This is a genomic window from Streptomyces sp. NBC_00457, from assembly GCF_036014015.1.
Classification (GTDB): Bacteria; Actinomycetota; Actinomycetes; order Streptomycetales; family Streptomycetaceae; genus Streptomyces.
Genome location: NZ_CP107905.1, coordinates 8,237,834 through 8,293,463, shown reverse-complemented (window position 1 = coordinate 8,293,463; position 55,630 = coordinate 8,237,834). Strand labels below are relative to the sequence as shown.

General features: G+C 71.1%; 56 protein-coding genes, 2 pseudogenes and 1 riboswitch (2 of these 59 cut by a window edge). Of the genes and pseudogenes, 33 read left to right on the top strand and 25 right to left on the bottom strand.

All coding sequences use genetic code 11. The features are described 5' to 3' along the window. The 5 genes from OG828_RS37910 to OG828_RS37890 all read left to right on the top strand — a co-directional run. Positions 1–605 carry the 3' portion of a DEDDh family exonuclease gene (locus OG828_RS37910; RefSeq protein ID WP_328503736.1) on the top strand. Its footprint begins 394 nt before the window's first position, so the window shows 605 of its 999 coding nt (coding positions 395–999); the start codon falls outside the window, past its left edge; the stop codon is at positions 603–605. Positions 606–668: 63 nt separating this feature from the next. Further along, entirely contained in the window at positions 669–902 is a 234-nt protein-coding gene (locus OG828_RS37905) for a hypothetical protein (protein ID WP_301978814.1), read from the top strand. 81 nt (positions 903–983) lie between these two features. Continuing rightward, positions 984–1,781 carry an SURF1 family cytochrome oxidase biogenesis protein gene (locus OG828_RS37900; RefSeq protein ID WP_328503735.1) on the top strand — a complete coding sequence of 266 codons (798 nt, stop codon included), beginning with the start codon at positions 984–986 and terminating at the stop codon, positions 1,779–1,781. A gap of 144 nt (positions 1,782–1,925) precedes the next feature. Next, on the top strand, positions 1,926–3,713 hold the full coding sequence (locus tag OG828_RS37895) for a glycoside hydrolase family 15 protein (protein ID WP_328503734.1): 1,788 nt from the start codon (positions 1,926–1,928) through the stop codon (positions 3,711–3,713). Positions 3,714–3,718: 5 nt separating this feature from the next. After that, on the top strand, positions 3,719–4,474 hold the full coding sequence (locus OG828_RS37890; protein WP_328367113.1) for an SDR family oxidoreductase: 756 nt from the start codon (positions 3,719–3,721) through the stop codon (positions 4,472–4,474). A 67-nt stretch (positions 4,475–4,541) separates the two neighbouring features. On the opposite strand, the gene amaP is transcribed toward OG828_RS37890, so the two are convergent. Genes amaP through OG828_RS37865 form a run of 5 tightly spaced genes read right to left on the bottom strand, consistent with a single transcriptional unit; the run spans position 4,542 to position 6,866 of the window. Beyond that, positions 4,542–5,120 (bottom strand): alkaline shock response membrane anchor protein AmaP, encoded by a 579-nt coding sequence (gene amaP / locus OG828_RS37885; protein WP_328441324.1) that lies wholly within the window; start codon positions 5,118–5,120, stop codon positions 4,542–4,544. Between the two features lie 5 nt (positions 5,121–5,125). Further along, positions 5,126–5,785, bottom strand: a complete 660-nt coding sequence (locus tag OG828_RS37880; protein WP_328367107.1) for a DUF6286 domain-containing protein — start codon at positions 5,783–5,785, stop codon at positions 5,126–5,128. Next, the gene (locus tag OG828_RS37875) at positions 5,782–6,165 is read right to left on the bottom strand and encodes a hypothetical protein (RefSeq protein WP_328367106.1); all 384 of its coding nucleotides are present in this window, start codon (positions 6,163–6,165) and stop codon (positions 5,782–5,784) included. The genes OG828_RS37880 and OG828_RS37875 overlap by 4 nt, the downstream gene beginning before the upstream one ends. Beyond that, a complete protein-coding gene (locus OG828_RS37870) occupies positions 6,162–6,347 on the bottom strand; it encodes a hypothetical protein (RefSeq protein WP_328441322.1) in 186 nt (61 codons plus the stop codon). Before OG828_RS37870 ends, OG828_RS37875 begins: the two co-directional genes overlap by 4 nt. A gap of 33 nt (positions 6,348–6,380) precedes the next feature. Further along, positions 6,381–6,866 carry an Asp23/Gls24 family envelope stress response protein gene (locus tag OG828_RS37865; protein WP_328367100.1) on the bottom strand — a complete coding sequence of 162 codons (486 nt, stop codon included), beginning with the start codon at positions 6,864–6,866 and terminating at the stop codon, positions 6,381–6,383. A gap of 87 nt (positions 6,867–6,953) precedes the next feature. Between OG828_RS37865 and OG828_RS37860 the strand changes: the two genes are divergently transcribed. Then, on the top strand, positions 6,954–7,667 hold the full coding sequence (locus OG828_RS37860) for a nucleopolyhedrovirus P10 family protein (protein WP_328503733.1): 714 nt from the start codon (positions 6,954–6,956) through the stop codon (positions 7,665–7,667). 4 nt (positions 7,668–7,671) lie between these two features. Here OG828_RS37860 and OG828_RS37855 read toward each other — a convergent pair whose 3' ends face one another. The 3 genes from OG828_RS37855 to OG828_RS37845 form a co-directional block, all read right to left on the bottom strand. Then, a complete protein-coding gene (locus tag OG828_RS37855) occupies positions 7,672–8,493 on the bottom strand; it encodes an enoyl-CoA hydratase/isomerase family protein (RefSeq protein WP_328441320.1) in 822 nt (273 codons plus the stop codon). A 137-nt stretch (positions 8,494–8,630) separates the two neighbouring features. After that, on the bottom strand, positions 8,631–8,852 hold the full coding sequence (locus OG828_RS37850) for a helix-turn-helix domain-containing protein (protein WP_004002281.1): 222 nt from the start codon (positions 8,850–8,852) through the stop codon (positions 8,631–8,633). Positions 8,853–9,198: 346 nt separating this feature from the next. Then, positions 9,199–10,797 carry an ABC-F family ATP-binding cassette domain-containing protein gene (locus OG828_RS37845; protein WP_328367092.1) on the bottom strand — a complete coding sequence of 533 codons (1,599 nt, stop codon included), beginning with the start codon at positions 10,795–10,797 and terminating at the stop codon, positions 9,199–9,201. Positions 10,798–11,075: 278 nt separating this feature from the next. On the opposite strand from OG828_RS37845, the gene OG828_RS37840 reads away from it, so the two are divergent. Then, a complete protein-coding gene (locus tag OG828_RS37840) occupies positions 11,076–11,489 on the top strand; it encodes a VOC family protein (RefSeq protein ID WP_328367089.1) in 414 nt (137 codons plus the stop codon). A 93-nt stretch (positions 11,490–11,582) separates the two neighbouring features. Here OG828_RS37840 and OG828_RS37835 read toward each other — a convergent pair whose 3' ends face one another. The 3 genes from OG828_RS37835 to OG828_RS37825 all read right to left on the bottom strand — a co-directional run bounded on the left by OG828_RS37835 (position 11,583) and on the right by OG828_RS37825 (position 15,095). Then, positions 11,583–12,974, bottom strand: a complete 1,392-nt coding sequence (locus OG828_RS37835; RefSeq protein ID WP_328367087.1) for a hypothetical protein — start codon at positions 12,972–12,974, stop codon at positions 11,583–11,585. 179 nt (positions 12,975–13,153) lie between these two features. Then, on the bottom strand, positions 13,154–14,281 hold the full coding sequence (locus OG828_RS37830; RefSeq protein WP_328503732.1) for an alpha/beta hydrolase: 1,128 nt from the start codon (positions 14,279–14,281) through the stop codon (positions 13,154–13,156). An 82-nt stretch (positions 14,282–14,363) separates the two neighbouring features. After that, positions 14,364–15,095, bottom strand: coding sequence for a class II aldolase/adducin family protein (locus tag OG828_RS37825; RefSeq protein WP_328503731.1), 732 nt, complete (start codon positions 15,093–15,095; stop codon positions 14,364–14,366). A 262-nt stretch (positions 15,096–15,357) separates the two neighbouring features. Here OG828_RS37825 and OG828_RS37820 point away from each other — a divergent pair, with 262 nt between their 5' ends. After that, positions 15,358–16,596: an inorganic phosphate transporter gene (locus tag OG828_RS37820; RefSeq protein ID WP_328441316.1), complete on the top strand. Its 1,239-nt coding sequence runs from the start codon at positions 15,358–15,360 to the stop codon at positions 16,594–16,596. A 30-nt stretch (positions 16,597–16,626) separates the two neighbouring features. Beyond that, positions 16,627–16,848, top strand: coding sequence for a hypothetical protein (locus tag OG828_RS37815; protein WP_328367075.1), 222 nt, complete (start codon positions 16,627–16,629; stop codon positions 16,846–16,848). A gap of 20 nt (positions 16,849–16,868) precedes the next feature. On the opposite strand, the gene OG828_RS37810 is transcribed toward OG828_RS37815, so the two are convergent. Next, positions 16,869–17,081, bottom strand: a complete 213-nt coding sequence (locus OG828_RS37810) for a DUF397 domain-containing protein (RefSeq protein WP_328367073.1) — start codon at positions 17,079–17,081, stop codon at positions 16,869–16,871. Positions 17,082–17,319: 238 nt separating this feature from the next. Beyond that, positions 17,320–17,459: riboswitch (cobalamin riboswitch) on the top strand. A gap of 102 nt (positions 17,460–17,561) precedes the next feature. On the opposite strand from OG828_RS37810, the gene OG828_RS37805 reads away from it, so the two are divergent. The 7 genes and pseudogenes from OG828_RS37805 to cobI all read left to right on the top strand — a co-directional run bounded on the left by OG828_RS37805 (position 17,562) and on the right by cobI (position 28,724). After that, positions 17,562–18,503, top strand: a complete 942-nt coding sequence (locus tag OG828_RS37805) for a cobalamin biosynthesis protein (RefSeq protein ID WP_328503730.1) — start codon at positions 17,562–17,564, stop codon at positions 18,501–18,503. Further along, positions 18,500–20,047 carry a cobyric acid synthase gene (locus OG828_RS37800; protein WP_328503729.1) on the top strand — a complete coding sequence of 516 codons (1,548 nt, stop codon included), beginning with the start codon at positions 18,500–18,502 and terminating at the stop codon, positions 20,045–20,047. The genes OG828_RS37805 and OG828_RS37800 overlap by 4 nt, the downstream gene beginning before the upstream one ends. After that, positions 20,044–23,700 (top strand): cobaltochelatase subunit CobN, encoded by a 3,657-nt coding sequence (gene cobN / locus OG828_RS37795; RefSeq protein WP_328503728.1) that lies wholly within the window; start codon positions 20,044–20,046, stop codon positions 23,698–23,700. Before OG828_RS37800 ends, cobN begins: the two co-directional genes overlap by 4 nt. Next, the gene (locus OG828_RS37790; protein WP_328503727.1) at positions 23,697–25,703 is read left to right on the top strand and encodes a putative cobaltochelatase; all 2,007 of its coding nucleotides are present in this window, start codon (positions 23,697–23,699) and stop codon (positions 25,701–25,703) included. The genes cobN and OG828_RS37790 overlap by 4 nt, the downstream gene beginning before the upstream one ends. Further along, complete coding sequence (cobO, locus tag OG828_RS37785) at positions 25,703–26,302, top strand: cob(I)yrinic acid a,c-diamide adenosyltransferase (protein ID WP_328503726.1); 600 nt, start codon at positions 25,703–25,705, stop codon at positions 26,300–26,302. The genes OG828_RS37790 and cobO overlap by 1 nt, the downstream gene beginning before the upstream one ends. Before the next feature lie 2 nt (positions 26,303–26,304). After that, positions 26,305–27,993: pseudogene (locus OG828_RS37780) on the top strand (cobyrinate a,c-diamide synthase); the annotation flags it as partial. Then, a complete protein-coding gene (gene cobI / locus OG828_RS37775) occupies positions 27,978–28,724 on the top strand; it encodes a precorrin-2 C(20)-methyltransferase (protein ID WP_328367056.1) in 747 nt (248 codons plus the stop codon). The pseudogene OG828_RS37780 and the gene cobI, both read left to right, overlap by 16 nt. 20 nt (positions 28,725–28,744) lie before the next feature. Here cobI and OG828_RS37770 read toward each other — a convergent pair whose 3' ends face one another. Next, complete coding sequence (locus OG828_RS37770) at positions 28,745–29,461, bottom strand: ZIP family metal transporter (protein ID WP_328503725.1); 717 nt, start codon at positions 29,459–29,461, stop codon at positions 28,745–28,747. 134 nt (positions 29,462–29,595) lie between these two features. On the opposite strand from OG828_RS37770, the gene cobM reads away from it, so the two are divergent. Genes cobM through cobC form a run of 6 tightly spaced genes read left to right on the top strand, consistent with a single transcriptional unit; the run spans position 29,596 to position 36,006 of the window. Then, complete coding sequence (cobM, locus tag OG828_RS37765; protein WP_328503724.1) at positions 29,596–30,414, top strand: precorrin-4 C(11)-methyltransferase; 819 nt, start codon at positions 29,596–29,598, stop codon at positions 30,412–30,414. Next, complete coding sequence (gene cbiE, locus OG828_RS37760; protein ID WP_328503723.1) at positions 30,411–31,772, top strand: precorrin-6y C5,15-methyltransferase (decarboxylating) subunit CbiE; 1,362 nt, start codon at positions 30,411–30,413, stop codon at positions 31,770–31,772. Before cobM ends, cbiE begins: the two co-directional genes overlap by 4 nt. Then, positions 31,769–33,448 carry a precorrin-3B C(17)-methyltransferase gene (cobJ, locus tag OG828_RS37755; protein ID WP_328503722.1) on the top strand — a complete coding sequence of 560 codons (1,680 nt, stop codon included), beginning with the start codon at positions 31,769–31,771 and terminating at the stop codon, positions 33,446–33,448. Before cbiE ends, cobJ begins: the two co-directional genes overlap by 4 nt. Beyond that, positions 33,445–34,047, top strand: coding sequence for a precorrin-8X methylmutase (locus tag OG828_RS37750; protein ID WP_328367043.1), 603 nt, complete (start codon positions 33,445–33,447; stop codon positions 34,045–34,047). The genes cobJ and OG828_RS37750 overlap by 4 nt, the downstream gene beginning before the upstream one ends. After that, positions 34,044–34,964, top strand: a complete 921-nt coding sequence (locus OG828_RS37745) for a sirohydrochlorin chelatase (protein ID WP_328503721.1) — start codon at positions 34,044–34,046, stop codon at positions 34,962–34,964. The genes OG828_RS37750 and OG828_RS37745 overlap by 4 nt, the downstream gene beginning before the upstream one ends. Next, entirely contained in the window at positions 34,954–36,006 is a 1,053-nt protein-coding gene (gene cobC, locus OG828_RS37740; RefSeq protein WP_328503720.1) for an Rv2231c family pyridoxal phosphate-dependent protein CobC, read from the top strand. Before OG828_RS37745 ends, cobC begins: the two co-directional genes overlap by 11 nt. 29 nt (positions 36,007–36,035) lie before the next feature. Here cobC and OG828_RS37735 read toward each other — a convergent pair whose 3' ends face one another. After that, the gene (locus OG828_RS37735) at positions 36,036–36,941 is read right to left on the bottom strand and encodes an SCO1860 family LAETG-anchored protein (protein WP_328503719.1); all 906 of its coding nucleotides are present in this window, start codon (positions 36,939–36,941) and stop codon (positions 36,036–36,038) included. A gap of 524 nt (positions 36,942–37,465) precedes the next feature. On the opposite strand from OG828_RS37735, the pseudogene OG828_RS37730 reads away from it, so the two are divergent. After that, a pseudogene (locus OG828_RS37730) lies at positions 37,466–37,693 on the top strand (zinc ribbon domain-containing protein); the annotation flags it as partial. 136 nt (positions 37,694–37,829) lie between these two features. Here OG828_RS37730 and OG828_RS37725 read toward each other — a convergent pair. The 4 genes from OG828_RS37725 to OG828_RS37710 are packed head-to-tail and all read right to left on the bottom strand — an operon-like array spanning position 37,830 to position 41,404. Further along, positions 37,830–38,924: an amidohydrolase family protein gene (locus OG828_RS37725; RefSeq protein ID WP_328503718.1), complete on the bottom strand. Its 1,095-nt coding sequence runs from the start codon at positions 38,922–38,924 to the stop codon at positions 37,830–37,832. Between the two features lie 22 nt (positions 38,925–38,946). After that, complete coding sequence (locus OG828_RS37720; RefSeq protein ID WP_328503717.1) at positions 38,947–39,738, bottom strand: amino acid ABC transporter ATP-binding protein; 792 nt, start codon at positions 39,736–39,738, stop codon at positions 38,947–38,949. After that, complete coding sequence (locus OG828_RS37715) at positions 39,735–40,562, bottom strand: amino acid ABC transporter permease (RefSeq protein ID WP_328367026.1); 828 nt, start codon at positions 40,560–40,562, stop codon at positions 39,735–39,737. Before OG828_RS37715 ends, OG828_RS37720 begins: the two co-directional genes overlap by 4 nt. Then, a complete protein-coding gene (locus tag OG828_RS37710; RefSeq protein ID WP_328503716.1) occupies positions 40,559–41,404 on the bottom strand; it encodes a transporter substrate-binding domain-containing protein in 846 nt (281 codons plus the stop codon). Before OG828_RS37710 ends, OG828_RS37715 begins: the two co-directional genes overlap by 4 nt. A gap of 138 nt (positions 41,405–41,542) precedes the next feature. Between OG828_RS37710 and OG828_RS37705 the strand changes: the two genes are divergently transcribed. From OG828_RS37705 to thpD, 6 genes are all read left to right on the top strand, one after another. Next, positions 41,543–42,643: a pyridoxal-phosphate-dependent aminotransferase family protein gene (locus tag OG828_RS37705; RefSeq protein ID WP_328503715.1), complete on the top strand. Its 1,101-nt coding sequence runs from the start codon at positions 41,543–41,545 to the stop codon at positions 42,641–42,643. Between the two features lie 29 nt (positions 42,644–42,672). Then, on the top strand, positions 42,673–43,200 hold the full coding sequence (locus OG828_RS37700) for a DinB family protein (RefSeq protein WP_328441298.1): 528 nt from the start codon (positions 42,673–42,675) through the stop codon (positions 43,198–43,200). A 328-nt stretch (positions 43,201–43,528) separates the two neighbouring features. Continuing rightward, the gene (ectA, locus tag OG828_RS37695) at positions 43,529–44,047 is read left to right on the top strand and encodes a diaminobutyrate acetyltransferase (RefSeq protein WP_210575645.1); all 519 of its coding nucleotides are present in this window, start codon (positions 43,529–43,531) and stop codon (positions 44,045–44,047) included. A 46-nt stretch (positions 44,048–44,093) separates the two neighbouring features. Then, positions 44,094–45,365 carry a diaminobutyrate--2-oxoglutarate transaminase gene (ectB, locus tag OG828_RS37690; protein WP_328367014.1) on the top strand — a complete coding sequence of 424 codons (1,272 nt, stop codon included), beginning with the start codon at positions 44,094–44,096 and terminating at the stop codon, positions 45,363–45,365. 41 nt (positions 45,366–45,406) lie between these two features. Then, the gene (locus OG828_RS37685) at positions 45,407–45,805 is read left to right on the top strand and encodes an ectoine synthase (protein ID WP_328367011.1); all 399 of its coding nucleotides are present in this window, start codon (positions 45,407–45,409) and stop codon (positions 45,803–45,805) included. 6 nt (positions 45,806–45,811) lie between these two features. Continuing rightward, positions 45,812–46,705, top strand: coding sequence for an ectoine hydroxylase (gene thpD / locus OG828_RS37680; protein WP_328441297.1), 894 nt, complete (start codon positions 45,812–45,814; stop codon positions 46,703–46,705). Positions 46,706–46,721: 16 nt separating this feature from the next. On the opposite strand, the gene OG828_RS37675 is transcribed toward thpD, so the two are convergent. From OG828_RS37675 to OG828_RS37645, 7 genes are all read right to left on the bottom strand, one after another. Next, positions 46,722–47,723, bottom strand: a complete 1,002-nt coding sequence (locus OG828_RS37675; protein WP_328503714.1) for a maleylpyruvate isomerase family mycothiol-dependent enzyme — start codon at positions 47,721–47,723, stop codon at positions 46,722–46,724. Between the two features lie 61 nt (positions 47,724–47,784). Further along, the gene (locus OG828_RS37670) at positions 47,785–48,390 is read right to left on the bottom strand and encodes an RNA polymerase sigma factor (RefSeq protein WP_328367002.1); all 606 of its coding nucleotides are present in this window, start codon (positions 48,388–48,390) and stop codon (positions 47,785–47,787) included. Positions 48,391–48,447: 57 nt separating this feature from the next. Next, on the bottom strand, positions 48,448–49,533 hold the full coding sequence (locus tag OG828_RS37665; protein ID WP_328503713.1) for an aminotransferase class V-fold PLP-dependent enzyme: 1,086 nt from the start codon (positions 49,531–49,533) through the stop codon (positions 48,448–48,450). Positions 49,534–49,604: 71 nt separating this feature from the next. Next, positions 49,605–50,324 (bottom strand): DsbA family oxidoreductase, encoded by a 720-nt coding sequence (locus OG828_RS37660; RefSeq protein ID WP_328441294.1) that lies wholly within the window; start codon positions 50,322–50,324, stop codon positions 49,605–49,607. Between the two features lie 75 nt (positions 50,325–50,399). Continuing rightward, positions 50,400–50,891 (bottom strand): GNAT family N-acetyltransferase, encoded by a 492-nt coding sequence (locus tag OG828_RS37655; protein WP_328503712.1) that lies wholly within the window; start codon positions 50,889–50,891, stop codon positions 50,400–50,402. 51 nt (positions 50,892–50,942) lie between these two features. Beyond that, on the bottom strand, positions 50,943–51,551 hold the full coding sequence (locus OG828_RS37650) for a DUF1349 domain-containing protein (RefSeq protein WP_328503711.1): 609 nt from the start codon (positions 51,549–51,551) through the stop codon (positions 50,943–50,945). A 104-nt stretch (positions 51,552–51,655) separates the two neighbouring features. Next, positions 51,656–53,185 (bottom strand): aldehyde dehydrogenase (NADP(+)), encoded by a 1,530-nt coding sequence (locus tag OG828_RS37645; protein ID WP_328441293.1) that lies wholly within the window; start codon positions 53,183–53,185, stop codon positions 51,656–51,658. A gap of 133 nt (positions 53,186–53,318) precedes the next feature. Between OG828_RS37645 and OG828_RS37640 the strand changes: the two genes are divergently transcribed. The 4 genes from OG828_RS37640 to OG828_RS37625 all read left to right on the top strand — a co-directional run. Next, positions 53,319–54,092 carry an IclR family transcriptional regulator gene (locus tag OG828_RS37640; RefSeq protein WP_030956770.1) on the top strand — a complete coding sequence of 258 codons (774 nt, stop codon included), beginning with the start codon at positions 53,319–53,321 and terminating at the stop codon, positions 54,090–54,092. A gap of 4 nt (positions 54,093–54,096) precedes the next feature. Beyond that, positions 54,097–54,570 carry a GNAT family N-acetyltransferase gene (locus OG828_RS37635; RefSeq protein WP_328503710.1) on the top strand — a complete coding sequence of 158 codons (474 nt, stop codon included), beginning with the start codon at positions 54,097–54,099 and terminating at the stop codon, positions 54,568–54,570. A gap of 103 nt (positions 54,571–54,673) precedes the next feature. Then, positions 54,674–55,564, top strand: a complete 891-nt coding sequence (locus tag OG828_RS37630) for a sensor histidine kinase (RefSeq protein ID WP_328503709.1) — start codon at positions 54,674–54,676, stop codon at positions 55,562–55,564. Beyond that, positions 55,561–55,630: the 5' end (the start) of a response regulator transcription factor gene (locus tag OG828_RS37625; protein ID WP_328503708.1), read on the top strand. Its footprint extends 605 nt past the window's final position; 70 of the gene's 675 nt are visible here — the first part of the coding sequence; its start codon is at positions 55,561–55,563; its stop codon lies beyond the right edge, outside the window. The genes OG828_RS37630 and OG828_RS37625 overlap by 4 nt, the downstream gene beginning before the upstream one ends.

The window sequence follows — 55,630 nt, the reverse complement described above, 5'->3', positions numbered from 1 at the left end:
GCACCATCGCCCTCTCGAAGGAGCTGGAGCTGCCGTTGCCCAACCACAAGCTGGAGTCGCTCGCCGCGCATTTCGGCGTCGTACAGCAGCGGGCACACCACGCGCTGGACGACGCGCGCGTGCTGGCGGAGGCGTTCCGGCCGAGCCTGCACGCCGCCGCACAGGGCGGCGTACGGCTGCCGCTGCACGAGTGCCGGCCGCTGACCGAGTGGACGGACCGAGCCGTGCCCCGACAGCAGTCGGGCTACGGCGCGTACCAGCCCAGAAGTTGGCGCCCGGCGCGCAGAAGACCTGCCTGCCCCTATCCCAACCCGGGCCGTTACGAAGACGGCAAACCGCTCAAGCAGGGCATGCGGGTCGCGTTCTCGGGAGACACCTCCATCGAGCGCGACCTCCTGGAGGACCGGGCGATCGAGGCCGGGCTGCATGTCGCCACCAGCATCTCCCGGCTGACCAGCCTGCTCGTCACGAACGACCCGGACTCGGGCACGTCCAAGGTGGTCAGGGCCCGGCAGTACGGCACGCCGGTGGTCGACGAGGCGGCGTTCGGGCAGCTCCTCGGGGATGTGGAAGCGGCGTCGGAGGATGACCGTACGGACGGGTGATTGCCGTACGACTCGCCCGGCGCCGTCTCGCCCCGGCCACGGCGACGGCCCACCCTGTGGCGCATGGCAACATGTGAAGTTTGCGGCAATCACTACGGAATGACCTTCGAGGTCCACGCACAGGGCGCGGTGCACGTCTTCGACTGCTTCTCCTGTGCGATCCACCGCATGGCACCCATCTGCGAGCACTGCCGCGTCCAGATCATCGGGCAGGGCGTCGAGGTCGAGGGCCACTGGTTCTGCGGGGCCCACTGCGCCCGCGCGGAGGGGAAGGTGGGGATCGTCGACAAGGTGTGAGCCCCCCGGGCCCCGCCCCGGCCCCGCACCCGACCCATACCCGCCTGAACACACCCCACGACCGAGTTGTACGGTCGTGGGGTGTACCGCTTCCTGTTGTCCCGGCAGTGGGTGATCCTCACGCTGGTCGCTCTCCTCCTCATCCCCACGATGATCAGGCTGGGCATCTGGCAGATGCACCGCTACGAGACGCGCACCGCCCGGAACCAGCTCGTCGCCGACGCGCTGGCCGCGAAGCCGGTCCCCGTGGAGAAGCTGACCGCCCCCGGACACACCGTCACCGAGGACGAGCGCTACCACCGGGTGACCGCGAAGGGCCGCTTCGACACCGACGACGAGGTCGTCGTCCGCCGCCGCACCAACGCCGACGACGAGGTCGGCTACCACGTCCTGACCCCGTTCGTCCTCGACGACGGCAAGGTCCTGCTCGTCAACCGCGGCTGGATCCCCGCGGACAGCCCCAGCCAGACCACGTTCCCCAAGATCCCCGCACCGCCCCGCGGCGAGGTCACCGTCACCGGACGGCTGATGCCCGACGAGACGACCGAGGCGAGCGGCATCAAGAACCTCAAGGGCCTGCCGGACCGGCAGATCATGCTGATCAACAGCGAGCAGGAGGCGCGGCGCCTCGACGCCCAGGTGCTCGGCGGCTACATCGCCCAGACGGCACCCGAGCCGAAGGGCGACACCCCGGAGCTGCTCGGCAGTCCCGGCAACGAGGACGCGGCGCTGAACTACGCGTACGCCGTCCAGTGGTGGCTGTTCGCCGCGGGCGTCCCCGTCGGCTGGGTCATCCTGGTCCGCCGCGAGATGCGCGAGCGGACGAAGGAGCAGGACGGAGCGGACGACACCGCGCCGGCCGAACCCGCGACGGTGTAAACCGACCCCGCCACCTTCCGGTCCGCCGCTCCCCTGCCCGTCGCTCATCTGCCCGCCGCTCCCCTGCTCGTCGTTCGCCCCGGCCGTCACTCTCCCGGCCCCGCACGGGATTGCCCCTCACCCCTGCCGGGAACCCGGAACCCCGTGCATCCCCGTATCGAGGACTACGCCCTCATCGGCGACGAACAGACTGCCGCCCTGGTCGGCCGGGACGGCTCGGTCGACTGGCTGTGCCTTCCCCGCTTCGACTCGGCCTCGTGTTTCGCCAGGCTGCTCGGCGACGAGGAGAACGGCCACTGGCGGATCGCCCCCAAGGGCGCGAGCGACCGGTGCACGCGCCGCGCCTACCGTCCGAACACCCTCGTCCTGGACACCGAGTGGGACACCGACGAGGGCTCGGTCCGCGTCACCGACCTGATGCCGCAGCGCGACCGCGCCCCCGATCTCGTACGCGTCGTGGAGGGCACCGGCGGCCGGGTCACCGTCCACAGCACGCTCCGGCTCCGCTTCGACTACGGCTCCATCGTGCCGTGGATGCGCCGCTCCGACGGCCACCGTGTGGCCGTCGCGGGCCCGGACTCGGTGTGGCTGCGCAGCGAGCCCGAGGTGCGCACGTGGGGCGAAGGCCTCGCCACACACGCGGAGTTCACGGTCGAGGAGGGCGAGAGGGTCGCCTTCGTCCTGACCTGGCACCCCTCGCACGAGCCGCGTCCGCCGCTGGTCGACCCGTACGAGGCACTGGACGCGAGCGTCGGGGACTGGCAGGCCTGGGCCGAACGCTGCCGCTACGACGGCCCGCACCGGGACGCGGTCATACGCTCCCTGATCACCCTCAAGGCCCTCACCTACAAGCCGACCGGCGGCATCGTCGCCGCCCCCACCACCTCCCTGCCGGAGGAACTCGGCGGTATCCGCAACTGGGACTACCGCTACTGCTGGCTGCGCGACTCCACCCTCACCCTGGGCGCGCTGGTGGCGGCCGGTTACCGGGAGGAGGCCGAGGCCTGGCGCGACTGGCTGCTGCGCGCGGTCGCCGGCGACCCGGCGGACCTGCAGATCATGTACGGCCTCGCGGGCGAGCGGCGGCTGCCGGAGTACGACCTGCCGTGGCTGTCCGGATTCGCGGGGACGTCGCCCGTGCGGATCGGCAACAAGGCCGTGAATCAGCTGCAGTTGGACGTGTACGGCGAGGTGATGGACTCGCTGGCGCTGGCCCGGCGCGCGGGCATGGCCGCCAAGCCGCACATATGGGCCCTGCAGCAGGAGCTGCTGGAGTGGCTGCGCGAGAACTGGCAGCAGCCGGACGAGGGGCTGTGGGAAGTACGCGGTGGCCGCCGCCAGTTCGTGCACTCGAAGGTGATGGTGTGGGTGGCCGCGGACCGGGCCGTGCGCACGCTCGAGGAGAAACCGAAGCTGGGCGGCGACCTGGACGGCTGGCGCACCTGGCGCGACGAGGTGCACAAGGAGGTGTGCGAGAAGGGCTATGACGCCGAGCGGAACACCTTCACCCAGTACTACGGCTCACGCGAACTCGACGCCTCCCTGCTGCTGATCCCGCGTGTCGGCTTCCTGCCCGCGGACGACCCGCGCGTGATCGGCACCGTCGACGCGATCCGCGCGGAGCTGGGCCACGGCGGATTCATGCGCCGCTACAGCGCCGAGGAGACGGTCGTCGACGGGCTGCCGGGCGGTGAGGGCACCTTCCTGGTGTGCTCCTTCTGGCTCGCGGACGCGCTGCACATGACCGGGCGCACCGAACAGGCACGCGAGCTGTTCGAACGGCTGCTCGGGCTCGCCAACGACGTGGGGCTGCTGTCCGAGGAGTACGACCCCGTCACCGGCCATCGGCTCGGCAACTTCCCGCAGGCGTTCAGCCACGTCGGTCTGGTGAACACCGCCCTCGCCCTGTTCGGGGGCGACACGGCAGGATAGGACCCATGGATCTTGGACTGAAGGACCGGGTGTACGTCGTCACCGGGGCGACCCGTGGGCTGGGCAACGCGGTCGCGCGCCAGCTCGTCGCCGACGGGGCGAAGGTGATCATCACGGGGCGCGACGGCAAGGCCGCGATGGAGGCCGCGGGCGAGCTGGGCGCCAACGCCGTCGGTGTCGGCGCGGACAACGCCGATCCTCAGGCGCCGGCGCGGCTCATCGCGGCCGCGCGCGAGCACTTCGGGGGGTTCGACGGGGTGCTGGTGAGCGTGGGCGGGCCCGCGCCGGGGTTCGCAGCGGACAACACGGATGAGCAGTGGCAGGCGGCGTTCGAGTCGGTGTTCCTGGGGGCGGTGCGGTTCGCTCGCGCGGCGGCCGGGGAGTTGGAAGCGGGCGGGGTCATCGGGTTCGTACTGTCCGCGTCTGTGCACGAGCCGATTCCTGGGCTGACGATTTCCAATGGGTTGCGGCCGGGGCTTGCCGGGTTCGCGAAGTCGTTGTCGGACGAGTTGGGGCCGCGGGGGATTCGGGTGGTGGGGTTGCTGCCGTCTCGGATCGATACGGATCGCGTGCGCGAGCTGGATGGGATGTCGGCGGATCCGGAGGCTACTCGGGCAGCGCATGAGTCGCGGATTGCGTTGCGGCGGTATGGGACGCCGGAGGAGTTCGGGCGGGTGGCGGCGTTTGTGCTGTCTCCGGCTGCGTCTTATCTGACGGGGATCATGTTGCCTGTGGATGGCGGGGCGCGTCACGGGTTCTGAGCTGCGTTGCCGGGTGCGGGTCGTCTGTGGCTGGTCGCGCAGTTCCCCGCGCCCCTGTCGGGGCGCGTCAAGTCACCCTTTCTGCTCGGTGCTTGACCGCCCTCAGTCTTACCTCCGCCGGGAGTGACGTGAGGCCTGCCGAGTCCCTCGCGTGGGTCAGGGCCTGGGTGGTGAGGTGGTTGAGGGCGTCGGCCGGGTCGACGTGGGGTTCCAGGAGGAGGCGGACTCGGGCCTCGGGGGTGCTGCGGCGGCCGGTGAGTTCCGCGTGGGCTCGGGCTACGCCGTCCAGTTGGCTCGCGTCTGCGGCGAGTACGCCCTCCAGGGCCCGGCCGCGGAGCAGGGCGCCCTCGCCGTCGCCGGTGTCGACCAGGACCTCGGCGAGGCGGCGTCGGCGCAGTTCGGCGGTGAGCCACCACAGGGCGAGCAGGAGGAGGACGGCGAGTACGGCGATGACGGTCGGCCACCACCAGCCGTCGTCCCGCCAGCGGGTGCGTTCGGCGTCGCTGAGCAGTACGTCGTGCCGGCCGTCGTGGATCCACCAGGAGGGCGGATTCAGGCCGAGGCCTACGGCGAGCACGGAACCGCCGATCAGGATCAGCAGCAGGCCGACGATGCCGAGCAGCACGCGATTGACGATCCTGAGCACCGCGCTCACCCCTTCCGTCCGGGGCGCCGGACATGCACCGACAGGGCGGGGGGCCGGGCGAGCCCCAGGCCCTTGATCGCGTCGGCGAGTGTGGTGTCCAAGTCGGCGCGTACGTCGTCCAGTTCGCGGAAGTGGGAGATCGCGCGGACGTCGGCCTTGGCGCGGCCCATCCGGACCCGCACCGACTGCACGCCGGACACCTCCATGGCCCGGTCGCGCAACACGAGGGCGGCCGCGTCCCGGTGGAGGCCGGCGCGTACGTCGGGGTGAGTGCGCCGCATGGGCAGTACGGCACGCAGGCCGGGCGTGGCGGCGAGCAGGATCAGCCAGAGGCCGAGGGCCGCGGCGATGCCCGCGCCGACCAGCACCCAGATGTCGTCGAGGGGGCGTTCGGCGAGCTGCGTGGCGAGTTCGCGGCGCCAGGCCATGGCGGGCCGGTCGGCGCGCACGGCGGCGATGTCGTAGAGGAACGCGCCGGCGATCAGCAGCAGGAGCAGCGCGACGAGCGCGGCCGGGACACGGCGGGCCGACCAGAAGCGGCCGCCGCTCTCACCGCCGACGGGTTCGTAGTCCGCCGCGGAGGCGGACTGGCTGTGTCCGCCCTCGTCGGCCTTCTCCAGGACGGGCAGCCGCTGAGTGCTCTCGGCCCCCTGGGACTCGCTCATTGCGTCCTCCCCTGTGCCACGCCGGGTACCGCGACCGGATGCAGCCGCTCCACGTGTAGGGCCACTTCGTGCACCTCCATGCCCACGAGAGCGCTTACCCGCTGGGTGACGTGCCGACGCACGGAGGCGCACTGGCGGCCGACGTCGGAGGGGTAGCCGAGGTCGAGGCTGACGCGGACGCGGGCGGTGTCGTGGTGGACGACGACCGACGCATGCGGCCGTGAGGCGTCCGGCGGCAGTGCGCCCAGCGCCTCACGCGCCGCCTGGGAGGCAATCTTCGCCACCACCCGGTCGGCGATCCGTGTGGCACCGCGCTCTCCCGGCGGTACGGCGATCCCGGGTCTGGGGAGCTCGGCGGCCCCTTCGCTCACCGACGTCACCGCCGTCGATCGTCACGCGTGCGGAAGAAGTCGCCGATGTCCAGGTCTCCCTCCAGGAACCGGCCGACCACGAACCCGATGGCGCCCAGCGCCGCCACCAGCAGGAAGGCGCCGAACCCGCCGAAATACCCGGCGAAGCCCAGGGCCATTCCGGCGATCATGCCGATCACAGCCATGCTCATGGTGCGCTCCTTGGCGGTTCGGTCGCCGACGGGTCATTGAAGTCGGGATTCCTGCTCCTCTTCTTCTTCCTCCGGAAGCTTCACATCACTCACCGCGATGTTGACCTCGACGACCTCGAGCCCGGTCATCCGCTCGACGGCCGCGATCACGTTCTCGCGCACGTCCCGTGCCACATCGGCGATCGACACGCCGTAGTCGACGACGATCTCCAGATCGAGCGCGGTCTGTACCTCTCCGACCTCGGCCTTCACGCCCCGTGTCACGGACTTCGTTCCGCCGGGAACCCGGTCCCGCACGGCTCCGAAGGTCCGCGACAGCCCACTCCCCATGGCATGTACGCCCATCACATCCCGGGCAGCGAGCCCGGCGATCTTCTCCACTACCCCGTCGGCGATGGTGGTCCGCCCACGGCTCGCCGGTTCCCCTCCCCCGCGTTTGGTTGCCTTACGGGTCTGCACCGGCGGCTCGTTCTCGCCCTCCGGGGTCTGCGTCCGGTTCCGCTCCGTCATATCGGTCATCGCCGCACGTCCCTTTCGGTCGTCGTCCTATGACCACGGTAAGCGCGGTTCCGCTCCCGCGCGTCGGGGATGCGGCAGGCTGGAGCAATGACGTCCGATCGGTTGGCGCAGACAGTACGACAGCAGCTGGGGCTGGGCAGACTCGTCCCGCTGGGCGGCCCGCACGACGGTGCGTGGATCACGGAGGCGGCGGCCGAGGCGGTGCTGCGGCGCGCGGCGGAGACGGTGCGCGGGGTGCGCCTCGGCGCACTGCGGATCGCGCTCACCGATCCGGACGACGCCCACGAGCCCGCCGTACCGCCTCCGCCGAGCGCACTGCCGCCCGGCCCGCTCCGTCTGACGGCGGACTTCGGGGCAACACCGTCGGCTCCACTGCCGACGACGGCGTCCCATCTGCGCGGGGTCCTGGCAACGGCGGCCGCGGAACGGCTCGGGCTGACGGTCACGGAGGTCGACCTACGGGTGACGGCCCTGCTGGACGAGGACACGGAGGCCGAGCCCGTACGACCGCCCGAGCCGAGGCAGGCTTCGGAGGTCCGGGACGGTGACGAAGCCCGCGCGGCGGAGGCGGCTCTCGGCGTCCCGGGCGTGACCGCCCTGACGGGCACGCTGGGGCGGGCGGTCCACATCCAGGAACGGCGGGTCGACGACACCGCGCTGCCGCACCGTCACATCCGCCTGGAACTGGCGACGGACGCGGACCGCCGGGCCGTGCAGGTGGCTCGGGAGGTCCGCGTCGCGGTGTCGAGCGCGCTTCAGGACAGCCCGACGGTGGCGGTGCTGGTCACCGCGGTCGGCTGACCGCTCATTCGCCCAGCCCGGCCAGCTCCCTGAGCCGCCGGGCCTGCGCGGCCCGCTCCGCCGCGCGCTGCTCCTCGTAGGTCCGCTCACCGGCCCCGCGCAGCAACGCCTTGGTCTCGATCACGGCATCCCGGGGCGCGGCCAGGATCGCGGACGCCAGGTCCGCCACGGTCGCGTCCAGTTGCTCACCCGGCACGGCTAGATTCGCCAGCCCCGTACTCACCGCTTCCTCGGCCAGGACGAAGCGCCCGGTCACGCAGATCTCCAGCGCCCGCGCATATCCGACGAGCCCGACCAGCGGATGCGTGCCGGTCAGGTCCGGCACCAACCCCAGGCTGGTCTCGCGCATGGCGAACTGCACGTCGTCGGCGACGACGCGCAGATCACACGCGAGGGCAAGCTGGAACCCGGCCCCGATGGCATGCCCCTGGACGGCGGCGATGGACACGATGTCGCTCTGCCGCCACCAGGTGAAGCCCTCCTGGAACCCGGCGATGGCCGCGTCCAGTTCGGCGTCGCTGCCGCGTGCGAGGTCGATGAACGACGGCTCGCCCTCGATGCCTTCGGGCGTGAACATCTGCCGGTCGAGACCGGCGGAGAAGGACTGGCCCTCCCCGCGCAGCACGACGACCCGCACACTGCCCGGCAGCAACCGCCCGGCCTCGCCCAGCGCACGCCACATAGCGGGGCTCTGCGCATTGCGCTTGGCCGGATTGGTCAGCGTCACCGTGGCGATCGCGTCGTCGACGGTGAGCCGTACGCCGTCCTTGTCGAGTACGGGACCTTCGGGACCTCGGGACACAACGTCCTGGTCGGGCGAAGCCATGGGGCGCCTCCGATGTGTGCGGTCGTCCTGGATGCCGTACCACATGGCGGGCATCCTTAAGTGACTGCACAGTAACCACCCGGCCGCTCAGAAGACCGACCGGGTGGCCACCATCGAAAGCGAGGGACCGCCCGGACTCAGGACGATGCGGCCTTCTTGCCCCGAGTCGCCCCGCCGCGCCCACGCAGCGTGACGCCCGACTCGCTGAGCATCCGGTGTACGAAGCCATACGAGCGGCCGGTTTCCTCGGCCAGTGCCCGGATGCTCGCACCGGAGTCGTACTTCTTCTTCAGGTCTGCCGCGAGCTTGTCGCGCGCGGCGCCGGTTACCCGGCTGCCCTTCTTCAGAGTCTCGGCCACCCGTGCCTCCTCATGGGAAGTGCGCTCTGGTCCCCTCATGATCACCCCTCCGGGCCTTGATGGCCACCCATTCGGCAAGGTCCGTAAGACAGGGTTTTGACGACAGGAGCGCATCCCCACATACGGAATCTGTAATTCAGCGGAGAGCTGTCCGTACGGCCGAACGGGTTGTTCCGCGAAGTGCCTGGTCAGCGACGTGCGACGGCCGAGCCCTTGTCGATAAAGGACTCGGCCGTGAAATCGATGTAGGACACACCTCGGTACGAGGAGATCTCACACAGATGATGGATCAAGGATGAGCCGAATGATCCATACGCTGTGGATCACGCGTGGATCACGCTTTCGATCAAGCCAGGGCGACGAGATCCGCGTAGTCGGCACCCCACAGGTCCTCGACTCCGTCCGGAAGCAGAATGATCCGCTCCGGCTGGAGCGCCTCGACCGCGCCCTCGTCGTGGGTGACGAGGACGACCGCGCCCTTGTAGGTGCGCAGTGCGCCGAGGATCTCCTCGCGGCTGGCCGGGTCGAGGTTGTTGGTCGGCTCGTCGAGGAGCAGGACGTTGGCCGACGACACCACGAGGGTGGCCAGGGCGAGGCGGGTCTTCTCGCCGCCGGAGAGGACTCCGGCGGGCTTGTCGACGTCGTCGCCGGAGAACAGGAACGAGCCGAGCGTCTTGCGGACCTCGACCAGGTCGAGGTCGGGGTTGGCGGAGCGCATGTTCTCCAGGACCGTGCGCTCGGGGTCGAGGGTCTCGTGCTCCTGTGCGTAGTAGCCGAGCTTGAGGCCATGGCCCTCGACGACCTCGCCGGTGTCGGGCTTCTCGACGCCGCCGAGGAGGCGCAGCAGGGTCGTCTTGCCGGCGCCGTTGAGGCCGAGGATGACGACTCGGGAGCCCTTGTCGATGGCCAGGTCGACGTCCGTGAAGATCTCCAGCGAGCCGTACGACTTCGACAGTCCCTCGGCCATCAGCGGGGTCTTGCCGCAGGGCGCGGGCTCGGGGAAGCGGAGCTTGGCGACCTTGTCGGAGGCGCGCACCGCTTCGAGTCCGGCGAGCAGGCGGTCGGCCCGCTTCGCCATGTTCTGCGCGGCGACCGTCTTGGTGGCCTTGGCGCGCATCTTGTCGGCCTGCGAATGCAGCGCGGCGGCCTTCTTCTCGGCGTTCTGCCGCTCGCGCTTGCGCCGCTTCTCGTCGGCCTCGCGCTGCTGCTGGTAGAGCCTCCAGCCCATGTTGTAGACATCGATCTGGGCCCGGTTGGCATCCAGGTAGAAGACCTTGTTGACGACGGTCTCGACCAGGTCGACATCGTGGGAGATCACGATGAAGCCGCCGCGGTAGGTCTTCAGGTAGTCCCGCAGCCAGACGATCGAGTCGGCGTCGAGGTGGTTCGTCGGCTCGTCGAGCAGCAGGGTGTCCGCGTCGGAGAACAGGATCCGGGCCAGCTCGATACGGCGGCGCTGACCGCCGGAGAGCGTGTGCAGGGGCTGGCCGAGCACGCGGTCGGGCAGATTGAGCGCGGCGGCGATGGTGGCGGCCTCGGCCTCGGCGGAGTACCCGCCCTTGGTGAGGAACTCGGTCTCCTGGCGCTCGTACTGCCTGAGGGCCTTCTCCCGGGTGGCGCCCTGGCCGTTGGCGATGCGCTGTTCGTTGTCGCGCATCTTCTGGATCAGTACGTCGAGACCGCGCGCGGAGAGGATGCGGTCGCGGGCGAGGATGTCGAGGTCGCCGGTGCGGGGGTCCTGCGGGAGGTAGCCGACCTCGCCGGAGCGGGTGATGGTGCCGCCGGCGGGGGTGCCCTCACCGGCCAGGCACTTGGTGAGGGTGGTCTTGCCGGCGCCGTTGCGGCCGACCAGGCCGATGCGGTCGCCCTTGGCGACTCGGAAGGTGGCGGACTCGATGAGGACGCGGGCACCGGCGCGCAGCTCGATACCGGAGGCGGAGATCACGGTCAGACTCCAGGGCGGAGGGGGTTGGCAGGTGGGCGGCTGAGGACGTTCCCGCCGTCTAATGCGCGAGGAGAATGGCCATGGCGGCAATTCTAACGGGGCGGTGCAACCCACTTTTTGGCGTTCCGGTGTTCGGACCGCCCGCCGCGGCCCACTGCGGGTGCGTCGTGGCTGGTCGCGCTGTGCCCCGCGGTCGGGAGGGCGTTGTCAGTGGTCGGTGCGAGACTGGCGACAGGCAGCAGGATTCCGGTGATTTCCAGCACAGGGGAGTGATCGTCATGGCGGGCACGGGCGGCGCGAGTCCGAGCATCTACCCGACGGTGCTGTACGCGGACGCGAAGGCGGCGATCCGGCAGCTCACGGAGGCCTTCGGCTTCACCGAGCTGTCGGTGTACGAGGGCGAGAACGGCATGGTGGCACACGCGGAACTGGTGCAGGGCAACGGCGCGGTGATGCTCGGCTCGAAGGGCCGCGGCGGCCGTTTCGACGAGCTGATGAAGGGCGCGGGCCCCGCCGGGGTGTACGTCGTGGTGGACGACGTCGACGCCCACCACCAGCGTGCCGTGGACCACGGCGCGGAGATCCTGATGCCCCCGACGGACCAGGACTACGGCTCGCGTGACTACATGGCCCGGGACATCGAGGGCAACATCTGGAGCTTCGGCACGTACGCCCCAGAAATAGCCGGCTGATCGAAGCGCCCCGAAGGGGCGCGGGGAACTGCGCGACCAGCCACGACGGCGCGGCAGAGGACAGACGACCCATCCCGGCACCACCAGCGGAGCTCACCCGCCGGTGTGCACCTGAAAGGCCGCCCGGCGTACCGCCTTGGCCAGCGCGGGGTCGGGATGTGCCGCCGCGAGGGCGACCAGGACCTGCACGGTGCGAGGGTGCCCGACCGCACGCACCTCGTCGAGCAGCATGGGAACCGTCGGCTGCACCGCGGACTCCAGGTGCCGCACGAGCATCGGGGCCTCGCCGTGGTCGGCGACGGCCGCGGCCGAGTCGACCCACAGCCATGTGGCCTCTTCCCGGGTGAGGACCTCATGCGCGTCCTCCGGGTCGAGCCCGTCGTACTCGGCGAGCCACAGCAGGGCGTACGGCCTGAGCGTCGGCTCGTCGGCCACGGCGCGTACGTCGGGCTCGGCGGGGGCGCCGACGACGCGCAGTGCCTCGAAAGCGAGGCCGCGCAGCAGGGCGTCATCGCCACGGGCGGCGTCGAGCAGCTCGGTGACGGCGCTGCCGACGGGGCGGGCGGCGAGCCAGGCGCGGTACTCGTCGCGGGCCGCCTTCGGGCGGAGCTGGGCGCAGCCGCGGAGCATCTCCTCGGCGGCGACCTCGATGTTCCCGGCGGGGCTCTGCGCGGCGACGCAGATCTGCTCCAGCTTGACCCAGACCGCCCAGCTGCCGAGCGGGGTCAGGGTGGCCTGTCCGTCGCCACAGGTGAGGGCGCCGACGGAGGCCAGGGCGTGCAGGGCCCAGTCCAGGAGTGGGTCGAGGGGGGTGTCGGCGGGCTCAGCCGTCGGCTCGGGCTGCGGACCGTAGGGGATCTCGCAGCGCTCGGTGCGCAGTTCGGTGACCCGCTGCTCCAGGAGGTCGAGGAGCTGCTCGACCGGGACGGGACCGGCGGAGAGCTGGAGGAAGGAGAGCACCTGGGGCATGGCCGAGACGACCTCGGCGACGGCGGCGGGCTCGTGGTCCGCGGGTTCCGGATGGGCGAGCGACCAGGCGTCGAAGAGGGCGACCCAGCCGCGCAGTACGGCACTGTCGTCGCGGTCCCAGGCGCGCAGCCGCCAGCCGGGGCGGGCGCTGTCGCCGTGCACCTCGACGAGGCCGGCGAGGCGGGCGGTGTCCCAGTCGGCGCGGACCTGAGCCGGGTTCAGGCCCAGGTCCCTGGCCGCCAGTTCGGCGGTCGCGTCGGAGAGAGTGCCCTTGCCGTCAGGGCTCGCACCGTAACGGCCGGGGTGCAGCGCGGCGTCGGCCCAGTGGGCGACGCGGGCCGCGGAGGCCAGACCGGAGCGAGCCATTCTGGCCAGCTCCGCCCGGGCCGGAGTGCCTTCCGGCGGGCGCGGGGCGGGGCGGCTTGAGCGCCGCTGGTTCATCGCTCGGGGGGCGGCGGCCAGGGGTCGCGGGCGGACGAGTCGAAGCCTGGAGTCGCGCGGGATACGGGACGTCACGGGTGCAGTCTTCCGGTTGACGGTCCGAAAACCCAAACGGAATGTCACGGCGGGCAACGGGGATGGCCAACGCACGGGGTCCCGCGGGCGGTGGAGGGCCGAGAACAGGCCAGTGATACGGCGTTAAACGGAATCCGCGGAACCGGGTGGGACCGGGTGGTATCGGGGCCGACGGGAGGTCACATCAGCGGGGTCAGGAAGCGGCGCAGCGTCTCTTCGTAGGACTGAGGGTCGGCGTTCCACATGGCTGCGTGCGGGGCGCGCCGGACCGTGTGGAGGGAGATCAGGTCGGTGCGGCTGTCGGCGAGGCTGCGGGAGAGGGACCAGGGGGCCACCGTGTCGTCGGGGCCGTGGAAGATCAGCGTCGGCACCGAGAGCCAGCCGGGGTCGGCGGCGTCTGTGATGCGGTCGCCGTGCAGCCCGGTGCGGCCCTGTGCGGCGCGGACCGCCAGCGGCAGCAGGGCACCCGGGGTCCGCCGGGCCGAGGCCAGGGCGCGCAGCGTGGTCTCCCAGCTGAGCACCGGGGAGTCCAGGACGAGCCCCGAGACGCGCTCGCGCATCCCGGAATGCGCGGCGGCGCGCAGCGCCATGGTGGCGCCGGTGGACCAGCCGTGCAGGACTACCTTCCTGGCGCCGTAGCGCACGGCGTAGCGGATCGCCGCGTCCAGGTCGCGCCACTCGGTCTCGCCGAGGTGGTTCAGGCCGTCCGGGGAGCGGGGGGCACCGAGGTCGCCGCGGTAGGCGAGGGCGAGCACCGGGAAGCCGCGGCCGCCCAGGAACTCCATGAGGTTCATGGCCTGCTCGCGGGTGGTGCCGAGGCCGTGCACCGCGATGACCCAGATGTCCCGTACGCCGGGCACGAACCAGGCGGGCAGGGAGCCGAGTTCGCCGGGTATGTCGACGTCGGCGTGGTCCAGGCCGAGGGCGTCGCCGGGGTTGCCGACGTACACGTTCGGGGTGAGCCACACCTTGTCGCCGGCCTCGAGGGTGCCGTGGGTGACGCGTTCCAGGCGGCGTACGACGGTGTCGGCGGAGTGGTTCGCCGTGTCGAGGACGGGGCCGACGACGGCGTGCGAGGCGTCGCCTGCGAGGCCGTAGGTGCCGGGGCGCAGGGAGGCCAGGGCCCGGGTGAGCGTGATCTGGCCCGCCGCCGTCGCATGCACGGTGAGCCGGGGTTCGCCGGGCAGGGGCCGTCCCGGTGGCACCTTCAGCGCGGCGTCGCTGGCGAACCGTCCGGCGGCCACGCCGGCCGCCCCGGCCGCCAGGGCTACGGTGACGGCCGCGGCCGCCGTTTTGACAGTGCGCACGGGTTCAGTGTCCTGGCGGACCCGGCTGTCGGCCAGCCGGGGGACATGGTTGCGGCGGAGCGATCGGCGACCGGCGCCCCTCTCACCCGCGCTGCCCGTACCCCCGCAGCTTCTCCCCCACCTCCCGCAACTGTTCCGCCGACAGCAGGCTCGGGGACAGGCCCGGTACCGAGGAGGCCGTGAGCCAGAGGCGGCACATCCACTCGAGTTGGGCGGTGCGGTCGTAGGCCTGGTCGAGGGTGGCGCCGTAGGCCATCGTGCCGTGGTTCTGGAGGAGGCAGGCGGAGCGGTCGGTCAGGGCCTGGAGCATGTTCTCGGCCAACTCGTCGCTGCCGTACGTCGCATAGGGGGCGACTCGGACGGGCCCGCCGAGCGCCTCGGTCATGTAATGGATCGCCGGGAGCTCGGTGACGAGGGTGGAGACGGCCGTGGCGTGGACGGCGTGGGTGTGGACGACGGCGCGGGCGTCGGTCGTGCGGTGGACGGCGAGATGCATGGGCAGTTCGCTGGTCGGGACGAGGGTGCCGAGCACCTGCCGGCCGTCGAGGTCGACGCCGGTCACGTCGTCCGGCGTGAGGCGGTCGTAGGGGACGCCCGACGGTGTGACCAGGACCGTGTCCCCGACGCGCAGGGAGACATTGCCGGACGTGCCGACGACGAGCCCGTCGGCCACGGTCCGGCGGGCGGTGGCGACGAGCTCCTCCCAAGCGCGCACCTCCTCCTGGAGCACACGCCTCCCCCATGGCGCCCCCACGACCTGTGACTCCTCCCGGGCCTCCCGCCCGCCCCCCTGATCCCACCGCTGCTCAGCCATGCCGCGATCCTGCCAGGCACGGCGTCAACCCGCCGTCGGGTGGGGGCCGCGCCCAGGTGACCAAAATCTCTTCAATGGATCCCTGTCACGGCTGAAGAAGTTTGCCCGAGGCTCCTAACCCTTGGGCTGTCTGGGCCGCGCGGATCCGGCGGTACCGCAACCGCCACACCAGGACACCGTGCGGCCCTTCCTAGTTCATCTTCCGTTCATTCAGGTTACCTACGTTCAACCGGCCAACGACCTCGAACGATTGCCTGGGTAAATGGAAAGCTTCTCGCTGATCCTCGCGATTGTGGTGATCACCGCTCTCGCGTTCGATTTCACGAACGGTTTCCACGACACCGCCAACGCGATGGCCACCACCATCTCGACCGGTGCGCTCAGACCCAAGGTCGCGGTGGCGATGTCCGCCGTACTCAACCTCGTCGGCGCCTTCCTCTCGGTGGAGGTCGCCAACACCATCTCCAAGGGGCTCGTCGACGAGACCGGCATACGTCCCGAGGTCATCTTCGCCGCCCTGGTCGGCGCGATTCTCTGGAACCTGCTGACCTGGCTGGTCGGTCTCCCCTCCAGTTCCTCGCACGCCCTGATGGGCGGCCTGATCGGCGCCACCATCGCCTCGGCCGGCGTCGGCGCGGTCCACGGCGACGTGCTCGTCACCAAGGTGCTGATCCCGGCGATCGCCGCCCCGCTGGTCGCCGGTATCGCAGCGATGCTCGCGACGAAGCTGATGTACTCCCTGGGCAAGAAGGCCGAGGGCAGCAACGCCTCCGAGAAGGGCTACCGCGCCGGGCAGATCGCCTCCGCGGGCCTGGTCTCGCTCGCCCACGGCACCAACGACGCGCAGAAGACGATGGGCATCATCACCCTCGCCCTGGTCACCGGCGGCGCCATCGCCCCCGGCTCGAACCCTCCCACCTGGGTGATCCTCTCCGCGGGCGTGGCCATCGCACTCGGCACCTACCTCGGCGGCTGGCGCATCATCCGCACCATGGGCAAGGGCCTGACCGACCTCCAGCCGCAACAGGGCTTCGCCGCCCAGACCAGCGCGGCCACGGTCATCCTGGCCTCCTCCCACCTCGGCTTCTCCCTCTCCACCACGCACTCGGTCTCCGGCTCCGTGATGGGCGCGGGCCTCGGCCGCAAGGGCGGCGTCGTCCGCTGGTCCACGGCCACCCGGATGTTCGTCGCCTGGGGCCTGACGCTGCCGGCGGCCGCGCTGGTCGGAGCGATCGCGGAGTACGTGACCGGCTTCGGCAGCTGGGGCACCGCCCTGGTCGCCGTCTTCCTGATCGCCTCCAGCGCCGCGATCTGGCTGCGCTCCCGCCGCGAGGTCGTCGACCACACGAACGTCAACGACACGGCGGAGGAACCGGCCGGCGTGGTGACGACGGCGATCGCCGCGGTGACCCCGCCGCCCGCGGGCACCGCGACCGACGAGCTGACGGCCACGATCCCCGCCCCGGCCTCCGAACCGGCGCCTTCGCAAGCCACGGTCTGACCCTCACCCCGTACTCAAGGAAGCAGCAACATGAAGATCGACTGGGCGGCCCTCGGCTCCGTCTTCGGCGTCAGCCTCGTGATCACCGTGGCCCTCGTGTCCCTGTTCACCCTCGGCGTCGCGGGCCTCTCCCGCCGCGAACGCGCCGCGTCCCAGGGCGACTCCGCCGCACTCGCGGTCACCGGCGCGTACACCTGCTTCGCCGCCTGCGCGGCGGCGGTGGGCTACGGGATCTATCTGATCGTCGCCTGACAGACCGGCCGCACCACCTCTCATGTCGCGGTGCTGAACCCCTGGGATCTCACCCCGGCGAGGAACAAGTGCCATGGGGTGCGTGCGAGATGGATGAGCGCCTCTCCGGCCGGCTCCTTCGTGTCGCGGACCAGCACACCTTCCGCGGCCTCGGCGACCGCGACGCAGGTCTCGCCGGTAACTGAATAGCTGCTGACGCGCCAGTTGTTCGCGGACGGACCCTCGTCGACCACGCAGACCTCCTCGGCTCGAGAGCCGGTCCCCCAGAGGTGTCCACCACGCCGAAAACCGTAGCGTCACGGTGTACGGCGCCGCAGGCCCCCCGAGGAATGGGTCTCGACAGCCCCCAGTACCGCTCCCCGAATTCTCCTTTTCAGTCTAGAGATGCCGGATTCGGTCGACCAGAGCCAAACCGGCCCTCATGTGGGCCTCAGCACACTCTCCCGCCGCAGGTCAACGGCAAGTTGACGGCCGTTCCAACCCCGTGGTGGACTGCCGGGGCCATGTACGGCGGCAGAAGAGGAAGCCGGTGTGAATCCGGCGCGGTCCCGCCACTGTCACCGGGGTAGTAAGCCCCGGGAGCCAGGAACTCTCGCCGCCGGTCTCGTCGAACCAGGGCGTGGACACCCTGAGTGAGGACATATCGCGATGCTCGGCTGCCGTTCGAGGTGCAGTACCAGGTCTCTGTCTGACCCCGCGGTCGGCTGAGCTCCATGCGTGCCGATCGCGAATTCGCGTACGGCGCCGCCGCCGGACTCCTCGGCGACCTGCTGCTCGGCGATCCGCGCCGGGGGCATCCGGTCGCCGCGTTCGGGCGGGCCGCCGGGGCCGTGGAAAAGGTGTTGTGGCGCGACCATCGCGGGTGGGGCGCACTGCACACTGCCGTGTGCGCCGGTGGCGCCGTGGCCGTCGGGGCACTCGCCGCTCGGGTCGTACGTACGTCCCCCGCCGCATCCGTCGCTCTGACCGGCGCCGCCACCTGGGCGGTCGTCGGGGGGACTTCGCTTGGCCGGGAGGCCCGGGGCATCGGGCGTGCGCTGGAGGCGGGGGACGTCGAGGGGGCGCGGGCGCGGCTGCCGCATCTGTGCGGGCGGGATCCGCAGGCGCTCGATGCGGACGGGATCGCTCGGGCCGTCGTGGAGTCCGTCGCCGAGAACACCTCCGATGCCGTGGTCGGGGCGCTGGTGTGGGGCGCCGTGGGGGGCGTTCCCGGGCTCGTCGGGTTCCGGGCCGTGAACACGCTCGACGCCATGGTGGGGCACAAGTCGCCCAAGTACCGGCGGTACGGCTGGGCTTCGGCCCGGCTCGACGACCTGGCGGGGTGGCCGGGATCGCGGCTGACCGCCGTACTCGCCGCCCTCGCCGGCGGTGACCCCCGTGGGGCCGTACGAGCCTGGCGCACCGATGCCGCCAAGCACCCGAGCCCCAACGCCGGGCCCGTGGAGGCCTCGTTCGCGGGAGCACTGGGCGTGCGGCTGGGCGGGACCCTGTCGTACGGCGGACGGGTCGAGCACCGGCCCGTGCTGAACGAGGCCGGGCGGACCGTCGGTACGCAGGACATCGAGGCGGCGGTACGACTGTCCAGGCGCGTCGGCTGGCTCGCGCTCGGCGTCTGTGTCGCCGCGCGCCGCATCGTGAAGGGGCGTACCTCATGACAGGCGGTGGACTCCTCGTCGCCGGCACCACCTCCGACGCCGGCAAGAGCGTCGTCACCGCCGGGATCTGCCGGTGGCTGGTGCGGCAGGGGGTCAAGGTCGCGCCGTTCAAGGCGCAGAACATGTCCCTCAATTCGTTCGTGACGCGGGAGGGCGCGGAGATCGGGCGGGCGCAGGCCATGCAGGCGCAGGCCTGTCGCGTCGAGCCGACCGCGCTGATGAATCCCGTGCTGCTCAAGCCCGGTGGCGAGCAGAGCAGTCAGGTCGTGCTCATGGGGAAGCCCGTGGGGGAGCTGAGTGCGCGCGGGTATCACGGGGGGCGGCAGGAGCGGCTGCTCGGGACCGTGCTCGACTGTCTCGCCGAGTTGCGGGGCACGTATGACGCGGTGATCTGTGAGGGAGCCGGCTCTCCGGCCGAGATCAATCTGCGGCGGACCGACATCGTCAACATGGGCATCGCCCGCAATGCCGGGCTGCCGGTGCTTGTGGTGGGTGACATCGACCGTGGGGGCGTCTTCGCCTCCTTCTTCGGGACCGTCGCGCTGCTCTCGCGCGAGGATCAGGAGCTCGTCGCCGGGTTCCTCGTCAACAAGTTCCGGGGGGACGTCAGCCTGTTGGAGCCCGGCCTCGACATGCTGCACGACCTCACGGGGCGGCGGACGTACGGCGTCCTGCCCTTCCGGCACGGGCTCGGGATCGACGAGGAGGACGGGATGGGGGTCCCCCCGCTCGAGCGAAGCCGAGAGTGGGGGAGGGTCTCCCTGCGGGGGACGGTGAGGGAGTCCGCCGTCTCCTCCCCCGTCGGCGAGGACGTGCTCCGGGTCGCCGTCTGCGCCGTCCCGCTCATGTCCAACTTCACCGACGTCGACGCGCTCGCCGCCGAACCCGGCGTCGTGGTGCGGTTCGTGGACCGGCCGGAGGAGCTGGCGGACGCGGATCTGGTGGTGATACCGGGGACTCGGGGGACCGTCCGCGCCCTGGAGTGGCTGCGGGAGCGTGGCCTCGCGGACGCCCTTGCGCGGAGGGCCGCCGAGCAGCGGCCCATCCTCGGTGTCTGCGGTGGGTTCCAGGTCCTCGGCGAGCACATCGAGGACGAGGTCGAGAGCCGGCGCGGGCAGGTCGAGGGCCTCGGGGTGCTGCCCGTCCGGGTGCGGTTCGCGCGGGAGAAGACCCTCACCCGGCCGACCGGGGAAGCCCTCGGCGAGAGCGTCGAGGGGTACGAGATCCATCACGGGGTCGCCGAAGTCGTAGGCGGCGAACCCTTCCTGGACGGGTGCCGGGTCGGCCAGACCTGGGGTACGCACTGGCACGGCTCGCTGGAGTCGGACGGTTTCCGGCGGGCCTTCCTGCGTGAGGTGGCCGCCGCCGCGGGCCGCCGTTTCGTGCCGGCCCCCGACATGTCGTTCGCCGCGCTGCGCGAGGAGCAGCTCGACCGGCTCGGCGATCTGATCGAACAGCACGCGGACACGGACGCGCTCTGGCGGCTCATCGAGTCGGGCGCGCCGCAAGGACTGCCTTTCATTCCACCGGGAGCGCCCGCATGAGCACAGTGTTGTTGTTGTCGACCGCCGACACGGATCTGTTGGCGGCCCGGGCCGCTTCCGGTGCCGACTACCGGATCGGCAACCCGACCCGCGTGGACGTCGACCAGGAACTCCCCGGCCTCGTCGAGGGCGCGGACATCGCCGTCGTACGGCTGCTGGGCGGCAAACGGGCCTGGGAGGACGGGCTCGCCGCGCTCAAGGCGTCCGGCATTCCCACCGTGCTGCTCGGTGGAGAGGCCGTGCCCGACGCGGAGTTGATGGCCGAGTCCTCCGTGCCCGCGGGTGTGGTGGCGGAGGCGCTGCGGTATCTCGTCGAGGGCGGGCCCGCCAACCTGACCGAGCTGGCGCGGTTCCTGTCCGACACCGTGCTGCTGACGGGTGAGGGGTTCGTCGAGCCGCAGAAGATGCCGGAGTACGGCGTCCATGGCGAGCGTTCTCTTGTCGCGGGCCGGCCCACCGTCGGCGTGCTCTTCTACCGGGCCCATGAACTCAGCGGCAACACCGCCTTCGTCGACACCCTGTGCGACGCGATCGAGGCGCGCGGCGCCAACGCCCTTCCCGTGTACTGCGGTTCGCTGCGCGGAGCCGACGCCGGGCTGTACGAGATCCTCGCGCAGGCCGACGCCCTGATCGCCACCGTCCTCGCCGCCGGCGGCACGCACGCCTCGCAGGCCTCGGCCGGCGGTGACGAGGAGGCCTGGGACATCGGAGCGCTCGCCGACCTCGATGTGCCGGTGCTGCAAGGGCTTTGCCTGACCTCCTCGCGGGCCGCCTGGAACGAGTCGGACGCCGCCCTCTCCCCCATGGACGCGGCGATGCAGGTCGCGATCCCGGAGTTCGACGGGCGGCTCATCACGGTCCCCTTCTCCTTCAAGGAGCAGGGCCCGGACGAGGTCCCCGTGTACGTCGCCGACCCCGAGCGGGCCGCGCGGGTCGCCGGGATCGCCGTACGGCATGCGAAGTTGAAGCACAAGGCGAACGCCGACAAGAAGCTCGCGCTCGTCTTCACCGCGTACCCGACGAAGCACTCGCGCGTCGGCAACGCGGTCGGCCTCGACACGCCCGCGTCGGCAATCCAGCTGCTGGACGCCCTCAAGAACGCCGGATACAGCCTCACCGAATACCCCGACAACGGCGACGAGTTGATCCACCGGCTCATCGAGGCCGGCGGACACGACGTCGAGTGGCTGACCGAGGACCAGCTGGCTTCCGCGCCCGCGCGCGTTCCGCTCGCCGACTACCAGGCGTGGTTCGACAAGCTGGACCCGGAACTCCGGGACGCCATGCTGGAGACGTGGGGGGAGCCGCCGGGCTCGCTGTACGTCGACGGGGACGACATCGTGCTCGCCTCGCTCCAGTTCGGGAACGTCGTCGTGATGATCCAGCCGCCGCGCGGCTTCGGCGAGAACCCGATCGCGATCTATCACGACCCGGACATGCCGCCGTCGCACCACTACATGGCGGCGTACCGGTGGCTGGAGAACAGCTTCGGCGCGGATGCCATCGTGCACATGGGCAAGCACGGCACGATGGAGTGGCTGCCGGGCAAGGGACTCGGGCTCAGCGGAGGCTGTGCGCCGGACGCCGTGCTCGGTGAACTCCCGTTGATCTACCCGTTCATCGTCAACGACCCGGGCGAGGGCACCCAGGCCAAGCGCCGCGGCCACGCCACCGTCGTCGACCACCTCGTACCGCCGATGGCCCGTGCCGACACCTACGGCGACCTGGCCAAGCTGGAGCAGCTGCTCGACGAGTACGCGCTGGTCTCCGACCTGGACCCGACGAAGGCCCCGGCGGTCCGTGCGCAGATCTGGACGCTGGTCAAGGCGGCCGAGCTGCATCACGACCTGCATGTGGACGACCAGCCGGACGACGACGCGTTCGACGAGTTCGTCATGCACATCGACGGCTATCTGTGCGAGATCAAGGACGTGCAGATCCGCGACGGGCTGCACATCCTGGGCGGTGGCCCGGTCGGCGAGCCGCGCGTGAACCTCGTACTCGCCGTGCTGCGTGCCTCGCAGGTGTGGGGTGGCCAGGCGAACGCCCTGCCGGGACTCAGGGCTTCCCTCGCGGCCCATTTCGGGCTCAGCGAGAAGGAGTTGCTGGCCGAGCCGGGGGCTCCGCTGAAGGTTCCGGTCGAGCTGTCGGACCTCGTCGAAGGCCCCGCCCGTTCCGCCGCCGACACGATCGACCTGCTGGAGCAGCTGTGCCGGAGGATGGCGGAGGGGATGGAGGAGCGCGACTGGGTGGTCTCGGCGGCCCGTCCCCTGGTCGCCGACGTCCTCGGCACCGAACTCCCGGACGCCGTGGCCGTGTTGGAGTTCGCTTGTTCCGAGGTCGTGCCCCGGCTCGCGCGCACCACCGACGAGATCGGGCACATCCTCAAGGCCCTCGACGGCGGATACATCCCGGCGGGCCCCTCCGGCTCCCCCACCCGCGGGCTCGTCAACGTCCTGCCGACCGGCCGCAACTTCTACTCCGTCGACCCCAAGGCCATCCCGTCCAGGCTGAGTTGGGAGGTCGGTCAGTCCCTCGCGGACTCGCTGGTGCAGCGGTACCTCCAGGACACCGGGGATTACCCGAAGTCCGTCGGCCTGACGGTCTGGGGTACGTCCGCCATGCGCACCCAGGGCGACGACATCGCCGAGATCCTCGCGCTGCTCGGCTGCCGACCGGTGTGGGACGACGCCTCGCGACGCGTGACCGGCTTCGAGATCGTGCCCCTGGCGGAGCTGGGCCGGCCCCGCATCGACGTCACGGTCCGCATCTCCGGCTTCTTCCGGGACGCGTTCCCGCATGTGGTCGGGCTGATCGACGACGCCGTACGCAAGGTCGCCGAGCTGGACGAGCCCGCCGACCAGAACTACGTACGCGCCCATGCCGACGCGGACACCGCCGAACACGGCGACCGACGGCGCGCGACGGCCCGTATCTTCGGCTCGAAGCCGGGCGCGTACGGCGCCGGGCTGCTCCCGCTCATCGACGCCCGCAACTGGCGGTCCGACGCGGACCTCGCCGAGGTGTACGCCGTCTGGGGCGGCTACGCCTACGGGCGCGGGCTCGACGGGCGGGCGGCGCGCGGGGACATGGAGACGGCGTTCCGGCGGATCGCGGTCGCCGCGAAGAACGTCGACACGCGCGAGCACGACCTCGTCGACGCCGACGACTACTTCCAGTACCACGGCGGCATGGTCGCCATGGTGCGCCATCTGACGGGCACCAGCCCCGAGGCGTACGTCGGCGACTCCGCCACCCCCGACCAGGTCAAGACCCGCACCCTCGGCGAGGAGACCCACCGCGTCTTCCGCGCCCGCGTGGTCAACCCGCGCTGGATGGCGGCGATGCGGCGGCACGGCTACAAGGGCGCCTTCGAGATGGCGGCGACCGTCGACTACCTCTTCGGGTACGACGCGACGGCCGGGGTCGTCGACGACTGGATGTACGAGAAGCTGAGCGCCGAGTACGTCTTCGACCCGGAGAACCGGGACTTCATGAAGAAGTCCAACCCGTGGGCGCTGCGCGGCATCACCGAGCGGCTGCTCGAAGCGGCCGACCGTGGACTGTGGGCGGAGCCGGACGCGGACACGCTGGAGCGGCTGCGGGCCACCTATCTGGAGCTCGAAGGCGACCTGGAGGGCGACGACCAGTGAGTACTCCCTTTCCCTTCACGGCCGTGGTCGGCCAGGACGATCTGCGGCTCGCGCTGCTGCTGAACGCCGTGTCACCGGCGGTGGGCGGTGTGCTCGTGCGCGGTGAGAAGGGCACGGCCAAGTCGACGGCGGTGCGGGCGCTTTCGGTACTGCTGCCGGCGGTGGACGTGGTCGCCGGGTGCCGTTTCTCCTGCGACCCGGGCGCGCCCGACCCGGGCTGTCCCGACGGACCGCACGAGACCGGCAGAGGGACCACGCGTCCCGCGCGCATGGTCGAGTTGCCCGTCGGTGCCTCCGAGGACCGGCTCGTCGGCGCGCTCGACATCGAGCGGGCGCTGGCGGAAGGCGTCAAGGCCTTCGAGCCCGGCCTGCTCGCCGACGCGCACCGCGGGATCCTCTACGTCGACGAGGTCAACCTGCTCCACGACCACCTGGTCGACCTGCTTCTGGACGCGGCCGCGATGGGTGCGTCGTATGTCGAGCGGGAGGGGGTGTCGGTCCGGCACGCCGCGCGTTTCCTGCTCGTCGGGACCATGAACCCCGAAGAGGGCGAGCTGCGGCCGCAGTTGCTCGACCGGTTCGGGCTGACCGTGGAGGTCGCCGCGTCGCGTGAGCCGGAGCAGCGGGTGGAGGTCGTACGGCGCAGGCTCGCCTACGACGACGATCCGGCCGGTTTCGCGGCCCGTTGGGCGGACGAGGAGGCTGCGGTACGTCAACGTATCGTCGCCGCAAGGGAGTTGCTGCCGTCGGTGCGGCTGGGCGACGGGGCGCTGCGGCAGATCGCGGCGACCTGTGCCGCGTTCGAGGTGGACGGCATGCGGGCCGACATCGTGATGGCGCGGACGGCCACCGCGCTCGCGGCGTGGGCCGGGCGGACCGAGGTACTGGCGGAGGACGTACGGCAGGCCGCACTGCTCGCGCTGCCGCACCGGCGGCGACGGAATCCCTTTGACGCACCGGGACTTGACGAGGACAAGCTCGACGAGACGCTGGAGGAATTCTCCGGCGACACAGACGGCGACGGCGACCACGATCCCGATCCTGATGACGGTGGGCCGGGTCCGGGCGGGGGTGGCGGGGAGCCGGCTCCGGACGAGGGTCCGCAGGGTGGTGACACGGGCGCCCGGCCCGAGGCCGGTGAGGACGGCGAGCCGCAGGCCTCCGGTGCCGGGGAGCAGTCGGCCGTACGGGCCTCGGAACCGTTTCGGACGAAGGTGCTGAGCGTCCCCGGTATCGGGCAGGGTGCCGCCGGGCGGCGTTCGCGGGCGCGGACCGAGCACGGGCGGACGACGGGGGCGCGGCGGCCACGGGGGGCGCTGACCAAGCTGCATCTGGCGGCGACCGTGCAGGCGGCGGCGCCGTATCAGCGGGCGCGCGGGCGGGTCGGGCGTGGGCTCGTCGTGCGGCGGGACGATCTGCGGCAGGCGACGCGGGAAGGGCGCGAGGGGAATCTCGTGCTGTTCGTCGTCGACGCGTCCGGGTCGATGGCGGCGCGGCAGCGGATGAGTGCCGTGAAGGGAGCTGTGGTGTCTCTGCTGCTGGATGCGTATCAGCGGCGGGACAAGGTGGGGTTGGTGACGTTCCGGGGAGCGAGCGCGGAGGTGGCTCTGCCGCCGACCTCGTCCGTGGATGCCGCTGCCGCTCGGCTGGAGTCCCTGCCGACCGGTGGGCGGACGCCGCTGGCCGCCGGGTTGCTGAAGGCGCATGACGTGCTGCGGGTGGAGCGGCTGCGGGATCCCGCTCGGCGGGCCCTGGTTGTGCTGGTGACGGACGGTCGGGCGACCGGTGGGCCGGAGCCGGTGGTGCTGGCCGGGCGTGCGGCTCGGTTGTTCGCGGCCGAGGGGATCGCTTCGGTGGTGGTCGACTGTGAGGCGGGGCCCGTGCGGCTGGGGCTCGCGGGGCAGCTTGCCGGTGAGCTGGGGGGTACGGCCGTGACGCTGGACGAGCTGCGGGCGGACTCCATCGCCGGGCTGGTGAAGGACGTACAGAGGAGGGCCGCGTAATGCCTCAGGGACAGCCGAGTGTCGTGCCGGACGATGGGCTGACGACTCGTCAGCGGCGTAACCGGCCTTTGGTGGTCGTGCATACGGGGGTCGGGAAGGGCAAGTCGACCGCCGCTTTCGGGCTGGCGCTCAGGGCCTGGAATCAGGGGTGGCCCATCGGGGTGTTCCAGTTCGTCAAGTCCGCCAAGTGGAAGGTCGGCGAGGAGAACGCGCTGCGGGTGCTCGGTGCCAGTGGTGAGGGCGGGTCCGTCGACTGGCACAAGATGGGCGAGGGCTGGTCATGGGTGCAGCGTGATCAGCAGATGGACAACGAGGAGAAGGCCCGGGAGGGCTGGGAGCAGGTCAAGCGGGATCTGGCGGCCGAGACGTACAAGCTGTACGTGCTGGACGAGTTCGCCTATCCGATGCACTGGGGTTGGGTGGACACCGATGAGGTGATCTCCGTGCTGCGGGACCGGCCCGGTACCCAGCATGTCTTGATCACCGGACGGAACGCGCCCGAGAAGCTGGTCGACCTCGCCGATCTCGTGACCGACATGTCCAAGGTCAAGCATCCGATGGACGTCGGGCAGAAGGGGCAGAGAGGCATCGAGTGGTGATGTCTGTTCCTCGGGTGGTCGTCGCCGCGCCGTCGTCGGGCAGCGGTAAGACCACCGTGGCCACGGGGTTGATGGCCGCGTTCGCCGCGCGGGGGCTTGTCGTGTCTCCGCACAAGGTGGGGCCGGACTACATCGATCCCGGGTATCACGCGCTGGCCACCGGGCGGGTGGGGCGGAATCTCGATGCGTATCTGTGCGGGCCGGAGTTGATCGGGCCGTTGTTCGCGCATGGGGCGCGGGGGTGTGACATCGCCGTCGTCGAGGGGGTGATGGGGCTGTATGACGGGGCTGCGGGGGAGGGTGAGCTGGCGTCGACCGCTCATGTGGCGAAGTTGCTGCGGGCGCCGGTGGTGCTGGTTGTCGATGCGTCGTCGCAGTCTCGGTCCGTGGCGGCGTTGGTGCATGGGTTCGTGTCGTGGGATCCGGAGGTTCGGGTCGGGGGCGTGATCCTGAACAAGGTGGCTTCGGATCGGCATGAGGAGTTGTTGCGGGAGGCGTTGGAGTCGGTGGGGGTGCCGGTTCTGGGGGTGTTGAGGCGGGCGCCGCAGGTGGATACGCCGTCGCGGCATCTGGGGCTGGTTCCGGTTGCGGAGCGGCGGGGGGAGGCGGAGGCGGCTGTTGCGGCGATGGCGGAGCAGGTTGCGCGAGGGTGCGATCTCGAGGGGCTGCTGGAGCTTGCGCGGAGCGCGGGTGCGTTGTCTTGTGCGGCTTGGGATGCGGCTGAGGTGCTGGGTTCTTCGCCCCCGCCGCCCCTACCCGTCCCATCCTCCAGGGGCTCCGCCCCTTCGACCCCGCCAGGGGGCTCCGCCCCCTGGACCCCCGCGGGGCTCCGCCCCTGCACCCCGCCGGGGCTTCGCCCCCAGACCCCCACCGGGGCTCCGCCCCCGCACCCCCGCGGGGCTCCGCCCCTGGACCCCGCTCCTCAAACGCCGGAGGGGCTGAAAATCCCTGAGCCGCCGGACGGGCTGGATTACACGGACGGTGTTCAAGGGTCAGCCCCCTGCGGGTGGGTGGGGGATCGGGATGGCGCCACCCGGCCTCAAACGCCGGACGGGCTGGATTGTGCGGACCGGCGCTCCATGCGAGACAGGCCGGTTGTTGCCGTTGCCGGTGGTTCAGCCTTCACGTTCTCCTATGCCGAGCATACGGAGCTACTGACCGCCGCCGGTGCTGAAGTCGTCGCCTTCGATCCCCTCCGTGATGAGCAACTGCCCGACGGGACACGTGGGTTGGTCATCGGGGGTGGGTTTCCCGAGGTGTATGCCGCTGAGCTGTCCGCCAACGAACCCCTGCGCAAAGCTGTCGCCGCCCTCGCGGAGGCCGGGGCTCCTGTCGCCGCCGAGTGTGCTGGGCTGCTCTATCTGTGCCGGGAGTTGGATGGGCTGCCTATGTGCGGGGTGCTTGATGCGGCGGCCCGGATGAGCGGGCGGCTCACGTTGGGGTATCGGGATGCTGTTGCCGTGAGTGACAGTGTGATCGCGGACGCCGGCGTGCGGATGCGGGGGCATGAGTTTCATCGGACGGTCGTCGAGCCGGGGGCGGGGGCCGCTCCCGCATGGGGTGTGCTTGCTCCTCGGCGGCGGGTCGAAGGTTTCGTACAACAGGGTGTGCACGCGAGTTATCTGCACACGCACTGGGCGTCCGAGCCCGGTGTGGCCCGTCGGTTCGTGGAGAGGTGCCGGACGTCATGAGCAGCAGCAGGTTGATCGGAGTCGGGGTGGGTCCCGGCGATCCGGAGCTGGTGACCGTCAAGGGCGTCAATGCTCTGCGTGCCGCCGATGTCGTCGTCGTGCCGGTCATGGATACCGGGGAGCGGGGGCGGGCCGAGGCCACCGTCTTGCATTACGTTCCCGAAGAGAAAGTCGTGCGGGTCGTCTTCGCGCTGAACGAGCGGAGTGATCGGGGGCGGCGCGAGGCCGCCTGGGACGCTGCCGGGGAGCGGGTGGCCCGGCTCCTCACCACGTACGGGGCCGTTGCCTTTGCCACCATCGGGGATCCCAACGTCTACTCCACGTTCACCTATCTTGCGCAGACCATCGGCGAGTTGGTGCCGGGGACGGTAGTCGAGACCGTGCCTGGGATCACCGCCATGCAGGATCTCGCCTCGCGGTCCGGGGCCGTGCTGACCGAGGGGACCGAGCCGCTCACGCTCGTGCCGGTGACCGCGGGGGCCGCCGTGCTCAAGGATGCGCTGGCCGGGCCGGGGACCGTCGTCGCGTACAAGTTCGGGCGGCAGGCCGGGGAGGTCGCGGAGGCGCTGCGGGAGACCGGGCGGCTGGACGATGCCGTATGGGGATCGGCGCTCGGGCTGCCGGAGGAGTCCGTGCGGCCTGCCGCCGAGCTCGACGGTGAACCTCTCCCCTATCTGTCGACGCTCATCGCGCCCGCGCGGCGCGACGGCGGGCGGGGCGGGAAGCTGTGAACGGCCGCGGTCCGGACGGTTCAGCCGGAGATGCCTACCACCAGCCAGATGAACGCCGCTCCGGCGACCGTGCAGAGCAGGGTCGAGCGGGCGGGGCGCAGGTGGTGGGCCTCGGGGAGGATCTCGGACGCGGCGAGGTAGAGCAGTGCGCCGCCGAACAGGCCGAGGTAGTAGCCGAGCAGCTCCTCCGGGATGGTGAACAGGAGCGTCGAGGCCGCGCCCGCGACGGGGGCCGCCGCGTCCGCCACCAGCATGGCGAGCGCCCGGCGGCGGGCGTTCCCGTACAGGCGAGTGATCGTGTACGTGTTGAAGCCGTCCGCGAAGTCGTGCGCGATCACGGCGAGCGCGACCGTCACGCCCATGTCCCCACCGACCTGGAACGCGGCGCCGATCGCGATGCCGTCCATCGCGCTGTGCCCGACCATCGCGGCCCCCGCCGACAGGCCCACCTCGGGCGTCCGGCCGTTCGGCTCATGCGCCGCGCGTGCTGCCAGCAGCCGTTGCACCAGGTGGGCGAGGAGGAAACCCGCCACGAAGAGCACCAGGGCCGCCGGTACGCCGAAGACGTCCGCGTCCGCCGCGTCGAGCGCCTCCGGCAGCAGGTCCAGGCCGACCACGCCCAGCATCAGGCCGCCGGCCAGGCCCAGGACCAGATGACGGCGGTCGGTCACACGCTGTGCCGTCCAGCCGCCGGCCAGCGTCATCAGGAACGCGCCGAGCGCGACGAAGACCGCCATAGGGCTTTGCTATCCGATCACCCTGCGTGCGCGCATGTGCGGCACCCCCGTATGCACTGACTTTTCGCCCGACTTCGCAAGACCGCTTTGCAGCTTGTCAGACCGCTGTGCTTGTACGAGAGGACCGATTTCCCATGGCCGATGCCACCGCCGGCAAGGTGACCTTCGTCGGTGCCGGCCCCGGCGCCGCCGATCTGCTGACGTTCCGTGCCGCGCGCGCCATCGCCGAGGCCGACGTCGTGATCTGGGCGGCGAGCCTGGTCCAGGCGGAGGTCCTCGAGCATGCGCGCGAGGACGCGGAGATCCTGGACTCGGCGACGATGTCCCTGGAGGACGTGGTCGCCGTGTACGAGCGTGCCCGGACCGATGGTCTGCGGGTCGCCCGTATTCACTCCGGGGACCCCGCTCTCTGGGGCGGTACGCAGGAGCAGCTCGACCGGTGTGCCGCGCTCGGCATCGCCACCGAGGTCGTACCCGGCGTCTCCGCCTTCTCCGCCGTCGCCGCGCTCGCCCAGCGGGAGCTGACGATCCCCGAGGTGGCGCAGTCCGTCGTGCTGACCCGGCTGGGCGGCGGCAAGACGCCGATGCCGCCCGGGGAAGAGGTGCGCGAGTTCGCCAAGCACGGCACGACCATGGCGATCTTCCTGTCGGCCGCCCGGAGCGGACAGCTCGTACGGGAGCTGCTGGAGGGCGGCTATCCGACGTCGACCCCGGTCGTCGTCGCCTACCAGGCGACCTGGCCCGAGGAACTGGTCGTGCGCTGCACGATCGCGACCCTGGAGGAGACGGTCAAGGAGCACAAGCTCTGGAAGCACACCCTCTTCCTGGTCGGCCCCGCCCTCGACGCGCAGGGCACCCGCTCGCACCTGTACCACCCCGGCCATTTCCACGGCTACCGCAAGGCCGACCCCGAGGCCCGCAAGGCGCTGCGCGAGCGAGGGGCGAATACATGATCACGGTCGTCGGTACGGGGACGGGGGCGCCGCCTCCCGAGGACATCCTCGGCGCCGCGGAGCTGGTGGTCGGCGGGCGGCGGCATCTCGACGCCGTACGGCTGCCGTCGGGCGCCGAGCAGGTCGTGCTCGGTCCCCTGGCGCCCGCGCTGGACCGGATCGAGGCGTACGTCGCCAAGCAGGCGCCGGTCGTCGTGCTGGCCTCCGGCGACCCCGGGTTCTTCGGGATCGTGCGGGTGCTGGCCGAGCGCTTCGGTGCCGGGCTGCTCGACATCCGGCCGGGCGTGTCCTCCGTGGCCGCCGCCTTCGCGCGGGCCGGGCTGACGTGGGACGACGCGGTGGTGGTCAGCGCGCACGGGCGGGAGGTGCGGACGGCGGTGAATGTGTGCCGGGCGCATGCGAAGGTCGCGGTGCTGACCGGGCCCGGCGCCGGTCCGGCCGAGCTGGGGGCAGCCCTGCTGCACAGTGAGCGCGTCCTCGTCGTCGCGTCCGCGCTGGGCGACCCCGAGCGGGAGCGGGTGGAGCGGGTGACGCCGCGTGAGGCCGCCGCGCGTGACTGGGGGACGGCGGTGAGTGTGGTGCTGTGCCTGGACGAAGCGCGGTTCCCGGCGTGCACCCGCGGGCCGGTGGGGGCTGGTCGCGCAGTTCCCCGCGCCCCTTCGGGGCGCTGCCGAACCGCTCGACCAGCCACGACGGACCCGCGGCCGGCAGCCGGTCTGCGTACGGTCGCCGGGCCCGGGGTCGGGCCCGACCGATGGGCGCTGGACGAGGGCGAGTTCGCGCACCGCGACTCGATGATCACCAAGTTCGAGGTACGGGCACTGGCGCTGGCCCGGCTCGGGCCGCGCCTCGGTGATCTGGTCTGGGACGTCGGCGCGGGCTCCGGTTCCGTGGCCGTCGAGTGCGCGCGGCTCGGGGCCGCCGTCGTCGCCGTCGAGAAGACCGGGGACAGCGTCGAGCGGATCCGCGCGAACGCCGCCGCACACGGGGTGGACGTCCAGGTTCTCCACGGGAGCGCGCCGGGCGTGCTGTCCGGACTCGACGATCCCGACGCGGTGTTCGTGGGTGGGGGCGGGGGCGATCTGCCGGACATCGTCACCGCGTGTGCGCGGCGGGCGCGGCGGGCGGTGGTCGTCGCGATGGCCGCCCTTGACCGGGTCCCGGCGGTGCGCGAGGCGCTCACCGCGGCCGGGTTCTCCTGCGACGGCGTTCTGCTGCAGTCGTCCCGGCTGGCGCCACTGCCGGGTGATGTGACCCGGCTCGCGGCGACCAATCCCGTTTTCCTGCTGTGGGGCGTCAGGCTTCAAGTACCCCAAGCGCCTCAAGTGCCCAACGAAACCAAGGGAGTTGCCCAGTGATCGGCCTCATTTCCGCCACCGCGGCGGGCGCGGCTGCGCGGGACCGGCTGGCTGCGGCCTGGCCGGAGCGGACTCGGGTGTACGACGGCCCGGTCGGGGACGCCGTACGGGCCGCGTTCGCGGAGTGCGAGCAGCTGGTGTGTTTTCTGGCCACGGGGGCGGTGGTGCGGCTGGTCGCTCCGCTGCTGTCGGACAAGCGGGCCGATCCGGGTGTGGTGTGCGTCGACGAGGGCGGGCGGTTCGCTGTTTCGCTGGTCGGCGGGCATGAGGGCGGGGCGAATGAACTCGCTCTGGAAGTCGGTGAGTTGCTCGGCGCGCGGCCCGTGGTGACCACGGCCACCGATGCCGTCGGGCTGCCGGGCCTCGACACGCTCGGGCTTCCGGTGGAGGGGGCCGTACCCGCGGTCTCCCGCGCCCTGCTGGACGGTGAACCCGTCGCCCTCGTCGCCGAGGTGCCGTGGCCGCTGCCCCCGCTCCCCGTGGCAGCGCGGGGTGCGTACACGATCCGTGTCACCGATCGCACGGTCGAGCCCGCCGAGCGCGAGGTCGTGCTGCGTCCGCCGTCCCTCGTCGTCGGGGTCGGCGCCTCGCGGAACGCTCCCGTCGACGAGGTGCTCGGGCTCATCGAGGGCACGTTGCGGGAGGCGGGGCTGTCCGGTCGTAGCATCGCCGAACTCGCCACCGTCGACGCCAAGGCCGAGGAGCCCGGCATCGTCGCGGCGGCCGAGCGGCTCGGGGTGCCGCTGGTGACGTACTCGGCCGAGGAGCTGGCCGCGGTCGAGGTGCCCAACCCCTCCGACGCGCCGCTCGCCGCCGTCGGCACCCCCTCCGTCGCGGAGGCGTCGGCCCTCGTCGGCGGCGGTGAACTGCTCGTGCCGAAGCGGAAGTCGGCGATGGTCACGTGTGCGGTCGTACGACGCCCCGCGCGCGGGCGTCTCGCGGTGGTCGGGCTCGGACCCGGCGCCCGGGATCTGCTCACCCCGCGGGCGAAGGCCGAACTCCAGCGCGCCGCCGTGCTCGTCGGCCTGGACCAGTACGTCGACCAGATCCGCGATCTGCTGCGGCCCGGCACCCGGGTGCTGGAGTCGGGGCTCGGTGCGGAGGAGGAGCGGGCGCGGACCGCGGTCGCCGAAGCCCGGCGCGGGCAGGCCGTCGCGCTGATCGGCAGCGGGGACGCGGGCGTGTACGCGATGGCCTCCCCCGCGCTCGCGGAGGCCTCCGACGACATCGACGTCGTCGGCGTACCCGGCGTGACCGCGGCGCTCGCCGCCGCCGCGATCCTCGGGGCACCGCTCGGCCACGACCATGTGTCGATCAGCCTGTCCGACCTGCACACGCCCTGGGAGATCATCGAGCGGCGGGTGCGGGCAGCGGCCGAGGCGGACATCGTCGTGACGTTCTACAACCCGCGCAGCCGGGGCCGCGACTGGCAGCTGCCGAAGGCGCTCGCGATCCTCGCCGAGCACCGGGCGGGGACGACACCGGTCGGAGTCGTACGCAACGCCTCACGGCCGGACGAGTCCGGCCGGCTGACGACCCTCGCCGCCCTGGATCCGGCGACGGTCGACATGATGACCGTCGTGACCGTGGGCAACACGGCGACCCGCGAGATCGCGGGCCGCATGGTGACGCCGCGCGGCTACCGCTGGCAGGCACCTCAGGAGGGCGCCGAGTGAACCGTGTGGTCCACCCCATCGAGGAGGAGTCCTACCGGCGGCTGCGCGCCCGCCTGGACACCTCGCACTTCCCGCCGCTGACCCGGGCGGTGGTGGAGCGGGTCATCCACTCCGCCGCCGATCTCGACTACGCGACCGATCTCGTCATGGACGAGGGCGAGCTGGAGAAGGCGCACGCGGCGCTGCACGCCGGGGCGCCCGTCGTCGTCGACGTCGAGATGGTGGCCGCCGGGATCACCCGGCGTGAGACCGTCTGCCGGCTCAAGGACGCCGAGGCCGGGCCGGGGCTGACCCGTTCGGCCCATGCGATCCGGCTCGCCTACGAGCAGGTCGGTCCGGGTGCCCTCTGGGTCATCGGCAACGCGCCCACCGCGCTGGAGGAGCTCCTGACGCTGGACGCCTCCCCCGCGCTCGTCATCGGTCTGCCCGTCGGCTTCGTCGGCGCGACCGAGTCCAAGGCCGCGTTGCGCGAGAGCGGGCTGCCCGCTGTCAGCAACGTGTCCGAGAAGGGCGGTTCGGCGGTCGCCGCCGCCGCGCTCAACGCCCTGCTGTACCACCCCGCTTCGCCATCCGATTCGCCATCCGAGGAGAAACAGTGACCACCGCGCCGCCCGCCCTGCTCATCGCCGGCCACGGCACCCGGGACGACGCCGGAGCCGAGGCGTTCCGCGACTTCGTACGGGAGTTGGGGCTCCGCCACCCCGAACTGCCGGTCGCGGGCGGCTTCATCGAGCTGTCCCCGCCGCCGCTCGGCGACGCGGTGACCGAGCTGGTGGAGCGGGGGGTACAGCGGTTCGCCGCCGTTCCGCTGATGCTGGTGTCCGCCGGGCACGCCAAGGGGGACATCCCGGCGGCGCTGGCCCGCGAGAAGGAACGGCACCCGGGGATCTCGTACACCTACGGCCGTCCCCTGGGCCCGCACCCGGCGCTGCTGAACGTGCTGGAGCGGCGGCTGGACGAGGCCCTGGGCGGGCGCCGGCCCCAGGACCGGGCGGACGTCACCGTGCTGCTGGTCGGGCGGGGGTCCACGGACCCCGACGCCAACGCCGAGGTGCACAAGGCGGCCCGGCTGCTGTGGGAGGGGCGCGGATACGCGGGCGTGGAGACGGCGTTCGTGTCGCTGGCCGCGCCCGACGTGCCGAGCGGGCTCGAGCGGTGCGTGAAGCTGGGCGCGCGGCGGATCGTCGTCCTGCCCTACTTCCTGTTCACCGGCATCCTGCCGGACCGGGTCAAGCAGCAGACCGAGGGCTGGGCCGCCGCGTACCCCGAGATCGAGGTGCGGTCGGCCGAGGTCATCGGCCCGGAGCCGGAGCTGCTCGATCTGGTGATGGAGCGGTACGAGGAGGCCGTCAAGGGCGATCTGCGCATGAACTGCGACTCCTGCGTCTACCGCATCGCACTGCCCGGCTTCGAGGACAAGGTGGGTCTGCCGCAGCAGCCGCACTTCCACCCCGACGACGACGGCCACCACCATCACGGTCACCACCATCACGGCGGACACGCCCATGCACACTGACGGCGGCCACGATCTGCGGCACCACGGTGACGCCGAGGTGCGCGACGACGGATCGGCCCTCGTGGACCTTGCGGTCAATGTCCGCGCCGACACTCCCCCGGCGTGGCTGCGCGCCCGGATCGCCGAGTCACTGACCTCCCTCGCGGCCTACCCGGACGGGCGGGCCGCGCGGGCGGCGGTGGCGGCACGGCATGGGGTCGCCCCGGACCGGGTGCTGCTGACCGCGGGGGCCGCCGAAGCGTTCGTGCTGCTGGCGCGGGCGCTGAAGGTGCGTCAGCCGGTCGTCGTGCACCCGCAGTTCACGGAACCAGAGGCCGCGCTGCGGGACGCCGGCCACACCGTCGACCGGGTGCTGCTCCGGCCGGAGGACGACTTCCGGCTTGACCCGGCCGCCGTACCGGAGGAGGCCGACCTGGTGGTGATCGGCAATCCGACCAACCCCACCTCGGTGCTGCATCCGGCCGGCACGATCGCCGAACTCGTCCGTCCCGGACGGACGTTGGTGGTCGACGAGGCGTTCATGGACGCCGTGCCGGATGAGCAGGAGGCGCTGGCCGGGCGGACGGACGTACCGGGACTGGTCGTCCTGCGCAGTCTGACCAAGACGTGGGGTCTGGCGGGCCTGCGCATCGGCTACGTGCTCGCCGCCCCGGAGACCATCGCCGACCTGGAGCGGGCCCAGCCGCTCTGGCCGGTGTCCACACCCGCGCTGGCCGCGGCACAGGCCTGCGTGGAGCCTCAGGCGCTCGCGGAGGCGGCCCACGCGGCGCACCGCATCGCCGCCGACCGGGCCCATCTGGTCGCCGGGCTGAGGGAGTTCGACGGACTGCGGGTCGTGGCGCCCGCCGAGGGGCCCTTCGTCCTCATACGCCTGGCGCACGCGGCCGCCGTACGGCGACGGCTGCGCGCGCTGGGGTTCGCGGTGCGGCGCGGAGACACTTTCCCGGGTCTGGACGAGGAGTGGCTGCGGCTGGCCGTACGGGACCGCAGCACGGTCGACTCCTTCCTCCACGCCCTGCGCCAGGCGCTTGCCGGTCCCTGAGCACCCGCATGATGAAAACCGCTAGCCGGTCAGCTCCGGCGACGGCGTGACAGCACCACCGCACCGCCGCCCGCCACGACCAAGGCGATCGCTCCGGCCGCGAGGTACGGGGTCGCCGAGTTGCCGCCGGTCTCGGCCAACCCGTCCTCGGCCGGGGCGCCTTGGGGCTTCACGTCGGCCGCCGGGTCCTCGCTCGGGGCGGTGGACGCGGCGGGTGCCGCCGGTGCCTCGCAGGTCGCCTCGGCGAGGGTGAGCGTGCCGGTCACTTCGGCCACGTTGAGCTTCAACGGGTTGACGGAGACGGTGAGTTCGAGGGCGGTGGCGGCCGCCGTACGGGACGTCGTCTCCGTCTTCGACAGATCCAGCCTGACCTCGCCGACGCCGGGCACCTTCACGTCCGTCGTGCCGCCGGTGGACACCGTGACCTTCTTGCCCAGTACGGTGACGGCGCCCAGCAGGTTGGAGGAGGCGCTCGGCTTCTCGCCGGCCTCGCAGGTGGCCTTCGACGTCACGCCCTCGAGCTCGATGAGCGACAGCAGCGGCAGGCCGGGGACATGGACCTTGGCGTGGGCGAGGTCGGTGGAGGCCTGCGCCGTGCCGTCGGCGACGGTCGCCTTCGCCGCCGCCGCGTCGGCTTGCAGCACCTGGATCGGCTGTCCGCCCTCGACGCCGTTCAACTTGGCGGTGAGCGCGGCCTTCTCGGCGCTCTGGGGCGCCCGCACCTCGTTGAGGGAGACGGTAAGGGGGACGTTCACGGTCTTGTTGAGCAGGGACACATCGAGCCCGGTGCGCAGGACGACGGCGTTGGCACGGCCCTCGTCGGTCGCGTGGGCGGGCCCCGCGCCGGCCAGGGCGGCGGGACCGGCGGCCAGGGCGGTGGCCGTCGCGACGGTGGCGAAACGCCGTGCGGGCATACGGAAGTTGGTGCCGTTCAAGGTGGGGGACCCCCAGAAGAGACAGGCTTGGGACCCGGCAAGGATTACGCACTGAGAGTGAACCGACGGCATTCCGGTGCCACTTCACCCCAACGTGCGTTTTCCGTGAACGCTTTCGAATCACTCGGCACGGGTGTTCCACGACTTCACCCGATCACCGTCGTTTGGCCGCGGGTCGCGCTCGGCACCGGGAGCGCGAGCGAAAATGCTCAACGAGTCGACGCACCGGACCGTCACGCTCCGTCAAGTCCGGAACTCATCCTTCTCTTTGGCTCCTGCCAGCGACCCCCGAGAAGGCTGGCACCCCAACAGCGAACGCACCGATCCTGCCCGGCCAAGAACACCGGCGCCGGTCCCCTCTGACGAGCAACCTGGACGCGGGCAACGTGGGTCTGACTGGACGACGCCTCCCCCAACCCGCCAATCGGCTTCTCCTCCTTCCTTCACCTGGCCCTCAGCTCACAGAGTCATCCGCCATTCCGAATGCCATCGGCTGGCCCTGCAGCCGCCCTCGCCCGTACGGCTCGAACCGGGTCTCGCAGGCCCGATTCGTTTGCCGGAGCTGCGGGTTCGTTGATCACGCAGACCGGAACGGCTCCCGCAACATCCGCGCTCGTGCGTGGGAGTTGTGGCGACGCGGGGCCGAGTCAACGGCCCCTGCCCCACCGCCGGAGCGCACGCGCCCGGTTGGGGCTGGACGCAAACGCAGCATCACCGCCAGTGATGCCCGTTGTGCAAGCCCAGCGCTTTGATGCCGGGTAGTTGACCAAGAACCAGAAGGGTCAGTGCGCCGGCCCTCCGGCGTCCACTTCCGCGTCGAGCAAGCAGTTAGAGAGGTACTGTCTCCGGACAGGTTACTGAGAGGCTTCCGTGACTCGGCGTTCGGCCCTAGCCGACGACGCGCCCGTTCAGCACTACCGTGCGCGGGTCCGCCAGCACCCGTACGTCGGCGCGTGGGTCCACTTGGTACACGACGACGTCCGCCGGTGCGCCCTCCTCCAGACCCGTCCGGCCCAGCCACCGCCGCGCCCCCCACGCCGTCGCCGACAGGGCCTGCACCGGCGGGATTCCGGCCGTGACCAGTTCCGCCACCTCGCCCGCCACCAAACCATGGGCCAGGGAGCCGCCCGCGTCCGTGCCGACGTAGACGGGGATGCCGGCGTCGTAGGCGTTGCGGACGGTGTCGTAGCGGCGTTCGTGGAGGCGGTGCATGTGGGCGGACCAGCGGGGGTAGCGGGTCTCGCCGCCGGCGGCGAGTTGGGGGAAGGTGGCGATGTTGACGAGGGTGGGGACGACGGCGACGGAGCGTTCGGCGAAGAGGGGGATCAGGTCGTCCGTGAGGCCGGTCGCGTGCTCGATGCAGTCGATGCCGGACTCGACGAGGTCGCGGAGGGAGTCCTCGGCGAAGCAGTGGGCCGTCACGCGGGCGCCGAGGCGGTGGGCCTCCGCGATCGCCGCCGCCACCGCCTCCCGCGGCCAGCACGCCGCCAGATCGCCGAGGTCGCGGTCGATCCAGTCGCCGACCAGCTTGACCCAGCCGTCGCCGCGCCGGGCCTCCTGGGCGACGTAGGCGACCAGGTCGTCCGGTTCGATCTCGTGGGCGAAGTTGCGGATGTAGCGGCGGGTGCGGGCGATGTGCCGGCCGGCCCGGATGATCTTCGGCAGGTCCTCGCGGTCGTCGATCCAGCGGGTGTCCGAGGGCGAGCCGGCGTCCCGGATCAGCAGGGTCCCGGCCTCCCGGTCCGTCAGCGCCTGTTTCTCGGCGACGGCCGCGTCGACCGGTCCGTGCGGGCCCAGGCCGACATGGCAGTGCGCGTCGACCAGGCCGGGCAGGGCCCAGCCCTCGACGGTCCGGACGTCACGGGCGCCGGCGGGACGGTCGTACGAGATCCTCCCGCCGATCACCCAGAGTTCGTCGCGGACGTCGTCGGGCCCGACGAGGACCCGGCCCTTCACGTGCAGCACCGCACCCTGATCGCTCATACAGGGCACCCTAATCAAGCCGCTACTCGGACTTCCCCACCTGGTCCGACGTCTCCTCCTCGACTTCGGCCATCGCGGGGTCCAGGAGCCGCGACAGGAAGTGGCGGGTGCGTTCGTGGGCCGGATTGGTGATGACCTGGTCCGGGGTGCCGTCCTCGACGATCACTCCGCCGTCCATGAAGACGACGCGGTCGGCGACTTCGCGGGCGAAGGTCATCTCGTGGGTGACGACCATCATGGTCATGCCCTCGTTGGCGAGCATGCGCATGACGGCCAGGACGTCCCCGACCAGCTCCGGGTCGAGCGCCGACGTGGGTTCGTCGAACAGCATCACCTCGGGGCCCATCGCCAGCGCGCGGGCGATGGCGACGCGCTGCTGCTGGCCGCCGGAGAGGGACGACGGGTACGCCGTCGCCTTCTCGGACAGACCCACCCGCTCCAGGTTCTCGGCGGCGACCTTCGCGGCCTCCGCCTTGCCCCGCCCCAGCACCCGCCGCTGCGGCAGCGTGAGGTTCTCGGTCACCGAGAGATGCGGGAAGAGGTTGAACTGCTGGAAGACCATGCCGATACGGCGGCGTACCGCGTCGATGTCGACATCGGGGTCGGTGAGTTCCGTACCGCCGACGAAGACCTGGCCCTTGGTGGGTTGTTCGAGCAGGTTCACGCAGCGCAGCAGCGTGGACTTGCCGGAGCCGGACGGGCCGATCACGCACACGACCTCGCCCTGGTTGATCTCCAGGTCGATGCCGCGCAGCACCTCGTTGTCGCCGAAGGACTTGTGCAGGCCCCGGACGTGGATCTCTGGACGGGTCACTTCACGGCCTCCTGGGCCTTGGCCTCCATGCGGCGTACGACGAAGCCGAGCGGGATCGTGACGAGCAGGTAGCACAGGCCCGCGACCAGGATCGGCGTGGAGTTGGCGGTCTGGCTGGCCAGGTCGCGGCCGAACTTGGACAGTTCCCGCTCCTCCAGTGTGACGCCGAGGAACAGCACGAGGGAGGAGTCCTTGAACAGGAGCACCAACTCGTTGGTCAGCGGCGGCAGGATGATCCGGAAGGCCTGGGGGATGATGATCGAGATCATCGCCCGCGCCGGTGAGAAGCCCAGCGAACGGGCCGCCTCCATCTGCCCCTTGGGCACCGCCTGGATACCCGCGCGGATCGTCTCCGCCATGTAGGCCGCGGACACCAGGCCGAGCGCGAGCGCGACCTTGCCGTAGGTGCCGCCGGGGATCTCCGTGCCCGGGAAGGCGAGCGGCACGGCCACGCCGACGAAGATGAAGATCAGCAGGGCGGGCAGACCGCGGAAGATCTCGATGTAGACGCTCGCCAGCCAGCGGTACGGGCCGACGGACGACAGCCGCATCAGCGCGATCACCATGCCGAGGACCAGTCCGAAGACGAAGCCGGACAGGGTGTAGAGCACGGTGTTCTTCAGCGCCAGCGTGATGACGTCCGGGAACATCTGTTCGGCGATGTCCGCCTGCGCGAACTGGTTCTGCAGCCGGTCCCAGTCGGCCGAGACCGCGAAGGCGATCACGGCCGCGAGGAAGACGGTGTACTGGATGCCGCGCGAGACCCGGCGCTTCTGGCGCCGGGTCAGGCCCTTCTTCTTCGGCTGTACGGTGACGTCCGTCATGAGGCCGACGGGGAGGCCGCGGCCTCGTCGTACGGGCCGATCCACTGCCCGTACAGCTTCTTGTACGTCCCGTCCGCCTTGGCGTCCGCGAGCGCCTTGTTGATGGCGTCGACGAGCTTGGTGTTGCCCTTCTTCACCGAGAAGCCGTACTGCTCACCGGTGTTGATCTGCTCGGCGACGTCGAAGGCGGCGGCGTTGGCCTTGTCCTTCAGCCAGCCCTGCACGACCGGGTAGTCGATCACGACGGCCTCGACCTGGCCGGTGCGCAGGGCGTTGAGGACGGCGTCGGAGGACTCGAGGGAGACCGGGTCGAGGCCCTTGCTCTTGGCGTAGTCCTCGCCGGTGGTCTGCGCCTGGGCGCCGACATCCTTGCCCTTGAGCTGTGCGAAGGACGTGATGCCGCTCTTCTTATCGACCAGCACGCCCTGGGTGGCCTCGAAGTACGGGTCCGAGAAGTCGACGTTCTTCTTGCGCTCGTCGGTGATGGTCATGCCGGCCGCGGCCAGGTCGCACTGGCCGGCGTTGAGGGAGCCGCCGGTCTTGAAGTTCTCGAAGGGCTGGTCGACGATGTCCTGCTGGACGCCCAGGTCCTTGGCGACCAGGTCGATCAGGGAGACATCGAAGCCCTGCACCTTGCCGTCGATCTCCGACTGGAACGGCGGGTACGGCAGGTGCGTGCAGGTGGTGAGCTTGCCCGCCTTGACGACTTCGACGCCGCCGGCCGCGGTCTTCGTACCCCCGCCGCCGTCGCCGTCGGAGGAACAGCCGACCACGAGCACCAGCCCGGCCGTCGCGGTGGTGGCCGCCAGAATGCGGGTGCGGCGCCCGAGGGTCGTCTTCAAGGGTGGGCCTCCTGTCAGGGAACGGTGAGTTCCGATTATAAGGATAGGTTTGAGTCACTCAAACCAAACCGATGGCTGTGAAGTCGTTCTGCCTAAGATCGGCGGAGTAGACCTCCACGAAGGAAGTGAGCAACCGCGATGGCCCACCCATTCCTCGATCTGGCCCCGCTGAGCGCCGCGCACTTCGCGTCCGTGGAGGACCGCGTGGCACGACTGCTGGGTACCCGGCAGGACGTGGTGATCATGCAGGGTGAGGCGCTGCTGCCGCTGGAGGGGGCGATCCGCGCGGCCGCCGGGCCCGGCACGACCGCGCTGAACGTGATCACCGGGCCGTACGGGCAGACCTTCGGCGACTGGCTGCGGGACTGCGGCGCCACGGTGATCGATCTCGCGGTGCCCTTCCACACGGCGGTCACCGCCGCGCAGATCCGGGACGCCTTCGCCGAGCACCCGGAGATCGACTTCGTGTCGCTGGTGCACGCCGAGGCCGCGACCGGCAACACCAACCCCGTCGCGGAGATCGGCGAGGTCGTACGGCGGCACGGCGCGCTCTTCTACCTGGACGCCGTCGCCTCCGTGGGGGCCGAGCCGGTGCTGCCGGACGCGTGGGGCGTGGACCTGTGCGTGATCGGGGCGCAGAAGGCGATGGGCGGGCCCGCGGGGGTGTCGGCGGTGTCGGTGAGCGAGCGGGCGTGGGCGCGGATGGCGGCGAATCCCCGGGCGCCGCGCCGGTCGTATCTCTCGCTGCTCGACTGGAAGGAGCGGTGGATCGACGGCGGGCGCCGGGCGCTGCCGCATGCCCCGGCCCAGCTGGAGATGCTGGCGCTGGAGGCGTGCGTGGCGCGGATCGAGGCGGACGGCCCGGACACCGTGATGGCCCGGCACGCGTGTGCCGCCGCGGCGACGCGGGCGGGCGCGTCGGCGCTGGGCGGCGGGCTGGAGCCGTATGTGTACGAGGCCGCGGACGCGGCGCCGGTGGCCACGACGCTGCGGGCGCCGGCGGGGGTGGTGGCGTCCGAGCTGGTGGCGCGGGCGCTGGCGTGGGATCCCGCGCTGCCGCTGGCCGCGGGCGGGGGCGCGCTGGCCAAGGAGATGATCCGGGTGAACCACTACGGCGCCGACGCGACGCGGGGAGCGGTCCAGGCGAGTCTGGCGGCGCTGGGGGCGGCGCTCGCCGAGAAGGGGCTGAAAGTGGATCTGGCCGGCGCCCGGCGGGCGGCCGAGAGTGCCTGGGTGTAGTTGTCAGTGCCCCGTGCCATGCTCGCTCCATGGCTTCCAACACACCCCTCACTCTGCCCGACGGTCGCCCCATCCCTCTCATGACCGGTGACGAACTCCCCATGCTCCAGAGCTGGTTGGCCTTTCACCGGGCCACGCTCCAGCTGAAGTGCGCGGGTCTTGACGACACTCAGGTGCGGCTGGCGTCCGTCGAGCCGTCCTCGCTCACCCTCCTCGGGCTCGTGCAGCATCTCGCCGAGATCGAACGGAACTGGTTCCAGCGGGTGTTCGCCGGGCTGGACGTGCCGCCGATATACGGGGAGCGGAGCGGGTATGTCCTGGACCCCGACCGCGGGCTGGACGAGGCGCTCACGGTGTGGCGGCAGGAGGTCGCCCGGAGCGAAGAGCTGATCGCCGGGCGGTCGCTCGACGAGACCGGGCGGATGGTGGACGAGCCCGTGGCCGGTCTGGAGGTCAGCCTGCGGTGGGTGCTGATCCACATGATCGAGGAGTACGCCCGGCACAACGGCCATGCGGACCTGCTGCGGGAGCGGATCGACGGAGTGACCGGAGCGTGAATTCGGCATTGAATTCCAGGATTGCCGGCCTGGAATTCGGGAATTCAGCCGAGAGCAGCTTCCCGTATTCTTCTGCCCGCTTTCCCTCGACCTAAACACAGAGATTTCGCGGACGTCAGCGGGTGCGTTTCGGGCAGATCTCGCGAGGGTTGCATGGTTGTGACGCGTTACACATGGCCATCGATTTGCCCGTTATATGCAGGTCAAATCGCCACAAACGGCCCGCTCTCATGCATCCGCTCACGCCCGCGCGATAACACATGAACCGCCGACACGTAACCCCGTCCGGCCATGCAATTCGGATTTTCCCTCGGTAAATTCAATTCGCATGACTGCCGCACAAGCAGACTTGCACGCAGACCTGCACATCGACCGTCCGGCGGTGTCGGACGGCGCCGCGCTCTGGCGGATCGCCAGAGACTCGGGGAAGCTCGACCTCAACTCCTCGTACAGCTATCTGCTGTGGTGCCGTGACTTCGCCGGTACGTCGGCCGTGGCGCGCGCCGCCGACGGAAGGCCCGTCGGCTTCGTCACCGGGTATGTGCGGCCCGAGCGCCCGCGGACCCTGCTGGTGTGGCAGGTGGCCGTCGACTCCGGGCACCGGGGACAGGGGCTCGCCGCCCGGCTGCTGGACGGGCTCACCGCGCGCGTCGCGGCCGAGCGCCCGCTGACCGACATCGAGACCACCATCACGCCGGGCAACACCGCGTCCGAGCGGCTCTTCACCTCGTACGCCGAACGCCACGGTGCGCGCGTCGAGCGTGAAGTCCTGTTCGAGGCGGGGCACTTCCCCGACGGTCCGCACGATCCCGAAGTGCTGTACCGCATCGGGCCCCTGTCTCTCTGACCTCCCCCTCACCCCCACACTCTTACGCTTCGAGGAGCGATTCGTCGTGACCATCACCCAGCCCGACCTCAGCGTCTTCGAAACCCTGGAGTCCGAGGTACGCAGCTACTGCCGCGGCTGGCCCACCGTCTTCGACCGCGCGCAGGGCAGCCGTATGTACGACGAGGACGGGCACGAGTACCTGGACTTCTTCGCCGGCGCCGGATCCCTGAACTACGGGCACAACAACCCCGTGCTGAAACGGGCGTTGATCGACTACCTGGAGCGGGACGGCGTCACGCACGGGCTCGACATGTCGACCACCGCCAAACGCACCTTCCTGCAGACCTTCCAGGACCTCGTGCTGCGCCCGCGTGACCTGCCGTTCAAGGTCATGTTCCCGGGCCCGACCGGCACCAACGCCGTGGAGTCCGCGCTGAAGCTGGCGCGGAAGGTGAAGGGCCGCGAGGCCATCGTGTCGTTCACCAACGCCTTCCACGGCATGTCGCTCGGGTCGCTCGCCGTGACCGGCAACGCCTTCAAGCGGGCCGGCGCGGGCGTCCCGCTGGTGCACGGCACGCCGATGCCGTTCGACAACTACTTCGACGGCACGGTCGAGGACTTCCTGTGGTTCGAGCGGCTGCTCGAGGACCAGGGCTCCGGGCTCAACAAGCCCGCCGCCGTGATCGTCGAGACCGTGCAGGGCGAGGGCGGCATCAACGTGGCCCGCCCGGAATGGCTGCGGGCGCTGTCCGAGCTGTGCGAGCGGCAGGACATGCTGCTCATCGTCGACGACATCCAGATGGGCTGCGGACGTACGGGCGCGTTCTTCTCCTTCGAGGAGGCGGGCATCACGCCCGACATCGTGACCGTGTCGAAGTCCATCAGCGGCTACGGGCTGCCGATGTCGCTGTGCCTGTTCAAGCCCGAGCTGGACATCTGGGAGCCGGGCGAGCACAACGGCACCTTCCGCGGCAACAACCCCGCCTTCGTCACGGCCACCGCGGCCCTGGAGGCGTACTGGGCCGACGGGTCCGCGATGGAGAAGCAGACCCGGACCAAGGGTGAGCAGATCGAGCAGGCGCTGATCTCCATCACCGAGGAGAACCTGGCCGACGTCAAGGAGTACCGGGGCCGCGGACTGGTGTGGGGCATGGAGTTCCACGACAAGGACCGCGCCGGCCGGATCGCCAAGCGAGCCTTCGAACTCGGGCTGCTCATCGAGACGTCCGGCCCCGAGAGCGAGGTCGTCAAACTGCTGCCCGCCCTCACCACCACCCCCGAAGAGCTCGACGAGGGCCTGCGCGTCCTCGCTCGTGCCGTACGCGAAACCGTGTGACTCGACCGAGTCACTCTTAAGAGAGGGAGCTGTTCAGCACCGTGATCGTCCGTTCGTTCAAGGACATCGAAGGCACCGACCGGCATGTGAAATCCGCGTCCGGCACCTGGGAGAGCAAGCGCATCGTCCTCGCCAAGGAGAAGGTCGGCTTCTCCCTGCACGAGACGATCCTGTACGCGGGTACGGAGACGTCGATGTGGTACGCGAACCACATCGAGGCCGTCGTATGCGTGCAGGGCGAGGCCGAGCTGACCGACGACGAGACCGGGCGGAAGTACACGATCACGCCCGGGACCATGTACCTCCTCGACGGTCACGAGCGGCACACGATGCGGATCAAGGAGGACTTCCGCTGCATCTGTGTCTTCAACCCGCCCGTGACCGGCCGGGAGGACCATGACGAGAACGGCGTATACCCGCTGCTGACCGAGGAGGGCTGACACCTCATGACCATGACCACGATCACGGACCTGTACCCCACCCGAGGCGCCGCCGAGGTGGCCGTCCCCCGCAAGGACCCGGTCGTCTGGTCGGCTCCCGGCACGCCGGGACCCTTCTCGGCGGCCGATCTCCAGGCGTTCGAGCGGGACGGCTTCTTCGCTCTCGAGCAGATCGTCACCGACGACGAAGTCACCGTCTACCGGCAGGAGCTGGAGCGGCTCGTCACCGACCCGGCGATCCGCGCCGACGAGCGGTCCATCGTCGAGCCCAAGTCCCAGGAGATCCGCTCGGTCTTCGAAGTGCACCGGATCAGCGAGGTGTTCGCCGCGCTGGTGCGGGACGAGCGGGTCGTCGGACGGGCCCGGCAGATCCTCGGCTCGGACGTGTACGTCCACCAGTCGCGGATCAACGTGAAGCCCGGCTTCGGGGCCAGCGGCTTCTACTGGCACTCCGACTTCGAGACCTGGCACGCCGAGGACGGTCTGCCGAACATGCGCACGGTGTCCGTCTCGATCGCGCTGACCGAGAACTACGACACCAACGGCGGCCTCATGATCATGCCGGGGTCGCACAAGACGTTCCTCGGGTGCGCGGGGGCAACGCCGAAGGACAACTACAAGCAGTCCCTCCAGATGCAGGACGCGGGCACCCCGTCCGACGAGGCGCTGACCTCGATGGCCGGTGAGTACGGCATCAAGCTGTTCACCGGCCGGGCTGGTTCGGCGACCTGGTTCGACTGCAACTGCATGCACGGGTCGGGCGACAACATCACGCCGTTCCCGCGCAGCAACGTGTTCATCGTGTTCAACAGCGTGGAGAACGCGGCGGTCGAGCCGTTCGCGGCACCGATCCGGCGTCCGGAGTTCATCGGCGCGAGGGACTTCACGCCGGTGAAGTGATCTCCGTGAAGTGATCTCACAGCCACGACAGCGACGCGGCCCGCTCCAGTACGTTCCGTACGGCGGCCGCGTCGCCCGTTTCTCCCCTCGGCACCGTCTCAGGCGCGTACCGCCCGCCGACGAGCAGGCAGAAGTCGACGGGGTCGAGGGTGAGTTCGGCCTGTACGGGCTCGGCATCCGAGCCCAGCACCCACTCCTCGCCCCCGATGACCGAGAACAGCACCGGGGGCGCGGTGGGTCCGAGGGACAGGCCGAGGACCCGGACGGCGAGGCGGACCAGCTGCCCCAAGTGCTCCTGGGGCGGCGGCGGGACGGCGAGGCCGAGGGCGCGGCCGATGTCGTCGGTGTGGATCCACGTCTCGAAGGCGCGCACCAGGAAGTGATCGGCGACGGGCAGCCGCATCCCCATCAACGTCATGGCGCGTGCGGCGAGTTCGGCGTCGCGGGCCTCGGGCGTGCCGAGCAGCGCGTCCGCCTGCGCGGCCCAGTCGGCCACGGTCTCCTGGGGCGTACGGCCGTGCTCGTGGGCGATGACATCGGCGGTGCGGCGGTTCCAGGCGTCCTCCCAGGGCGCGCCCTCCTCGATCCGCGAGGGCGGCACGCGCGCCTCGACGCCCAGCCGGCCTGCCAGGTGTTCGTCGGCGGCGAGGAGGTGGGCGACGGTGGCGTGCGCGTCCCAGTCGTGCACGACCGGTGTGCCCCACCGGCCCTCCAGCTCGGGCAGCAGGGCCTTGAGCCCGGCGACGGCGGCGGCGTAGGGGGCGGCGTGCGCGGCGGCTCGGAAGGCGGCCGGGCGGGCGCGCAGGGCGAAGGAGAGCGCACCGTCGGCCGGCTGTGCGGGAGCGTTCAGCGGCGGCCCGTCCAGGAGTCGTACCGTCTCCCGCAGCCGTGCCGCCTCCGCCGCGCAGCTCTCGCACCCGGCCAGGTGCGTCCGGACCGTCCGCTCGTCGGCCGGGTCGAGGACGCCGAATCCCCAGGCGACGAGCAGGTCACGTACCGCATCGTGATCGTCGGTCATCGCGCGCCTCCTCCCCGTGCCTGTTCATGGTGCCTGTCCGTTGCGAGTACCCCTCCCGCCATCATGCGCCCCTTTCGAGCGCCGGGTCGGGTGGGTCGGCCAAAGTTTCCGCCAAGGTGCGCAGGGCGGTGCGCAGCCGGGTCTTGGCCGTGCCCTCGGGTATCCCCAGCTCCACGGCGGCCTGTCGGTAGGTGCGGCCGGCGAAGTAGGCGAGGTGGACGACCTCGCGTTGCGGCTGCGGTAGTTCGGCGAGCGCGGAGTGCAGCAGCAGGGAGCGCTCCCGGTCGACGACCGTCTCGTCGGGGCCGGGTCCGGTGTCGGGGATGGCGTGCAGCGCCAAGTCGTCGGCGCGGGCGTCCTTGCGGTGCCGGGCCTCGCTGCGCACCCAGTCCACGGCCCGCCGGTGGGACAGCATGGACAGCCAGGTGCGCAGCGAGCCACGGCGTGCGTCGAAGGCGTACGGCCTGCTCCACAGCTGGGCGAAGACCTCCTGCGCCACGTCTTCCGCGGCGGCCGGACTGCGGGTGACCCGCATGGCCACGCGCCGCACCAGGCCGCCGTACGCCGTGTACGCCTCGGCCAGCGCGGACTCGTCCCCGTAGACCAGCCGCCGGTGCAGCTCCGCGTCTGCGGACAGCTCGACGGACGTATTGCCCGTGGACTCCACGGCACCACCACCCCTGATGCCCCTTCCTAGCGTCCTCGGCGGGCCCGCGCCAGTGGTTCAGGAAGACAGAGCCTCCAGCAGGCGGTCGACGTCGGTCGTCGTGTTGTACAGATGGAAGGCTGCGCGCAGGTTGCCCGCCCGGTTGGAGACCTCGATTCCGGCGCTGCTCAGCTCCGGCTGACGGCGGCCGAGTCCGGGCACGGAGACGATCGCCGAGCCGGGGGCGGGCACGGGTTCGTGGCCGAGGGCGGCGAGACCGGTGCGGAAGCGGTCGGCGAGGGCCAGGTCGTGGGCGCGTACGGCGTCCACGCCGATCTCCTCCAGCAAGGCGAGGGAGTGGCGGGCGCCGGCGTAGGCGAAGAGTGCCGGGCTCTCGTCGAACCGCCGTGCGGAGTGGGCGAGTTCCTCGACGGGGCCGTAGCAGCTGTCCCAGGGCTCCTCTCCCGCGACCCAGCCGGCGAAGACCGGGGCGAGACCGCCGAGGTCCTCCGGGACGACCAGGAAGGCGACGCCGCGCGGGCAGACGAGCCACTTGAAGGCGACGGAGGAGACGAAGTCGTAGTCGTTAGCGTCGAGGTCCAGCCAGCCGGTGGCCTGGGACGCGTCGATGTAGGTGCGCGCCCCGTGCTCGTGCGCGGCGGCGCGGATCGCGGGCAGGTCGGCGATCCGGCCGTCGGCCGACTGCGCGGCACTCACCGCGACCAGCGCGGTGCCGGGCCGCACGGAGTCGGCGATCCGCTCCAGCGGCACCGTGCGCACCTTGAGGTCGCCGCGGATGTGGAAGGGGGTCACCGTGGAGCTGAAGTCGGCCTCGGCGGTGAGGACTTCGGCGCCCGCGGGCAGGGAGGCGGCGATCAGGCCGGTGTAGACGGCGACCGAGGCCCCCGCCGCCACCCGGCGGCCGGGCACCCGGGTCAGGCGCGCGAAGGAGGCGCGGGCGGCCTCGACGTCGGCGAACATGTCGGTCGGCCGCCCGGCTGCCGAAGCCTCCACGGCAGCCTGCATGGCGGCCACCGTACGGGCCGGCATCAGGCCGGTGCTCGCGGTGTTGAGGTAGGTGCTCTTCGGGGCGAACTCGGAACGGACCAGGCTCTCGAAGGTCTCCATGGCTCCACTCTGGGCCCCGATGAAGTCGTAGTCCATTGCGTATTTTTACGTGGTACCGCGAAGGAACCCTTATACGTCGCCCCTGACCTGCGAGTTCAGGGCTGATGTCAGTGTTGCGGCACCGCGCAGCCATCGGGACCGCAGGCCTCTGCCTCGTCTCCCCCGCCGACGAGCTTGAGCGGGGACCGCTCGCCCCACGCCTGGGTCAGGGCCTGGGCGAAGGCCTCGGGGGGCTGGGCGCCGGAGACCCCGTACTTGCGGTCGAGAACGAAGAAGGGCACGCCGTTCGCGCCCAGTTCGGCGGCCTCGCGCTCGTCGGCGCGGACGTCGTCGGCGTAGGCCTCCGGGTCGGCGAGGATCTTGCGGACATCGGCCGCGAGGAGCCCGGCCTCCACGGCCAGCTCCACCAGCCGCTCGTCGCCCTCGGTGAAGAGGGAGCGCTCCTCGGCGAAGTTGGCCCGGTAGAAGACCTGGATCAGCTCGTCCTGCCGGCCCTGTTCCTTGGCGAAGTGGAGCAGCCGGTGCAGGTCGAAGGTGTTGCCGTGGTCCCGGCCGCGGGTGCGGTAGTCGAGTCCTTCGGCGGCGGCCTGCGCACCGAGGTTCTCCTCACCGGCCTGCGCCTGGGCCTCGCTCATGCCGTACTTCTTGGTGAGCATCGTGATCACGGGCTGGGTGTCGCCCTTGGCCCGGCCGGGGTCCAGCTCGAAGGACCGGTGCACCACCTCGACCTGGTCCCGGTGCGGGAAGGCCGCGAGCGCCTTCTCGAAGCGGGCCTTGCCGACGTAGCACCAGGGGCAGGCGATGTCACTCCAGATCTCGACGCGCATGTCTCGGCTCTCTCCAGCTCTTACGGGAACGGAGACTCCCTCCGCCGGAGTGTGTGAACGTTCAAGCGGCCGTTTTCATTCCCCGTCGATCATGAGGTGCAGCCGCAGATGACGGCTCCCGTCGAACGGCTCCGCGACCCAGCCCCGGCGCCCGTAGAAGGCCCGGGCCCGCTGGTTGTCGACATGCACATCGAGTACGCCGGTGCGCTTGCCGTCGACCCGCCACTGCTCGACACAGGCCGTGTGCAGGGCCGTACCGATGCCGGCCCCCCAGTGATCGGGGTCGACATGGAACTGGAACAGCGTGACCGATTCCGCGGGGGCGCCCTCAGGAGTGCGGAAGGACGCGACACCGGCGATACGGCCGCACTCGACGGCACACAGCACATGGGCGTCCGGCCGCCCGATCACACCCCGCCAGGCGGCGACCCAGTCGGTGCCGTCGTCTGGGACACCGCCCGGGTAGTACGTCGCCCGGGCCCGCGCATGCAACGCGGCGACGGTATCCGCCTCGGCGGGCAGGACGGTACGGATCACTCGGTTCCCGGTCAGCGGCTCCCTGATCATGCCACCGAGGACGTGCCAGGCCCCCGCTACGGTTCCGCCGCGACGGCGCCTCTAACTGCCGTCCCTCAGGTCCTTCGGCCAGTCCGGCCTGAACTCGATGTGGTCGTACGTCACCACACACCCCTCCCCCATCGGCGACTGCGACATGAAGCCGACCAGGGCAGCGCCCGTCTCCTCCGCGTCGCCCAGCGTGAACAGCCGCACGAAGGTCCAGCGTTCACCGTCACGCGAGGCATGGAAGGCGAAGGAACGGCCGGTCCGGCTCACCCGGAGCCAGACCGAACTGCCCTCCACGGTGAAGGAGTTGGCGTCATCGGAGTGCCCCCGGGTGACCACCGTGCACACGGTCGGCACATCCGGAGAGTACTCCAGACACAACTTCGCCCAGGCCCGCTCCCCGACATGGACGTACAACACCCCCGCGTCAAAGGCCGCGGCAAACCCGACGGTGACCCGAGCGATCAGCTGAAAGTCCCCCACGGGCGCCCCCAACAACCGCGGCGCATCGGACGCCGGGTCCAGGCCCTCACCGGTGGGCGGCACAAACCGATCCTGCCGCGACCCGGCCCACCCACTGAGAATGCCGTCCTCGTAGGCCCAATGCCCGTCGGGCCCGTAGGTACGGAGGGGGAAAGGCAGTTCGGGAAGTTCCACGTCCATCGCTCCAGTGTCTCAGGCCGGGTGGAGCTACTCAGGGGCGCGGGGAACTGCGCGACCAGCCACAGCCGGCCCGCAGCCCGCGAACAACCCGCACCCCAACGGCGCTACCGCTCCAAGCGCCCGTTGAACCGCCGAGGCAACCCCAGCGGATTCTCGTCCCGAAGCTCCGCAGGAAGCAGCGCCTCGGGGGCGCCCTGGTAGGCGACCGGCCTCATCCAGCGCTCGATCGCTGTACCGCCGACGGAAGTGGACGTCGAGGTCGTCGCCGGGTATGGCCCACCGTGATGCTGGGCCGGCGCGACGGCGACACCCGTCGGCCATCCGTTCACCAGCACACGCCCGGCCAGCGGTGTCAGCTCCGCGAGGATCTCCGCGCCGCGGCCCTCACCCGCCGCCTCCTCGGCCGACAGATGAACCGTCGCCGTGAGGTTGCCGGGCAGGCGGGACAGCACTGCCTGCGCCTGCGCGTCGTCGTCGTAGCGGGCCACCACCGTCACCGGGCCGAAGCACTCCTCCAGGAGCAGGTCGTACGCGCCCTCGCTCGTCAGCTTCTCGGCGGCGACCGCCAGGAAGCCGGGGCTGACGGTGTGCTCGCCCCCGGCGCCCGGCGTCACCGGGGTCTCCACGTCGGGGAGCTCGGCACGCTCGGCGACCCCGGCGACGAAGTTGTCCCGCATCCGGTGGTCGAGAAGGACGCCGGCGTCGGTGTCGCTGACGGCGTCCGTGAGCGCCTTGACCAGGCCGTCGCCCGCCGCACCGGACGGCACCAACACAAGCCCCGGCTTCACGCAGAACTGGCCGACGCCCAGCGTCATGGAGCCCGCGAGCCCCGTACCGATCGCCTCGGCCCGCTCGGCGGCGGCGGCCTCGGTGATCACGACGGGGTTCAGCGAGCCCAGCTCGCCGTGGAAGGGGATCGGGACCGGCCGCGCGGCAGCCGCGTCGAAGAGGGCCCGGCCACCCCGGATCGAACCGGTGAAGCCCGCGGCAGCGACGTGCGGGTGCTTGATCAGCTCGATGCCCGCCTCGAAGCCGTGGACGAGGCCGAGGACGCCCGCGGGGATGTCGTGCGCCGCGGCGGCGGACCGCAGCACGGCCGCGACCAGCTCGGACAGGCCCGGGTGGTCGGGGTGTGACTTGACGACCACCGGGCAGCCCGCGCCCAGCGCGCTCGCGGTGTCGCCGCCGGCGACCGAGAAGGCGAAGGGGAAGTTGGACGCCGAGTAGACGGCGACGACGCCGAGGGGCACCTTGTAGCGGCGCAGGTCCGGGATCGGCGGGGTCGCGGTGGCGTCGGGGTGGTTGATGACGACGTCGAGGAAGGCGCCCTCGTCGACGATGTCGGCGAAGGCTCGCAGCTGGTAGCAGGTGCGGGCGAGTTCCCCGGTCAGCCGGACCGGGCCGAGCGCGGTCTCCGCGTCGGCGGCCTCGACGAGCTGGTCCTTGGCCGCCTCGAGCCGGTCGGCGGCGGTCCGCAGGAAGGCCGAGCGGACCGTGCGGTCGGCCAGGGCCCCGCGCGCGTCGTGCGCGGCGCGGACAGTGGCGTCCACCTCCTGGGCTGTGGCCTCCACCGCAACCTGTTCCCGCTGCTTCCCGGTTCGGGGGTCGACACTCCAGACTGGTGCTGCTGCCACCGCGGGTCCCTCCACACATGTAATGCCGCAGTACTGGGTCATTCACCAGGGTCGTTCGATATGCTGAACGCTGTCTTTGATGGTGAATATGCTGTCGGAGACTATTTCCCGTCGAACGAAGGGGTCAAGGGCGATGTCGGCTGGCGAGACGGGGGGCGGAGCGCAGGTCAAGTCCGCGGTGCGGACGGTTGAACTGCTCGAGTATTTCGCCGGACGCCCGGGAATGCACTCCCTCGCGGCGGTCCAGGAGGCCGTCGGATACCCCAAGTCCAGCCTCTACATGCTGCTGCGCACACTGGTCGAGCTGGGCTGGGTGGAGACGGACGCGACGGGCACGCGGTACGGGATCGGCGTACGGGCGCTGCTGGTCGGCACCTCGTACATCGACGGGGACGAGGTGGTCGCGGCGGCCCGTCCGACGCTGGACCGCCTCTCGGACGACACGACGGAAACCATCCACTTGGCCCGCCTGGACGGCACGAACGTCGTCTATCTGGCCACCCGCCAGTCCCAGCACTACCTCCGCCCCTTCACCAGGGTCGGCCGCCGCCTCCCGGCCCACTCCACCTCCCTCGGCAAGGCGCTGCTGAGCACGTACTCCGACGAACAGGTCCGCAAGATGCTCCCGGAGACGCTGCCCGCCCTCACCGAGAACACGATCACCGACCGCGAGAAGCTCATCGAGGAGCTGCACCAGGTCCGGGAGCAGGGCTTCGCCGTCGACCGCGAGGAGAACACGCTGGGGCTGCGCTGCTTCGGCGTCGCGATCCCGTACCGCACCCCGGCGCGGGACGCGATCAGCTGCTCGGTACCGGTGGCGCGGCTGACGCCCGCCCATGAGCAGATGGTGAAGGACGCGCTGTTCGACGCGCGGGACCGGCTGACACTGGCGACCCGTAGGCTCTGACCCCATGGATGTGGAACTCCGCGAGGTTCACGACAGCGATCTGCCCGTCTTCTACCGGCAGATGAACGATCCCGAGGCCTTGTGGATGGCGGCCTTCACCCCGAAGGACCCGACCGACCGGGACGCCTTCGACGCCCACTGGAAGCGGATCCGGTCCTTGGCCGGCGTCCTCCACCGCACGGTCCTGCTGGACGGTGACGTGGTGGGGCACGCGTCGGTGTTCGGGGAGCCCGGCGAGCGTGAGGTGACGTACTGGATCGACCGGGCGTACTGGGGGCGGGGTGTCGCCACGGCGGCCCTCCGGGTGCTGCTGACTCAGGCCCCTGAACGCCCGCTGTACGCACGGGCCGCGGCGGACAACGCGGGGTCGCTGCGCGTGCTGGAGCGGTGCGGCTTCCGGGAGACGGCCCGGGAAAGGGGCTTCGCGAACGCGCGGGGCGAGGAGATCGACGAGGTCGTTCTGATGCTGGAGGGCTGAGGCTGAGGCTGAATCTCGGGCTGAGGCTTCTCCCCCGTGCGGCGGAGGCGGATCGTCGTGGCGCAGGACGTGCCGGTCGGGCTCCGCACGGGAGCGTGGACGCATGACCACGTCACTCGTCGCCACCAGGCCCCGCCGGCTCCTCCGTGCCGTCGCCGTCGTCTCCTGCGTGCCGTATCTCGCCCTCAAGGTCGCCTGGGTCGCCGGGAGCCGGGTGGGGATTCCGGACGGCAGTTCGCTGCTGGAGCACCGGACGTCCATGGCCGTCGCCAACAGTGTCTCCGTGGTGCTGGACAGCGCCGTCATCGTGCTGGCGCTGGTGCTGACCCGGCCGTGGGGGCTGCGGGTGCCCGCGTGGCTGCTGGCGTTTCCGGTGTGGGTCGCGACCGGGCTGCTCGCGCCGATCATGACCGGGTTTCCGTTGCAGCTCCTCGTGAGGACGCTCGGCGGGAGCGTGTCCACGGCCGCCGACACCGAGCGTGAGCCCTTCCTCGACGAGTGCGACGCAGTTCTGGGCGTGTTGCGCAACGGCGACTCGACCGTTCCGGCGCCGACGCTCGCCGCCGACCTGGACGACCTCCTACGCCGCACACGCGCGACCGGCCTACGCATCAGGGACGTGATCGACGTCGCCCCCGAGACCCTCCCACCGGTCGTCTCCCGCGAGGCGTACCGCATCGTGCAGGAGGGCCTGAGCAACGCCCTAAAGCACGCCGCCGACAAGCAAGTGACCCTCCACATCAAGACCGCAGGCGAGCACCTGGACATAACCCTGGAGAACCCATTGAGAGACCCAGGTGAAGCGCCCCGCAGGGGCGCGGGGAACTGCGCGACCAGCCACAACGAACCCGCAGACGACCACCGTCCCGGCGGCCACCATGGACTTCCCGGCATAAGAGACCGAGCCCACCTACTAGGCGGCACCGCCCACGCAGGCCCCACCGAGGACACCTGGCGCCTACACGTACGCCTGCCAAGAAAGGGCCCCACGTGACCGGCCCACCGACGATCCGTGTCGTCCTCGCCGACGACGAGCGCATGGTCCGCACCGCCCTACGCG

Excerpts from the sequence above, each read along its gene's own strand:
- OG828_RS37905 (WP_301978814.1), top strand. The coding sequence starts at position 669 with ATGGCAACATGTGAAGTTTGCGGCAATCACTACGGAATGACCTTCGAG.
- OG828_RS37890 (WP_328367113.1), top strand. The coding sequence starts at position 3,719 with ATGGATCTTGGACTGAAGGACCGGGTGTACGTCGTCACCGGGGCGACC.
- OG828_RS37880 (WP_328367107.1), bottom strand. The coding sequence starts at position 5,785 with ATGAGCGAGTCCCAGGGGGCCGAGAGCACTCAGCGGCTGCCCGTCCTG.
- OG828_RS37870 (WP_328441322.1), bottom strand. The coding sequence starts at position 6,347 with ATGAGCATGGCTGTGATCGGCATGATCGCCGGAATGGCCCTGGGCTTC.
- OG828_RS37865 (WP_328367100.1), bottom strand. The coding sequence starts at position 6,866 with ATGACCGATATGACGGAGCGGAACCGGACGCAGACCCCGGAGGGCGAG.
- OG828_RS37860 (WP_328503733.1), top strand. The coding sequence starts at position 6,954 with ATGACGTCCGATCGGTTGGCGCAGACAGTACGACAGCAGCTGGGGCTG.
- OG828_RS37855 (WP_328441320.1), bottom strand. The coding sequence starts at position 8,493 with ATGGCTTCGCCCGACCAGGACGTTGTGTCCCGAGGTCCCGAAGGTCCC.
- OG828_RS37840 (WP_328367089.1), top strand. The coding sequence starts at position 11,076 with ATGGCGGGCACGGGCGGCGCGAGTCCGAGCATCTACCCGACGGTGCTG.
- OG828_RS37825 (WP_328503731.1), bottom strand. The coding sequence starts at position 15,095 with ATGGCTGAGCAGCGGTGGGATCAGGGGGGCGGGCGGGAGGCCCGGGAG.
- OG828_RS37820 (WP_328441316.1), top strand. The coding sequence starts at position 15,358 with ATGGAAAGCTTCTCGCTGATCCTCGCGATTGTGGTGATCACCGCTCTC.
- OG828_RS37815 (WP_328367075.1), top strand. The coding sequence starts at position 16,627 with ATGAAGATCGACTGGGCGGCCCTCGGCTCCGTCTTCGGCGTCAGCCTC.
- OG828_RS37805 (WP_328503730.1), top strand. The coding sequence starts at position 17,562 with ATGCGTGCCGATCGCGAATTCGCGTACGGCGCCGCCGCCGGACTCCTC.
- OG828_RS37800 (WP_328503729.1), top strand. The coding sequence starts at position 18,500 with ATGACAGGCGGTGGACTCCTCGTCGCCGGCACCACCTCCGACGCCGGC.
- cobN (WP_328503728.1), top strand. The coding sequence starts at position 20,044 with ATGAGCACAGTGTTGTTGTTGTCGACCGCCGACACGGATCTGTTGGCG.
- cobO (WP_328503726.1), top strand. The coding sequence starts at position 25,703 with ATGCCTCAGGGACAGCCGAGTGTCGTGCCGGACGATGGGCTGACGACT.
- OG828_RS37770 (WP_328503725.1), bottom strand. The coding sequence starts at position 29,461 with ATGGCGGTCTTCGTCGCGCTCGGCGCGTTCCTGATGACGCTGGCCGGC.
- cobM (WP_328503724.1), top strand. The coding sequence starts at position 29,596 with ATGGCCGATGCCACCGCCGGCAAGGTGACCTTCGTCGGTGCCGGCCCC.
- cbiE (WP_328503723.1), top strand. The coding sequence starts at position 30,411 with ATGATCACGGTCGTCGGTACGGGGACGGGGGCGCCGCCTCCCGAGGAC.
- cobC (WP_328503720.1), top strand. The coding sequence starts at position 34,954 with ATGCACACTGACGGCGGCCACGATCTGCGGCACCACGGTGACGCCGAG.
- OG828_RS37725 (WP_328503718.1), bottom strand. The coding sequence starts at position 38,924 with ATGAGCGATCAGGGTGCGGTGCTGCACGTGAAGGGCCGGGTCCTCGTC.
- OG828_RS37715 (WP_328367026.1), bottom strand. The coding sequence starts at position 40,562 with ATGACGGACGTCACCGTACAGCCGAAGAAGAAGGGCCTGACCCGGCGC.
- OG828_RS37705 (WP_328503715.1), top strand. The coding sequence starts at position 41,543 with ATGGCCCACCCATTCCTCGATCTGGCCCCGCTGAGCGCCGCGCACTTC.
- OG828_RS37700 (WP_328441298.1), top strand. The coding sequence starts at position 42,673 with ATGGCTTCCAACACACCCCTCACTCTGCCCGACGGTCGCCCCATCCCT.
- ectA (WP_210575645.1), top strand. The coding sequence starts at position 43,529 with ATGACTGCCGCACAAGCAGACTTGCACGCAGACCTGCACATCGACCGT.
- thpD (WP_328441297.1), top strand. The coding sequence starts at position 45,812 with ATGACCATGACCACGATCACGGACCTGTACCCCACCCGAGGCGCCGCC.
- OG828_RS37675 (WP_328503714.1), bottom strand. The coding sequence starts at position 47,723 with ATGACCGACGATCACGATGCGGTACGTGACCTGCTCGTCGCCTGGGGA.
- OG828_RS37665 (WP_328503713.1), bottom strand. The coding sequence starts at position 49,533 with ATGGACTACGACTTCATCGGGGCCCAGAGTGGAGCCATGGAGACCTTC.
- OG828_RS37660 (WP_328441294.1), bottom strand. The coding sequence starts at position 50,324 with ATGCGCGTCGAGATCTGGAGTGACATCGCCTGCCCCTGGTGCTACGTC.
- OG828_RS37655 (WP_328503712.1), bottom strand. The coding sequence starts at position 50,891 with ATGATCAGGGAGCCGCTGACCGGGAACCGAGTGATCCGTACCGTCCTG.
- OG828_RS37650 (WP_328503711.1), bottom strand. The coding sequence starts at position 51,551 with ATGGACGTGGAACTTCCCGAACTGCCTTTCCCCCTCCGTACCTACGGG.
- OG828_RS37640 (WP_030956770.1), top strand. The coding sequence starts at position 53,319 with ATGTCGGCTGGCGAGACGGGGGGCGGAGCGCAGGTCAAGTCCGCGGTG.
- OG828_RS37635 (WP_328503710.1), top strand. The coding sequence starts at position 54,097 with ATGGATGTGGAACTCCGCGAGGTTCACGACAGCGATCTGCCCGTCTTC.
- OG828_RS37630 (WP_328503709.1), top strand. The coding sequence starts at position 54,674 with ATGACCACGTCACTCGTCGCCACCAGGCCCCGCCGGCTCCTCCGTGCC.